This window comes from Megalodesulfovibrio gigas DSM 1382 = ATCC 19364 (assembly GCF_000468495.1).
Classification (GTDB): Bacteria; Desulfobacterota; Desulfovibrionia; order Desulfovibrionales; family Desulfovibrionaceae; genus Megalodesulfovibrio; species Megalodesulfovibrio gigas.
In genome coordinates this window covers 1,400,495-1,457,704 of record NC_022444.1, presented here as the reverse complement: position 1 = coordinate 1,457,704, position 57,210 = coordinate 1,400,495, and the positions used below count along the sequence as shown (strand labels likewise).

The following is a 57,210-nucleotide window of genomic DNA, read 5'->3' as shown; positions in this document are numbered from 1 at the left end:
GGTGGTGGCCAGCGAGCTTTCCGCCTCAGCCCGGCCGTTCCTCAAGGACGTGAGCGACATCGCCGCCGACGACATGGTGCTGGACGTGGGACCGCAGACCGCCAAGGCCTACGCCGCCGCCTGTCAGGAAGCAGCCACCATCGTTTGGAACGGGCCTGTGGGTGTCTTTGAATACGAGCAGTTTGCCGGCGGCTCCAAGGTGCTGGCCTATTCCATCGCCGACTCCAACGCCTTCTCCCTGGTGGGCGGCGGCGATTCCGTGGCCATGGTGGAAAAGTTCGGCCTGGCCGAGGCCATGGGCTACATCTCCACCGGCGGCGGGTCCTTCCTGGAATTCCTGGAAGGCAAGACCCTGCCTGCCGTGGCCATGCTTGAGGAACGCGCCAAAGGGTAAAGATTCACTCGAACGAGGTCTCTGCGAGAGGGGAAGCCTTTTGCAAAAGGTTCTCCCNTTCGGGGGAAGAACCTTTTTTCAGAAAGGTTTTCCCCCGAGAACTCTTTTCAAAGATAACTTGCTCTAACCGGCCCTATCGCCTGAGCTGATACTGCCGCACGGCGCGGTTGTGCTCGTCCAAGGTTTTGGAGAAGACGTGCCCGCCGTCGCCCGTGGCCACGAAGTACAGGTAGTCGTGCTCTTCGGGGTCTGAGGCGGCCTTGAGGGCGTCCAGCCCCGGCGAGCAGATGGGGCCCGGCGGCAGGCCGGCCCGCTGGTAGGTATTGTACAGGTTGGCGGCGTCATTGATGTGGCTGCGGCGGATGTTGCCGTCAAAGGCGGTGCCCAGGCCATAGATGATGGTGGGATCGCACTGCAGCAGCATGTTCCGGGCCAGGCGCTTGGTGTACACCCCGGCCACGCGCGCCCGTTCCGCGGGCACGCCGGTTTCCCGTTCCACCAGGGAGGCCAGGGTCACCAGCCGCGCCAGCGCCGCGGCGTCTGGCTCGCCGTGCTCGGCCCAGATTCGGGCCGTCTTGTCCCAGAATGTCTTGAGCAGCAATTCCACAATGAATCTTGCATCCTGGCGACCGGGCCGCTTGAGAAGGTAGGTTTCCGGAAAAAGGAAGCCCTCGGCGTTCTCAAAGGGAATGCGATACTTTTTCAGCAGCTCGGGGTCGTGCACCAGGGTTTTGATTTCGCTGGCATTGGCAAAGCCCTGATCCTCGATCACCTGGGCGGTTTCCCACCAGGTCAGCCCCTCGCGGATGGAGAGGCGGTACAGGATGGGCTTGCCCGTGGCCAGGGTCTCCAGCACCTGGGCTGGGGGCCAGCCGGTGGAGAGCTGGAAGTCCCCGGCCTGGACGGAGCCCAGCCGTTTTTCCCATTTGCCTAGGAATATGAAGTATCTGGCGCTGGTAATGACGCCTTCGGCTTCCAGGGCGCGGGCCACTTGGTCGAAGGTCTGGCCTTGTTCCACGGTGAAGACCACGTCCCTCCCCGGCGTTTCCGGCGAGGCGCGCAGGAAGTGCTGCGCTTTGAGGTAGATGGCAGCCGTCAACCCGAGGATGACGATCAGAAAAATGCCCGCAAGGGAGAGGAGGATTCTGCGCATGGTCAGTCTGTGTCGGCGGTTGCCGGCGGTGCAGGCCCCCTGGGGGGGGCGTTCATGTCCAGATGCCGCTGCAGCAGGTGGGCTGCGGCGTGCCGGTCCAGCACGAGGCGGCGGTCCTTGCCGTTGAGGTGAGGCAGATCGGCCAGATCGTCGCGTGCGGCGCACGAGGTCAGGGTTTCGTCCACCGTGGTCACGGGCACGGCAAGGCGGCGGGTCAGGCGTTTGACGAAGTTGCGGGCCTGGCGCAGGCTCAGGGGCTCCTGGCCGTCGGCATCGGGCGGATGCAGGGGCAGGCCAACCACCACCTGCTCCACGCCATGCTCCACCACCAGCGCTGCAATCTCGTCCGCGACGCGTTGCTGTGAGCGATTGTATAGCGTTTTGAACGGAAACACCAGCCGAGCGTCAGGGTCGGAAATGGCCAGCCCTACCCGCTCGGTGCCGTAATCGATGCCCAGATGCTTCATGCGGCCGCGCCTCCGTGCAACAGCCTCAGCGCCGGACGAACGGCGCCAGCACCTCGGCCAGCGCCTCCAGGAACGCCGACAGCATGGCCTCGGTGATGTCGCCCATGTGCCCGATGCGGAACACCGGCGGCGCGCCGGCGGCTTCCAGGGCCGTGTTCATCTTCATGTAGCCCGTGTCGAACAAAAAGCCCCTGGCTCGCATGGCTTCCTTGAGGGCCTTCAGATCCGCCGCAGTCATGCTGGACGGGCACTGCACGGCCGTGGCCGAGGGAGAGCGGCAGCCCTCCGGCGCGAACAATTCGAAGCCGGCCAGGCCGGCCGCAAAGGCGTGGGCCTGATCCCGCAGGCGCAGGTGCCGGGCAAAGCGGGCCTGCATGCCTTCCACGCGCAGAATGTAGTCCAATTGCACGGCCATCTGGTTGGCCAGGCTGGTGCTGGGGGTGGACAGCGTCTGGTGCTTGGCGGCGCGCTCCAGGTGGCGCACGATGTCCGTCACATAGCCTTTGTTCTTGACCTGCCTGGACTTTTCCACCGCCTCCTGGGAGACGAAGCAGATGCCCACCCCCGCGGGCAGGGCTAGGCTTTTCTGCGTGGCCGTGGCGTAACCGGCGCAGCCCATGGCCGGCAGATCCACCGCCACGCCGCCGAAGATGGACACGCCATCCACCAGGGGCAGCGCCCCGTACCGACGCACCAGGGCGCAGAACGCGGCGATGTTTTCATGAAACACGCCGGTGGAAGTCTCGTTGTGGGTCATGGTGACCACGGCCGGACGCTCGGTCTGGAGGAGGGCTTCCACCACCTCCAGATCCATGGCCTGGCCGGGCGTCACCTTGTGCTGCACGTGCTTTTTGCCATTGAACACAGCGATATTGTGGAACAAATCCCCAAACGCACCCACGGAGATGTTCAGCACGGTCTCGTCATCGGCCACCAGGGATCGGATCAGCGTCTCCAGGGCGTTGGAGCCGGAACCGGGCACCAGGGCCAGGTGGTAGCCGTCGGCGGCAGGATCATCGCCCAGGCCAGCCAGGGCGCGCAGGCCGTGGAAGATCGGATCGAAGCGCGTGGCGGCTTCGGTGTCGCGATGGCCGAATTCGGGCAGGGCCGCCGCCAGGCGCACCTCGGGACGGATGTACGTGGGGCCGGTGATGAACAGGGCAAGATCGTTAAACTCCATGACGCGCTCCAGACGCTGAGGGTGCGTAGATTACTTTTCCGCCGCGGCTGCCACCCGGCGCACACCGCCGGCCCGGGGCATGGCCTTGGCCACGGTTTTGCGGAACAGCTTGCTCCAGCGCGGGCCATGGAGCTGCTCGGCCAGGTATTCCAGGGAATGCAGCACCGGGTGCACGTCGTGCATGCCCAGCAGCGAGCGGGAGATGCCCACCTTGCACGAAGGACACCCGACGATGATGGGATTGGCCGCGGGATAGCCGGTCAGATCCTTGCCAAGCTGCTCCTGCTTTTTTGCCCGGATACGGTTGTAGATGTCCGGGGAGGTCATCGCGCCCAGGCCGGATTCGCCACAACATCCGGGAGAAACAGCCACCTGCGCCCCCGTGAGCCGGGCCAGCCCCTGGCGGTAGGCCTCCGTGGCCTTGGGGCCCTTGATGCCCGTCCACTCGGCATGGCAGGCGCCATGATACAGGAGCTGCCGGCCGCCGGTCTTGGGCAACCTGTCCGGCGGGATGCGTTCCAGCAGGAATTGCGTCACGTCCTGATGCGCCAGCTTGCGGGGCAGCATGGCATCCAGCTGATAGCGGGAAAGCCCGTCGCGGCAGGAACCGCAGGAGGTCAGCAGGTGCGTCACGTGCAGGCCCTCGGTGGCGGCTTCTTCCAGCAACTTCTTGATGGCGTAGATATTGCGGGCCTGATTGGTGGCAAAGGCCTCTTCGCAGCCGCTCACCAGCAGCGGATACCCGCAGCAGAGGTGCTCCCGCGGCAGGACCACGGCGTAGCCGGCTTCCAACAACAGCAGGACACCGGCCAGGCCGATGCTCCGATAGAACAGGGAGGCGCCGCAGCCGGGGAAGTACAGCACCGTGGGCAGGCCTTCTTCGGGCTTTTCCAGGGGCGTCTTGGGGAGGGCTGCGCCGGCGGGGATGAAGAACGGGCCGCGGTCCATGTGCAGGGCCTGCAGCAGGTTGCCTATTCCCATCTGCGGCGTGGGGCCGGAGAAGAGGGGGTTGTCGATCTTGCGACGCCAGGAGGGCGGCACCAGCCGCACCAGCTGGCTCTGGGCCGCGCCGCCAATGGCCGCCAGCCGGGCCGCCTTGGGCACGCGCCGGGCCGGAGCGCTGGAGAGCCAGCCCAGCACGGCATGCTTTATGGGATGCCCGCCGGCGTGCTTGTCGTCCAGGAACGCCCGCAAGGACAGCACCACGTTGGGCGTGTCGATCTTCACCGGGCAGGTGGCGGTGCACTTGCCGCAGGCCGTGCAGTGCTCCATGAGCCGGCGCAGCTCGTCCAGCAGGGCGCGGTCCGGCTCGCCCTTGTTCACCTGCGTGTAGTAGATGGCTTCCACCAGCGCGCCCAGGGTGATGAATTTGTTGCGCGGATGGTAGATCAGCGAGCGTTGCGGCTGGAACATGGCGCACACCTGCTTGCACTTGCCGCAGCGGGTGCAGACCTGGATGCTTTGCAGCAGCCGGATGAGCCGTTCCTTCTCGGGCAGGCCGCTCTGGCGGATGTCCTGAATGAGGCGGTTGAAGGAGAAGGTGTAGGGCGTCACCGGCAGGGCGCGCTGGGTGAGCTTGCCGGTGTTCAGGATGTTGTTGGGGTCCACTTCCTTCTTGTATTTCTTGAGGGCGGCGATCTTCTCGTCGGAAATGAAGCCGATTTTGGTGATGCCGATGCCGTGCTCGCCGGAGACCTGGCCTTTGAACTCCAGCACCTGGGCCATCACCGTGGCGGCGGCTTCCTCGGCCTGGTGCAGCATCTCCGGATCATTGGAGTTCACGGGGATGTTCACATGGCAGTTGCCGTCGCCGGCGTGCATGTGGTTGGCCACCACCACGCGGGTCTTGAGCATGTTCTGATGGATCTCGGCAATTTTTTCGGCAGCCTCCGGATAGCGGGAGGCAAGATCGCGGAAGAAGAAGGAAATCTGCACCTCCAGCTCCTGATCGTTGAGCTCGACAGCGGTGGTTTCCTTTTTCAGGATGCGCTGACAAAAGCCGCGCTCCATGGCGATGAACTCGTCATCCATGGGCACGGCTTCCAGACGGCCCACTTCGCCCAAGGCCTTGCGGTAGGCCTTGGCCAAGTAGATGAGGTTCAATCCTTCCAGAAAATCGGCAAAGGTCGGGATCATCTCAATGGGGATGACCACGTCTTCGTTGATCTTGAACCCGGAGGTGCGTTTGGAGATGGCCGAGAGCTTGTGCCGGTCCTCCCAGAAGTGCTCGGCTTCCTTTTCGTCCCGGGCGATAAACACATCCATGTTGTCCCGACGGTCCACCACGCCGGCAATCTCAGCCACGGCCTTATCCAGGGCCTCGGGGTGGTCGCTGTTGAGCTCCAGGATGAGCACAGAGATGGGATCCCCCTCGTAGCGGGTGGACTTCTTCACGTACTCGATGGCCTGGACATATTTGATGCCGAACTCTTCCAGGGCGCTCATCTTCACCAGATCGCCTTCGTCGCGGATGCGGCCGCGCAGGGCCACCAGCTCCGTAACCACCTCCATGGCGTGGTGCATGCTGCGGCCGAAGAATTCCAGCACGATGACCCGGGCATGCGCAAGCATGGGGTAGCAGATGAAGCAGGCATCGGTGATGACGCCATCCACCCCTTCCTTCTGCACACCGGGCAGGCCGCCAAGGTACTTGTTGGTGACGTCCTTGCCCAGGTTCGCACCGCGGATCTGGTCGCCGGGCAGGGAGATGGTTTCCTTCAGCCGGCCGTCCTCGGTGCGCACCTCGAACACCGCGGTTTCGTCGGACATGATCTTGTGCCGGGGATGTTCCACGCGGCGCACCTCAATGACCTCACCCACTGGCGTCACCATCCTATACGAAAGGATGTTGTCCAGGGTGGTGCCGTACTCAAAGGCGAACGGGCCGCCGGAGTTCTCGGAAATGTTGCCGCCGATGGACGAGGCCGCCTTGGAGGCCGGATCCACGGTGAAGAGCAGGCCCTTCTTGGCCGCAGCCTGGATGGCCTGCAGGGTGATGACACCGGCCTGCGTGCACAGGGTGCGCTGCTCGGCGTCAATCTCAATGATTTCCTTGCACTTGGCCAGGGAAAGAATGACAGACCGCTGATGCGCCGGGATGGCCCCGCCGGTGAGGCCCGAGCCGCCTCCCCGGGGCACGATGACAAAATCCATCTCATTGGCCAGCTTGACGATGGCCTGGATCTGCTCCGTGCTCTTGGGCGTGACCACCAGCAGCGGCAAATTCATGCGCAAGTCCGTGGAATCGGTGCTGCTCTCCACCAGGGTGGAGGGTCGGGCATCCACGCTGTCGGCGTCCAGCATGGTCAGCAGGCGGCGGGACAACTCTTTCTTGAAGCGCTGGTCGTCCTCGAATTCCTTCCAGAACCGCTTGATGGCCTTGGAAATAACCGCGCCGTACTCCCGGGAGAGGGAGGGCTTTTCGCGGCGGAACTTGGCCTTGACGCTCTCCACCACCTGCCGCGGGTCGATGAACGGATTGTAACGGACAAGAAACATCTCCTGCGCCAGGGCCAGGGCCAGATCGCGCACGGCCTCGGGCCAGGCGGCGAACTCGCCGGGGGTGAGCCCCAGCACACGGGAGACAATGTGTTCGGGCGGCAGGGAGATGTGGGGGCCTTTTTGCATCATGGAGGGCCTCGCAATGCGAAGACGCCGCGGCGGCAGCACCGCCAGACCGGCAAGGAAGGAAGGAAAAAAGATATATCTATTAATGGGGCGAGGGCGAATTGGCAAGCCCCCCGCCAGGGGCATTTTCCGGCACGGGCAGACAGCCCGGCCAGGGTCACGACAGACGCACAGCAGGGGCCCGGTTGCGTTTCGTCTGGATCTGCCTTACTTCGCGGGTGGTTTGGGACCGTCCGGCACTGGGCCGGGCGATGGCATGGGCAACCCCTGGATAATCTGCTCAAACCCCTGCAGCAACTGGCCCAGGCCCTGCTGCAAGGCCCGGCCGGCCCGCCAGGCAAGGTAGTCCTCCTGGCTGGCGAACCCGGCAAACACAAGGTCCTGCCCGCCGGGAGCGCCCGGCCCGGCGCCTTCCACCGGCGCGCAGGCCAGTACGGGCAGGGGCGCCGTGGCGTCCACATAAAACACCGTGACCGCGGCCAGGCCGGGAAGCGCATCCTGACGCAGGCACACCGTCACGTCGCTGCGGGTGCCATTGCCGGCCGGCACAATCTCCGCCACCGCGCCGATGGCGCGGCCCTGCAATGCCACCGGCGAGCCCAGGGGCAGCCGGGTATCGTCCATCACCACGGCAAACCGGACCACGGCCTTGCGGTGACTCACGGGATTACACACGCCGCCCGGCAGCGTCGCCGTGTCCGAACAGCCTGCCAGCACTGGCAAAAGCAGCAGACACAGCCATGAGACGAGGCGGAAAGGGTGATTCATGGATCAGTCTCTAGCACATTCCGGCCCGGCACGCCAGCCCGATGCCGGCCACGCCACGCATGGCGGCCGCGTGTTCCAGACCGCCCGGGCCCTGGGAATCTCTCCGGATGCCCTGCTGGACGCCAGCAACAACGCCAATTCCCTGGCCGCGGACCTCACGGCCGAGGTGCTGGCCGGCATCCGGCCCGAGCATCGGTTCTATCCCGATCCCACCTGCGCCGCCTTGCGCGCAGCCTATGCCGAGGCCGAGGCCCTTCCCGAAGAGCACCTGCTGCCCGTGCACGGGTCGGCCGAAGGCATCCTGCTGACGCTGCTGGCCCTCAGGCCGCGCTCGGTATGCATTCTGGGACCGATTTTTTGCGAATACCCCCGCCTGTGCGACGTGCTGGGCATCCCCTGGACCCTGCACGCCCTTTCGCCCGAAACCGGCTTCACCCTCACGGCCCGAGATCGTGCCGCCCTGCTCGCCTCGCCGGCCGAGGCGGTCATCCTCTGCTCGCCCGGCAATCCCACGGGCCAGGCCATGGAGGATCTGCCCGATCTCGTGGCCGAACTGGCGGCGTCGAAACAGGTGATTGTGGATCTGGCCTACAGGGACTTCCTGCACGGCAGCGCGGCAGCTGCCGACCATGCCCCGGCAGCGCTCCTCGCGGCTGTATCCCGGCATGCCGCCCGGGTCGTGCTCCTGACCAGTCTGACCAAGTTTTTCTTTTGTCCTGGTATTCGAATTGGTTGCGTCATGGCTGCGCCGAAAACCATTGCCCGGCTGGCCGCCCTGCAGCCCCCCTGGAGCGTGACCCAGCCGGCCCAGGACGCCGGGACGGTCTTTCTGCAGCGCAGGGAGGACTACCGCGCCCGGCTGCCGGCCCTGCGTCGGCTGGCTGCGGCGCATGCCGCCCGGCTGCGGCAGATTCCCGGCGTGACCGGGGTGCTGCCCACGGCGACAAATTTTCTGTTGCTGCGCCTGACGCCGGAGCACTGCGCCCCGGCCGTGACCGAGGCCATGGCCGCCCGGCACATCCTGGTCCGGGAGTGCGACTCCATCCCGGGCATGCCGGCCGGCCATCTGCGGCTGCAGGTGCGCACCACCGGGGAGAATGCCCGCGTGGCCGAGGCCCTGGCCTCAGTCCTGCAGCCGCGGTAGGCCGTCCCGCACCGTCACTTGTTCGCCGACGGCCGCAGATGCGCCAGCACGCGCTTTTCGGCGTCCTTGGCGGCGTCGGTCTCGATGCAGTCCAGCTCGCAGCGGTCCAGAAAATGAATGGCCCCGGTGGGACACATGGCGGCGCAGGCCGGCCCCAGACCGATGGCCCGGCGCTCGGAGCACATGTCGCACTTGCGCACGGCCACGCCTTTGTTGGTGAGCACCATGGCCGCGTACGGGCAGCTCTGGGTGCATTCGCGGGTCTCGCAACCGCGGCAGAGCATGGGCTGCAGCACCACGGCCCCGTCGCGATCCCGGGCCAGGGCGCCGCGGTGGCAGGCGCGGATGCAATGGGCCTTTTCGCAATGGCGGCAATACAGGGGCACCAGCACCCCGTCGCGGGTGCGGGTCATGTGGATACGGGGGGCATCGTGCAAAAAGCTGCAGACCGTCTCGCATGTCTCGCAGCCAATGCAGGTGGAATAGTCCACATACAGGACTTTTCCGGCGGGAAATTCGCTCATGGGGCCATCCTGCGAAGGTTAATGGGGGGAGGTGCGGGGCGATGGCCGGGGCACACGTTCTTCGTCCTGGAATTCCGCCTGCCGGGACTGGGCCTTGAGATCCAGCCAGTTGGCCAGGGAGCGCGCGGCCTTGAGCCCGCTTTCAATGGCCTTGCCGATCTTGCTGGGGCCGGTGAGCACGTCCCCGGCCACAAAGACATTCTCGATGGCCGTCATGTTCAGCCATTTCACGTCGCCCTTGCGCACGTTCTCCAGCCCCAATTCCTTGGCAAAGGGAGGGGTGGGAATCTCGCCGATGGCCGTGGCCGCGGCCTGGGCCGGGATGGTCACGGGCTCGTCCTGTCCCGGCACCCGGCAGACCACGCCCGTCACGCTGTCTTCCCCCTCAAAGCGCAAGGGGGTGTGCTGTTCCAGAAAACGCACCCCCGCGGCCTCCATCTGTTCAACCTCGAAAAGCCCGCAGGGTGCATCCCGCCGGGTCTTGCGATAGCAGACGGTGACGCTCCTTGCCCCCAGCCGCAAGGCGCTGTGGGCCACGTCCGCCGCGGAATGCCCCGCGCCGACCACCACCACATCCTGCCCCTGCACGGCCGGGGCGGTGACGCCGGGCTTGCCATAGCCGGCAGCGCGGATGGGAAAGAGGAACTGCAGGCTGGTGCTCACCCCGGGCAACTGCTCGCCGGGGATGTTCAGACTGCGGGACTTCCAGGAGCCGGTGCAGATGATCACGGCGTCGTGATCCTCCACCAGCTCACCCAGCCCGCGGATATCGCAAGAAAAATGATCGCCCTCCTCCTCGTGCAGGGGGGCGGAGCAGCAGATTTTTGTCTGCAGATGAAAATTGACGCCGTACTTGCGCTCCAGCTCCAGCACCCCGGTCTGAATGCGGCCGGGCGGGATGCGCTGGGAGGGGATGCCGAAGGTCATGAGCCCACCGGCCTTGGGCAGCTTGTCATAAATATCTACCTGATAGCCCAGGCTGGCCAGGTAGCCGGCAGCAGCCAGGCCCGAGGGACCCGCGCCCACGATGGCCACGGCCCGGCCATTGGGCGGCAATGGTTCCGGCCGCAAAAAGGCAAAATGCATGGAACTCGGCGCAGAGGGTGCAGACATGGGGCGACTCCCGCAATGAAGGATGCGTTTTGGCCAAGAATACGCCTTCCGCCGCGCAAGTCCAGACGGTGCGTGGCCCATCCTGCCATGAAGGCCCGACGCCCGGCATTGATCAAAATCAAGCCGGCCCCTGGCAGGCGCGACAATCTGCAGGGCTGTTTACCCGCCCGGAACTCTGCTACAGGGACGCCATGCAGGAATCATCATGTCCGTAGGCCGCGCGGCCATTGTCACCGGTCTGGCGTCGGCGGTCGTCGCCGTCCTGGGATTGGGACGGGAGATGCTCGTCTCGCGCCTGTTCGGAGCCTCCCCGGCCATGGACGCCTTTGTGCTGGCCGTCACGGTGGTGACCATGGGCGCGAGCATCCTGGGGATCTCCCTGCGCACGTCCCTGGTGCCGGTGCTGGTGGGCGGGCTGGGGCGCACCGAGCGGGATCGCGTCTTCGTCGCCTCCCTCCTGGGCGCGGCGGCGGCAGGGGCCTTGCTGTGGGTCGCAAGTATGGCGGCCCTGCCCTGGGTGCTGCGGGCCATGCTGCCCGAGATCTCGCCGGCCCTGGCGAACGCCCTGGGCCAGTGGCTCAGCCCGCTGTGGTGCACCGGCCTGCTGGCCGGCGCATTGCAAGGGGCGCTGCAGGCGGACAGGCAATTTCTGGGGGCAGGACTGATCCCCGGCGCCGTGCCCGCGGCCTGCATGCTGGCCCTGGGGGTTCCCCTGGCGCAGGGCGAACAGGCCGACACCATCGCCCTGCTGGCCGGCGGCACCCTGGCCGGTGCAACACTGGAAGTGCTGGCTGCCGGATGGCTGCTGCGCCGGCGGGGCTGGCGGCTGCGGCCCGCCGCCCGACACAGCGACGTCTGCACCACCGCCCTGCGGCGGGTGGCGCAACAAAGCTGGGCCATGCTGCCGGGCATGTCCGCGGCGGCGTCCTCACAGATCATCGACCGCGCCATGGCCTCCGCCCTCGGGCCCGGGGCAGTCTCGGTGCTCAACTACGGCGGCAAGCTGCCGTCCCTGGCCCTCACCCTGGGCGGCATGGCCGTGGCCACAGCAATTTTCCCCTATTATGCCGAGCACCTAGGCAAGAACGATACGGCCGCCGCCCAGGCCCTGCTGCGATGCTGGGCACGCCGGCTGCTGTGGGGCGGTGCCGCTGCGGCCGCGGTGGGCATGGCTGTTTCCCTGCCGGTGGCGCGGCTGGTGTTCCAGGGCGGGGCCCTGACGGCCGAAGACGCCGTGGTGGTGGCCCAGGTGCAGGCCTGCGCCCTGCTGCAACTGCCCTTCTGCTGGGCCAGCTGGGCCTTTTCCCGCTACCTGGCGGCCAGCGGGCGCAACGGCGAACTCTCCCTCATCACCCTGGGCAATGTGGTAGTGAACGTGGCAGGCAACTACGTGTGCATGCGCTGGCTGGGCGTCTCGGGCATCGCCCTGGCCACGGCCTTCATGTTCCTGTATGCCCTGCTGGCCTGCCGCCATGCCGTGCTGCGGCGGCGATGACGGCGCTGCTACATCTCCGAGGGCAGGCAATCAAAATCCGACGACACCAGCGGCTCTTCCTCGTCGCTCCACACGGTCCACTGCCGATCCTGCCGGTTGATTTCCTGCATCAACTGATTCCATTCTTCCAGGGAGAACACGTTATCCTCACACTCCTGCGCCACGGGACTGCTCCTTTGCTTTTGGTTCGAAACCCGGTATGCACCACGGCGGCGACCATGGCAGAGAATTTCGACAACCCCGTGGACATTGCATGGCATCTGCATGAAATGGACACACCCCGCCCGGATCATCACCCGCGGCCCGGCAACAACGCCTGCTGCAACAGGAGCGTCACATCATGGATTGGAAACTTGCCGCCACGGCCTTTGCCACCCTGTTCATCGCCGAACTGGGAGACAAGACGCAGTTGGCCTGCGTGCTGCTAACCGCCAAAAGCCAGAAACCCTGGGCCGTGTTCCTGGGCGCATCCCTGGCGCTGGTGCTGGTGAGTCTCCTGGGCGTGTTGTTTGCCAGCGTGCTGTGTAAATATGTCGATCCGCAGATCATCCGGAAGGTGGCGTCCGTGGGGTTTGTGGTGATCGGCGTGCTGATGTACTTCGACAAGATGTAGCGCAACAGCTCGTTTTACCAGAAAAAATGTTCCCGCCGCACCTGGCGTGGGTGGATGCCGTGGGCCTGCTGCAGGCTGCGCAGCACACCGGCCAGCCAGGGCTCGGGACCGCAGGCGTAGCAGCCTTCCTCTCCGGTCAGCCAGCGGGTCACGGCGGCGGTGTCCAGTCGGCCGGACTGCCAGTGCATGCCCTGCTGGGCCGGACTCTGGGCCACGAAGTCTTCCGTCTCCCGGGACAGGCAGTGCACCACCGTCAGCGGCAGCCGGCGGCACAGCGCCACCAGTTCGCCCACGGCAAAGACGTCCGTCCTGCTTTTGTTGGACCAGAGCAGCACCGTGGGCAGGTGCTGGCCGGCGGCGTCCATGCTGCGCAACAGGCTCAGAAAGGGTGTCACGCCCACGCCGCCGGCCAGCAGCGCCAGGGCCCGATGCGACCAGACATCATGCAGGAATTTGCCGTACGGACCCTCCACCAGCAGGGAGGTCCCCGGGGCCAGACGCAGGAAACTGCGGGTGAAGTCCCCGGCTTCCTTGATCGTGCATTGGATCGGCAAGGCCCTCGCCGCGGCGGCATGCGCCGCGCCCGGGGCCGCACCCGAGAGGGTGAAGGGGTGCGGCTCGTTCATCCCGGCCAGATCCGGCACCCGCAGCACGGCGAATTGCCCGGGCCAGCGACGGATCAATGCGCTTTTCCGGGCCGCAGACGTGGCCGGGGTGAGCACGGCGGTGACGGTGTGGTCGGCCTCGCGGTACATGGCGTCCAGCCGCCAGCGCAGAATGGGCCGCTGCCGGCGCACGTACTGCAGCCGCAGGGCGCAATCCACCGCAAACAGCACCATGAGCGTCCACCACAAATCCACCAGGGGATGCTTGCCCATGTCGTTCCCCCAGAGCATGGCGTGGAGCATGCCGGCAGGGAAGAGCACGTAATACAGCAGATGCGGCCGTTTCCAGTGTCTGAAGGCCAGCTTCTGCATGGCCTGGCCCACATAGGCCAGCACCGCGCAGCCGAGCATGGCGAAATACACCACCCGACCCAGGGTGAGCGGCCATTCCGAAAGCCGCAGACGGTACAGCAGGCTCAGGTCGTACACCATACCCATCTGCATGGAGATGGACCAGGACCGGAACACGGCATGCCCGGCGAAAAACACCACCGTCACCATGGCCAGCCGGCGGTGGAACAGCAGCATCTCGTCCAGCCCAAAGCTGCGCTCCAGCCAGGGATTGCGCGACCCCAGCCAGCACAGCGCCAGAAAAAACACAATGCCATTGAACGCGAACCAGTTGCCCAGATCCCCGGTGACGGTGATGAGCGTCGGCGCGACAAAGTGTTCCGGCCGGGTGAGCACCCAGCCCAGATTGGCCCACACGAGCAGCAGGATCCCGGTGGCGGCCCACACCCGCCGGGCCCGGGGCCTGCGGCGGGCCTCCTCCAGCATGGCGGCGGCAAGGGATGGCGCAGCAGTCTGTTTCATGCTGATTGATGTGGCAGGCTTTGCCGTCCAGGGCAAGTCCGGCCGCGCCTCTATTTCGCTGCAGTTCCCCGCTTGCAGAATTGGTGAATCACGGTACAATGCCGCCAATGCTCACCGTCCTATGTCGTGCACGCAGGACTGAACTCTGGAGGAATGCAGCATGTCCATGTTCATCATCCCCGTCAGATCGCCCGGTCTGGCCCATATTTCCTATATCTTCGGCCACGGCGGCAAGGCCGGAGTGGTGGATCCCCGCCGCGACTGCCAGATCTATCAGGATATCGCCCGCGCTCACGGCGCCGTCATCACCCATATCTTCGAAACCCACCGCAACGAGGACATCTGCAGCGGCGGCGCAGCCCTGGCCCGCCGCACCGGCGCAGTGTGCTGCCACGGCCGGCAACTGCCCTTCGCCTTCGGCCAGGCTGTGCAGGAGGGCGACCGCTTCCGCTTTGGCAGCCTGGAAGCCAAAGTCCTGGAAACACCCGGGCATACGTTTGAATCCATCTCCGTGGCGCTGTACGATCATAGCGCCGGCGCCGCCGGGGCAAGCACGGCCGTGGCCGTGTTCACCGGAGACTGCCTGTTCATCGGCGACGTGGGCCGCACGGACTTTTTCCCCGGCCAGGAGCGCGAAACCGCCACCAACATCTACGAAAGCATCCACAACAAGCTGCTGCCCCTGGGGGATCAGACCATCGTCTACCCTGCCCACGGGGCCGGCTCGGTGTGCGGGGCCTCGCTCTCCGAACGCGAATTCTCCACCATCGGCCACGAGCGGCGCTGCAACACCGTACTGCAACTGCCGGACAAAGAAGCCTTCATCCAGTTCAAGATGGCGGAAATCCATCATAAGCCGCAGTATTTCAGCAAGATGGAGGAATACAACCTCCTGGGCAGCGCGCCGGATCTGCCCACCCTGCCCCAGCCCGCGCCGGTATCGGCCAAAACCTTCATGGACAAGAAATCCGCCGGCATGCAGGTGGTGGACATCCGCAGCCCCGAGGCCTTCGGCGGCGCGCACGTGCCGGGCTCCTACTGCTTCCCCCTGGACATGCTGAGCGCCTACTGCGGCTATTTCCTGACCTTTGACAAGGAAATCGGGCTGGTGATCGACGAACTGGCCCAGGCCGATGAAGCCGTGGCCCAGCTCTATCGCATGGGATACGACAACGTCACCTGCTTCCTCAGCGGCGGCTTGCCGGCCTGGGAAACGGCGGGCTTCACGTACGAATCCCTGCCTTCGGTGCATGTGGACGAGCTGGTGCGGCGCATCGACGCCAACGAAGACTTCACCCTGCTGGATGTGCGCGCCGAGGGCGAATGGGCCAATGGGCTCCTGCCCGGAGCCACGCCCATTTATCTGGGGGATTTGGAACGCAAGCTGACCACCCTGCCCACGGACAGGCCCGTGACCTGCTTCTGCGGCAGCGGCCGGCGGGCGGTCATCGCGGCGTCCCTGCTGCTGCGGGCGCACATCGGGCCGGTGGAAAACTGCCTGGGCTCCATGGCCGCCTGCATGGCCCTGGGCTGCCGGCTGGAGAATGCATAGCTGCGCTGATTCTGGGGGAACCCCTTTCTGCAGAAAGGGGTTCCCCCAGACCCCCTCCCCAAAGATTTTTATAGTAACCACTCGTTACTATAAAATTTTTGGAAGGGGAGAGCGCGAGNGCGAGAGAGGAGAACCTTTTGCAAAAAGGTTTCCCCTCTCGCAAAGATCTTCCCCAAGCATAAAATGCTCTAATGCCCGCCGCAGCCGCAGTCCGGGCCGTGCTCGTGGTGGTGATGGTGATCGCTTTCACCGTCCATGAGCATGTCGCACAGCTCGCGCTTGACCTGGCGCTGGTTCACATTGAACAAAAAGCGCAGGAACGTCAGGAACTCGGCCATGCCCTCCGCGGTGTCCAGGCTGTATCCGGGCACGATGGCGAAGCGATTCAGCTCCTCCAGCAGGTGATCGCGCACCGTGGCGTCGCCCTGGATCAGCTCTTCCAACCGGGCGTAGCGGCCGTGCGTGTCGATGGCCTGGGCGAAATAGGCCTTCATGCGCAGCATGTTGATCGGGTGCAGCTTTTCCTGAAACTTCAGGTAGCTGATGGGGCCGTCCATGGCCATGGTCTGGTCGAAGTCATAAATGACGATCATGCTTGTTCCTCATGAAAAATGATGTCTCGGAATGCGCGAGGAAGGATTTTCGCACTCCGGCGCGGCCGGGTCAAGCCGTGGGACGGCCCGAACAGTGGCGGATTGGGACCGCCATGCAATCGCGCTGCAGACGCGTGAAGGGGAACCCGTCTCGTGCAGAGAGGGGTCCCCCTTGGGCATGTCATACTGCGTCAATTCGTTACATGGCCATGCGCATGCCGCCGAAGGGCGCCAGGTCCGGGCCATCAGCCTTGACCGTGCCGTCCAAGGCCAAAACCTGCACCGCCACGGGGCCGGTGTATCCCGACAGGCGCACGGCGTCGTCCACCAAACCTGCCAGGCCCGCGCAACAGGGCACTTCCATGCGCAACACCGTCACCGAGGCGGGCCGGGCCGTCTTGAGGATGGCGGCCAGCTTCTGCTGGTAGTGCGCTGCGGGGCCGAACTTGGGGCAGCCCAGGGTCAGCACGCGGCCGTGCAGGTGGGTGCTGTGAAAATCTCCCGCCGCGCCGGGGGCGCAATCCGCCGCCACCAGCAGGTGCGCACCCTGGAGAAAGGGCGCTTCCGGCCGCACCAGCTCCAGCTTGATGGGCCAATGGGTGAGCGCGGACGCTTGCGGAGCAGGCTGCGAGACGGCCTGCGAGACAGTCTGGGGAGCGGCCTGGGGCGCCGGCGTTGCCCTGGGCGCGAAGCTGCGCTCCATGGATCCGGGGCAGCCGCACGGCATGCTGGCCGGACGGGGTGCCGGGGCCGCCTGGGGCTCCTTCAGGGTCTCGATGCGCTCGTGCACGGCCTCTTCGTTGAATTCCTCGGCCTCGCGCTCCACAACCTGCAGCGCGCCCGTGGGGCAGTGTCCCAGGCAGGCGCCCAGGCCATCGCAATACAGTTCCGCCACCAGCTTGGCCTTGCCGTCTATGATCTGCAACGCCGCTTCGGCGCAGCCGGGCACGCAGGCGCCGCAGCCATTGCAGAGGTCTTCGTTGATTTCGATGATCTTGCGCGTCACTTTCATGGGGGGCCTCCTTCGGCTCTGAAAACACAATAGACCATGACCGGACCTGCGACGTTGACGCACGTCAAGAATAGGCATTTTTTTGCGATTTGCCTGTGGTGCAAAAAATGACTAGGGACACATGCATCACGCCACGCTGAGGAGATTCCATGTCCAAACCGTCATCGCCCGATCAAACCGAGCAGTTTTTGCAGGACCTGCCGGAGATTGCCCCTGGCCAGGCCTTCCGTTTCGCCTGTCATCCCGAGGTGCCCTGCTTCAATGCCTGCTGCAGCGACCTCACCCTCATGCTCACCCCGTACGACGTGCTCATGCTGCGCCGGCAACTGAACCTGGGCAGCCAGGAATTTTTAAGCCGGCACGCCAGCTCCGGCACGCACCCGCAGACCGGCTTTCCCCTGGTGTTCATGACCATGCTGGACGACGAGCGCAAGCGCTGCCCCTTTGTGCGTCCAGAAGGCTGCAGCGTGTACAACGCCCGGCCCGGCGCCTGCCGCGCCTATCCCCTGGGCCGCGCCTCCCGTTTGGAGGATGGCCAGGTGAAGGAGCGATATTTTCTGGTCCAGGAAGAGCACTGCCAGGGATTTGTTCAGGACAAGCACTGGACGCCTTCCGCCTGGTATGCCGACCAGCAACTACTTATCTATAATGAAGAAAACGACCGCTATATGGCCCTCATGGCCATGCAGCGCCAGACCGGCCGCCTGCTGGACCGCAAACGCAGCGCCATGGCCCTCATGGGCCTCTACCAGCCCGACAATTTTCAGGAATTCATCCGTAACTCCCGGCTGTTTGAGAGGCTGGACCTCCCCGAGGAGCGCCAGGCCTTCATCCTGGCCGATGAATACGCCACCATTGACTTTGCCTACCATTGGTTGGAGTTCTTGCTCTACGGCCGCAGCAAAGTGCTGCGCCCCCGAACCGAGTGACAGGAGGCCGCCGCCATGGAACGACCCCATCCCAAGATCTATTCCCCTGACCAGCTGGCTGAAATTCTGGAGACGCGCCGCAGCTGCGGCAAAATCGTCTTCACCAACGGCTGCTTTGATCTGCTGCACCCCGGCCACGTCACCCTGCTGACCCAGGCCCGCACCCTGGGCGACGTGCTGGTGGTGGCCGTGAACTCCGACGCCTCGGTCCGCGTGCTGGTCAAGGGCCCCAGCCGGCCGGTGAACACCCTGGCCGACCGCATGTTCATGCTGGCGCACCTGGAGATGGTGGACTACGTGACGTGGTTCGAAGCCGCCACCCCGTACGACATCATCAGCCAGTTGCAGCCGGATATCCTCGTCAAGGGCGGCGACTGGCCCGTGGAAGCCATCGTGGGCCGGGACGTGGTGGAAGCCCGCGGGGGCAAGGCCGTCTCCCTGCCGCTGGTGGAGGGCGTCTCCACCACGGGCATCATCGACCGCATCCGGAACGCCCGGTAGCGGGCTCCCGGATCGTCACCGCAGACAGGCCATGGCCGCGCCCTCCTGCCCTGCCGGGCAGCGCTGGATTCTGCACCTGGACATGGATGCCTTTTTTGCGTCCGTAGAAGTGCTGGACAATCCGGCCCTGGCCGGCAAGCCGGTCATCGTGGGCGGGGGGGAGCGCGGCGTGGTCAGCGCGGCGTCCTACCCTGCCCGCGCCTTTGGCGTGCGCTCGGGCATGCCCTCGGCCCAGGCGCGCAAGCTCTGCCCCCATGGCATCTTCCTGCACGGCAGCCACAGCCGCTACGGCGAGGTTTCCCGGCTGGCCATGGCCGCGCTGGCGCAGTTCTCCCCGATCATGGAGCAGGCCTCCGTGGACGAAGCCTATCTGGACATGACCGGCATGGAACCCTTTCTCGGTCCGCCAGAGGCCATGGGCCGCGCCGTCAAGGACGCCGTCCGCCGGGCCACGGGCGGGCTGGCCTGTTCCGTGGGCCTGGCGCCGGTGAAGTTCCTGGCCAAGATCGCCTCGGACTGGAACAAGCCGGACGGGCTCTTCGTCCTGCATCCCACGATGGTCGATGATTTCCTCATCGCCCTGCCTGTGGGCAAAATCCCCGGCGTGGGCGGCAAGAGCGAGGCCCGGCTCCGGCAACTGGGCATCCGCACCGTGGGAGACCTCCGGCGGCTCTCCCCTGCGTTTTTTGTGCGAGAGTTCGGCAAATGGGGGCAGGCCCTGTGGGATCGCGCCCACGGCATCGATCCCCGCGGGCTGACCTCCCACTGGGACGCCAAAAGCGAAGGCGCGGAAGTGACCCTGGACCACGACACCGCCGACCGCGAGCTGCTGGCCCGGCATCTGTATCAGCAGTGCCACCGCGTGGGCCGCAGGCTGCGCAAGGACGGCCGCACCGCCCGCACCATCACCCTCAAACTCAAAGACCGCGACTTCAAAAGCATCACCCGCAGCCGGACCGTGGAGCTGCCCGTGGCCAGCACCGACGGCTTGTTCGAGGTGGCCAAGTCCTTGTTGGACAAGGAAAAGCTCTCCCGGCCCCTGCGGCTCATCGGCGTGTCTGCCAGCGGCTTTTTCGCCCTGCCGCGGCAGTTGCCGCTCTTTGACGATGCCGAGGCCCGACGCGAGGAACGCCGCCAGACGCTGGACAAGACGCTTGATGACATCGAGGCCCGTTTTGGTCGGGGAGCCGTGCAGCGAGGCCGCGCGGTGGGTACGCATGATCGCGAATCCATACAAAAGAGCCGCCGGGAGAACCCCGGCGGCTTGGAGAAGGACTGCTCTGAGGAATAGTCTTGTTCTATCTTCGAAGTCGGTTAAGGTTGAGGATCAGGATAAGAGATCTTTCTTGCCGGGTATCCGGCGGGACGAGGTGGCTTTGTTGTCCTCATCCTCTCTAGTTGGTCGCGCTCTACAGGACAATATCCCGGGCGACCCCGTGGGCAACTCCGCTTGCCGTGTGTACGATGGCTTTCATTATTTCTTCGTACCCTCCGTTGCAGGTGCCGTTTCCTTGCCTCTGACTACATGATAACCACAACCGCAGCGTTGTAAAGGGTTATTTTTTATTTTTTTATCCCGCCTGCGACGGAGTGAAATCCGCGGGCCGGTCCAGATATTTCGCCCATCGCGTCGCGACCTTGCCCCGCTCCTTGTCCGTGAGCGAGCGCTTGCGCAACAGCACAGCCATGGCGTCCACGGCCCGGGGTCTGCGGCGTATCATCTCGGCATCTTTGCCTTTATCCAGCAATCGCTGCCCCAGTTGGCTATACCGGTATTCCAGCGACACCAGCTCGAAACGCGCCTCGGTCCAGCCCAGATACCAGTGCCAGTCCGTCACATACAACCAGCTGTTTTCGTTGAATGCACGGACATGGGTGGGATCCTGCCAGGCGCCGTGGGCCAGGTCGTATGGCACCACCACATCCAGCAGCCCGCCTTCGGCCAGCAGGCGCAGGCAGGTCTCATAAAACGTCGTCACCTGTGGCAGGTGTTCCAGCAGGTCATGGGCGATGATGCGCGCCGCACAGCCCGGCGCAAGCCGCACCGCCCCGAAGCGCGAGCTGGAATAGACCGTCTCCGGCGTGGGCGGGAACGGCCGGGCCAGATCGGCCACGATGTCCGGCTGCCAAAAGGGGTTGATGTCCACATTCAGGCAGTCGGGCTTGAAGGATTTGCCGCTGCCGCAGTTCAGCGTCCAGCCATCCGATGTTGTGGAAGATCGCGTATCCATGCCTGCGGTGCTATCAGGCCCGGCGATGCGGCACAACCGCCTTCGTGCATTGCAGGGGTTGCAACAGCCGCGACAATGGTGCACCATCCGTGTATGAGCGAATATATTGACGGCTTTGCCGACGCCAACACCGTGGGCATTGTGGAGAAGCAGTCCTTCACCTTTGCCAATTCCGGCGAGCCCCTGCTGCTGGAGAGCGGCCAGCTCCTCGCCCCCGTGACCCTGGCCTTCGAGACCTACGGCCGCCTGACGCCGGCACGCGATAACGCCATCCTCATTTGCCATGCCCTCACCGGCGATGCCCATGTGGCCGGTTATCACGACCCCGCCAAGGGCGGCAGCGGCAAGCCCGGCTGGTGGGAGCTGATGGTCGGCCCTGGCAAACCCATCGACACGGATCGATACTTTGTCATCTGTTCCAATGCGTTGGGCAGCTGCATGGGCTCCACCGGTCCGGCCAGCGAAAAGCCGGACGGCAGCGGCCTGTACGGGCTGGATTTTCCCGTGGTCACCATCGGGGACATGGTCAAGGCCCAGCGCGAGCTGATCGGCCATCTGGGGATCCCGCGCCTGCTGGCCGTGGTGGGCGGCTCCATGGGCGGCATGCAGGTGCTGGATTGGAGCTGCCGCTACCCGGAGATGGTCTACGCCGCCATCCCCCTGGCCACCACGGCCCGGCACTCGGCCCTGAACATCGCCTTCCACGAGGTGGCCCGGCAGGCCATCATGGCCGATCCCAACTGGAACCGCGGCCGCTACACCGACTCCAGCAAACCCGGCACAGGCCTGGCCGTGGCCCGGATGGTCGGCCACATCACCTATCTTTCAGACGAAGCCATGCGCCGCAAGTTCGGCCGCCGCCTGCAGGATCGCGACGCCTTCAGCTTCGATTTCGACCTGGACCTGCCCGACTTCCAGGTGGAAAGCTACCTGCGCTACCAGGGTCGCAAGTTTGTGGAACGGTTCGATGCCAATTCCTTCCTCTACATCACCAAGGCCGCGGACTACTTCGACCTTGCCGCCCAGCATGGCCAGGGCTCCCTGGCCGGAGCCATGAGCCAGGCCCAGGCGCGGTTTTTGGTGATCAGCTTCTCCTCGGACTGGCTCTACCCCACCTACCGCTCCCGGGAGCTGGTCCAGGCCATGAAAAAGGCCGGCCGGGACGTCAGCTTCATGGAGATAGACGCCGACTTCGGGCACGACGCCTTCCTGCTCCAGAACGAACGGCTCTCGGCCCTCATCGCCAACTTCCTGGATCACTCCCAGGCAAAACTGCGCATGGAGGCCGGCCATGCGGTTTGATCTGCAACAGATCGCCAGCTGGATTCCCCAGGGCGCCAGCGTGCTGGACCTGGGCTGCGGCTCCGGCGAGCTCCTGGCCCATCTGCAGGCCCACAAAGGCGTGCGCGGCCAGGGCATTGAACACGGCGAAGACAAGGTGGCCCAGTGCATCGGGCGCGGCCTGTCCGTCATCCAGGGCGACATCAATACGGAAATCCTGGACTACCCCGACGGCCGCTTTGATGTGGTGGTCCTCTCCCAGACGCTGCAACAGGTCTACAAGCCGGCCATCCTGCTCAAGGAGATGCTGCGCGTGGGCCGGCGCGGGGTGGTGAGCTTCCCCAACTTCAGCCATTGGCGCATCCGCATGCAACTGCTGCTCTCGGGCCAGGCCCCGCGCACCAGCGAACTGCCCTACGAATGGTGGAACACGCCCAACATCCGCGTCATCACCCTCAAGGACTTCCGCGCATTCTGCAAAGCCCACGCGCTGCCCATCCTGGAGGAAGCGGCCCTGGATACGGACTACCGCCGCCAGGACGGGCACGTGCTCAGCCTGTGGAAATCCTGGCGGGCCCGGTATGGCATCTTCCTGCTGGGGGCGAGATGAGGCGCGCCACGGCATCGAATCGCCGCGCCCTGGCCACCTGCCCGCCGCGTGCTCCATTTTTTGGAGCATCACTTTTTGGAGAGTTTCCTCCATTTTTTGATGCTACAGACCTATTGGCAAGCTACAAAATTTGTAGCCCAAAATAAAAATCTTTTTATTTCAGATGATAGAAGAGCAGCTTCGCAAGGGTTTTCGTTGGCACGCCGGTTGCTTTTAGGCAAGCATCCGTGCGCAACTCCCTGGGCACTTTTTCTCATCCCGTACAATAGGAGAAAGACAATGCGGAACCAGCAAGGCTTCACCCTCATCGAAATCATCGCCGTCCTCGTCATCCTCGGCATCCTCGCCGCCGTGGCCGTCCCCAAGTACAACGACATGCAGCTGACTGCCGCTAAAAAGGGCGCTGCCGGCATCATCGCAGGCGCCATGTCCCAGTGCTCCCTGGCTTATGCCAAAGCGCTGCTGGATGGAGGTAGCTCCAACGTTGACGCCGCAACCGGGAAGGTCGTGCCTGGTGTCATTGAAACTGCTTGCAAAGCTACTGGGGTGACTGGCGACTACGTCCTGGCTTGCGCTGCGAGCGGTAGTGATATCGTCATCACCGTTACCCATCCCGATTTCACCATCGGCACTGACGGGGTAGCAACGTGGAAAAGCCCCGACAACAACTAGCGGGACGCGACTGACCCAAACACCACCCGATGCAAGGGGCAGCCCATGGCTGCCCCTTGTTGCGTTGAGCCGTCAGACTGCCCTCGGACAAGCCTGCCGACACTGGCCCTGAAAGGCGGTGCGGCTTTTTTTCGTTCCGTTTCGCGCTATTCCGGTGTATATGGGTGGCACGTATCGTTCCCACCCTGCAGCCACTGCGAGTGCCGCGCATGTTCAGCAGATCGTGCTTCCTGTTGCTTCTGGCCGCATTGATGGTTGTTGCCGGCTGCGCTGGCCGGCAAGCCCCTTCGCGCACTGCGTCGCCGCAATCCGGCGGCCTGCTGGAAACGCGCAGCGCACCGACGCCACAGCCCGTCACCGTGCTGTTGGTCCTGCCCCTGGGCAATGCCTATGGGGCCTTCGCCAGCAAGGTGGCGGCCGGGGCGCAGATTGCCGTGGCCCGTCTGGCCCGGGACGGCGTGCGGGTGCAACTGCAGATTGTGGACACCGCCGCCGCCGACTGGCTGGATCAGGTGATGCGCACCTCGCCCTCCGTGCTCATCGGCGGTCCCATGCTGGCGCAGGATCTGATGCCCCTGTTGAGTCTGGCCCCCAGGCGGCAGGTGTTCGCCCTGATGCCCGAGTTCCCCACGGGCCTGCCCCAGGAAGGCCGGGATGCCTGGCGCTTCTTCACCAGCCCGCGGGACCACATCGAGACCATGCTCACCACGGCCCGGGATCACTTCGGCGTCAAGGACGTGGGCGTGCTGTATCCGGACGAGTCCTTCGGCCAACGCCGGGCGCAGTTGTTTCAGGATGTTGCGCGCGAGATGGGAATGCTCACCAAGGCTGCCGCAGCGTATGATCCGGCCGAGCCCCTGCGCTGGAACCGGCAGGTGGCGGCGTTTCTGGAGCAAGGCTATGCCGCGGGCGTTCCTGGCGGCCGGCATCCGGGCATGGAAGCCGTGTTTTTGCCGGATGCATGGTCCCAGGCGCAAATGCTGGTGCCGCTGTTTTCGTACTATCAGGAAGACCACATGCTCGTGCTGGGCTCGGCGCTGTGGGATCAGACCCTGGCCATGCGCCCCGAGGATCAGCAGCCCTTCCGGCTGGCCATGTTCCCCGGCGCCTGGTGGGAGGGCAACGCCGCGCCCGAGGCCCGCGCCCTTGTGTCCGCCCTTGGCGCCAAGCCGGACTACTGGCATGCCCTGGGGTATGATTTCATCCGCTTTGCCGCCACCATGGGGCCCCTGCCGGCCAATGCCGACGCGCAGTGGATCAACACCCGCCTGCAGGCCGTGCAGCACATGGCCTGGAGCATGGCCCCCCTGCGCTGGAACGCCCGGGGCATGGCGTCGCAGCGCCTGTTTGTGTTCGCGCCTACGCCATCCGGCCCCGTGCCGGCCAATCTGGAGGCCATCCGCAGCCGCTTTGCCGAGGCGGCCAGAAATTACCGCATCCGCATGAACGGCATGCCCTGACGCAGTACGGCGGGGATGCGTTTAGAGCAATGTACTTTTGAAAAGAACTGTCGGGGGAAAACCTTTCTNAACCTTTTGCAAAAAGGTTCTCCCCTCTCGCAACGTCCTTTTCAAAATTAACCTGCTCTAAAACATGGACTTGAGCAGCTCTTCGCTGGTGGTGGCGCTTGGCGGTTTGGTGCGGGTGGCCGGGCGGGGCGCTGGCGACTCGCTCACGCTGACGCCGTAGCTGGGTTCGCCGCCCTGCCCCTGCACCAGCGCCGCCTTTTCCGCGTGGGGAAAGGGCATGAAATCGTTGTGGATCAGATCATCCGTCACCGTGACGGCAGCCACACGCAGCGTCGGCGTCTGATCCAGAAGCTGCGGCGCGGCGAAGTCCTGCACGGGGTACATGCCTTCCACCTTCAGCCGATAGGCGGCCCAGATGGGCAGGGCCGTGCGTCCGCCGGTCTCGCCCTTGCCCATGGGCGTCAGCTCGTCGAAGCCCACATAGACGCCGGTGAGCAGATACGGCGAAAAGCCCATGAACCACGTGTCTATTTCGTTGTTGGTGGTGCCGGTCTTGCCGGCCACGGGCCGGCCAAGCACCTTGGCCCGGGTGCCGGTGCCGGCCTGAACCACGCCCTGCAGCATGGTGGCCATGGCGTAGGCGTTTTCCGGGCTGATGGCCCGCACGGCCTCCGGCTTGATACGCAGCACCTCTTCCCCCCAGGCCTTGCGTACGCTGTGGATGAACCGCGGCTTGACGTAGGACCCGTCCCGCGCAAACGCGGTGTACGCCTGCGCCAGATTCAGCGGCGTGAACACCTGCGCCCCCAGCGAGATGGGCAGGTACGGCGGAAACTCCCCTTCCAGCCCCAGCTTGCGGGCATGGGCGATAACCTTGCGGATGCCCATCTGTGCCGCCATGCGTACGGTGACCAGATTGCGCGATTTGGCCAGCGCCACCCGCATGGGCATGGGGCCCAGGTAGCCGCCGCCATAGTTTTTCGGACTCCAGGAGCCGACGGTGATGGGGCTGTCCAGCACGGTGGAGCTGGGCGTGTAGCCGTGCTCCAGCGCTGCGGAAAAGACAATGGGCTTGAAGGCCGATCCAGGCTGCCGGCGAGCCTGGGTGGCGCGATTGAACCAGCTGTCGTTGAAATCGTAGCCGCCCACCACGGCCACCACGTCGCCGGTGGGAGGTTCCAGGGAAATGACAGCCCCTTGCGCCTGGGGCTTTTCGCGCAGGGCACACAGCAGGATCTGGTCCCTGACCAGGGCTTGGCGCAGATCCTCCAGTTTGCGGGCGGCGGCGGCCTGCTCGGCGGGGGCCTTGTCCAGGTCCACCATATACACATCCGGCCCTTCCACGCTCACCCACACCACATCCCCAGGACGCAGCCCGCCTTTTTTCCAGCGCGCCCAGGCCATGGAGGATGCCGGAATGAAGCCCCGGCGGCTGCCCATGCGCAGCTCGGCGCCGCCGTTCTTCAGGCCCACCACCAGCGCCTGCAGCCACTTGCCGGGCTCCAGATCGGCGGCGGTCGGTTCGCGCTCCAGAAATTCCTTCCATTGGTCCGGCTTCAATTGTTCCACCGGACCGCTCCAGCCGTGGCGGCGGGTGTACTCTTCCAGCCCGAAGCGCAGGGCCATCTCCGCCGCGGCCTGGTGCTGCAAATCCACGGCGGTGTGCACGTGCAGCCCTTTTTCGTACACGGCATCCTCGCCGTATCGGTCCAGGGGCAGGCCATTTTTGAGCACGTTTTCGCGGGACAGCATCTCGATGAGCTGGCGGCGCACCTCTTCCAGATAGTACGCGCCCAGACCCCAGGAAGGTTCCGGCATGGGCCTGAACTCCAGCCGCTGGCGTAAGGCATCTTCGTACTGCGTGGTGGTGATCCAGCCCAGTTCCCGCAGCCGCATCAGGGCCACCTGCTTCCTGCTCTGGGCCTTTTCCGGATTGGTGTAGGGGTTGTACAGGCTGGGGGCCTTGGGCATGCCGGCCAGCAGCGCGCCTTCGGCCAGGGTCAGCTCGCCCACATGCTTGCCGAAGAAGGTTTGCGCCGCGGCCTCCACGCCGTAGGATCCTGCCCCGAAAAAGACCTGATTAAGGTAAATGGTCAGGATCTCGTCCTTGGTCAGCCGGCTGTCCAGACGAAACGCCAGCACGGCTTCCTTGAGCTTGCGTTCGTATTTTTTCTGCGACGTCAGCAGCAGTTGCTTGATGATCTGCTGGTTGATGGTGGACGCGCCCTGTACGATGGTCCCGGCCTCGTAGTTGGCCAGGGCGGCACGCAGAATGGCCGGAAAGTCCACGCCCTTGTGCTCGTAAAAGGTGTGGTCTTCCATGGCCAGGAAGGCTCGCACCACATGCGCGGGCACGTCCTCCAGCGTTACCAGGAACCGTTTTTCGCGGTACAGATAGCCCAGCACCTGGCCATCGCGGGCGTAAACAGTGGTGACAAGGCTGGGTTCGTAATCGGTGAGCTTTTGGAAATCCGGCAAATCCCGCGTGACCCACATGTACAGGCCAAAGCAGGCAATGGACGCAGCAGCGACCAGCAGAAACACGACAAGCAGGCCGAAGCAGGCCAGATAGTAGCGTATTTTCATAGAGACGAATGCTCCCCGCCCTCGACCACTGCCTCCAAAAATGCATATAACTCATCGGCACAAAGTCTTCCCGACTTTACGCAGTTGGGACGTGCATTGCAAGAGCATGCAAAAAAAAGACGGAAGCCGGACGGGGAGGCACCGTCCGGCTTCCGCCGGCAAGAGGATTGATGCAGGACGTGGAGAGAAAATCTATTCGAAGACCAGCAGCTTCACTTCGTCGCAGGAGACTTCGCCGCGCTTCATCTGGCCCTGGATCTTGTCGTAAAATTCAAAGCTGACCTTGCCGTTGAGGTCGCCGGTCATGGCCTGGATGGCAGCACCGGGAAACACGTCCATCACCCTGCCGCGCGAGGGCCGATGCCCGCGGATGGTGATGACCAGATTGTCCATGCCGCGGTTCTCGATGCTTTTGATGTCGTGCGGTTTCACCACGCGGTAAATGCCGTCGTGAATGAAATGGTATTCCGTAAAGCCAACATTGAGGAATTTGGAGACCTGCTGCCGCTCGCCATTCAGGGTATAGATGTATCCTTTCAAATACATTTCCTGCCCTTGGGCGCGTGCCATCGCAGGCATGGACAACAGGATGACGAGCATGAACAGTAGCATTCGGCGCATGACGAACCTCCAGAAACCTTCAGGCATGGGCGACAATGACTTGAAACACCTCTGTTGTGTGCAGAGGCGCTTACATGCCATGCAACATCGACTTGACACGGGCAGCCAATGGCAGTCTTCCCTGTTCGGCACTTACCATTGCAGATTGCTTTTGGCAAGCGGTTCGGGCTTCATTGCAGAAAATGATCGTATTGCACCAAATGCCCGCTGCTATCAGAGTCGTAGCGGTGTTGTCGCTGTGGTGGCGAGATGTAACGCCCCGCAAACAGGACGACGGCGGCGGATTTCCGCTCTCCTTGCAACACGACAACGCCGACGGCGGCACCTGGCGGCTCCCCCATCGGCGTTGGCATCATGTCAATGCAGTCGTTACAATATGCGCGACAGTCCCTGAAACACCGCCACAGCCAGCACATACGCCGTCACCGTGCTGTATGCGGTGGAAAACAGCGCCCACTTCCAGTTGCTTTCGCGCCAGATGGTCACCACGGTCACAAAACACGGGGCATAGATGAGCACGAAGAGCATGAGGGCGATGGCCGCAGCCATGGTGAAGTTCGGATTCGCAGCCAGGCGTTCGGAAAGGCTGCTGGCGTCTTCCGCATCCACTTCGCCCAGGGAATAGGCCGTGCCCAGGGTGGAGACGATGACTTCCTTGGCTGCAAAGCCGCCCACCAGGGCAATGTTGGTCCGCCAGTCGAACCCGGCCAGGCTGGAGAGAGGCTCCAGCGCCTTGCCGATGCGGCCGGCCACGGAATATTCCAGGCTTGCTTCGGCAATGGCGGCTTCGTCCGGCAGGGCTGCCGCCTGTTCCTCCGGCAGGGAGGGATACGTCATGGCCGCCCAGATGAGGATGGAGATGGCCAGAATCACCGTCCCGGCCTTTTTGATATACTGCCAGGTGCGTTCCCAGGTGTGGATCAACAGCCCGCGCATGGTGGGGAAACGGTACGGCGGCAATTCCATGACAAAGGGCGTGGCCGGCCCGCGAATCACCGTCCAGCGCAGGACGCGCGCGCCCACCAGCGCCATGGCCCAGCCAGCCAGGGTGAGGGCGAACATGCCCCAGGCCTGATGATCCGGCAGCACCACGCCGGTAACGAGGATGAACACCGGCAGTTTGGCCCCACAGGTCATGAACGGGGCCGTGAGGATGGTGGCCAGCCGTTCCTTGGGGCTGCGCAGGGTGCGCGCAGCCATGACGCCCGGCACGGCGCAGCCGCCGCCCACGCCGCCGGAAATGATGAGGGGCATCACCGAACTGCCGTGCAGGCCAAAGATGCGGAACACGCGGTCCAGCATGTAGGCCACGCGGGCCATGTATCCCGTATCTTCCAGGAATGCCAGGAGGAAGAACATGATCATGATCAGCGGCACAAAGGAGAACACCCCGCCCACGCCCTCGATGATCCCGGACACGATCAGGGATCGCAACGCCCCCTCGGGCAGGACGCCGGAGGCCGTTTCCGACAGCCAGCCGAAGACCATCTCCATCCACCCCATGGGCGTTTCCCCCAGGGTGAAGACGGCGTGGTACAAGCCCAGGAGGATGCCGAACATCAGCACCGGCCCCAGCATCCGCTGGGTGAGCACGCGATCCACCTTTTCGGAAAAGGCCCGGCGTTCTTCGGCCACCTCGCGCGAGAGCACGCCCTTGCGCATGAGGGAGGCAATGAAGCCGTACCGGTAATCCGCAATGATGGCTTCGGGCTCCACTTCCAGGGTGTTGCGGCAATGGGTGGCGGTTTTGGCGGCAATCTCCTCCAACTGTGCGGAGACAGCCCCGGCCTGCCGGCCCTGGGCCAGGACCTCGGCATCTTCTTCCAGATATTTGAGGGCGATCCAGCGCGCCGGGTAGCGGTCGGTCAGAAAATGATGCTGCTCGATGAGCCGCTGCATGCCGGTCAGGGCCACATCCAGATCCGGCCCATAGGAAACATGCAGGGGTGTCGCCTGGACCGGAGCATCCAACCGGGCCGTCACCAGCGCCATGAGCTCGCGCACGCCCTTGCCCCGCTTGGCCACCAGCGGCAGCACAGGCACGCCCAGCAGCTCGGCCAGTCGCGGCATGTTGATGCGCATGCCCTGGGCTTCGGCTTCGTCCATCATGTTCAGGGCCAGCATCAGGGGCGCGCCCAGCTCCATGAGCTGCACGGCCAGGTACAGATTGCGCTCCAGGCACGCGGCATTGAGCACGCCCACCACCACCTGCGGCCGCTCGCTCACCAGCACGTTGCGCGCCACCAGCTCTTCGGGCGAATAGGCAGACAGCGAGTACGTGCCCGGCAGATCCAGAATCCGGACCTCCCGTCCGTCCACCACAGCCACGCCTTCCTTGCGCTCCACGGTGATGCCCGGATAGTTCCCCACATGCTGCCGCGCGCCAGTCAGCGCATTGAACAGCGTGGTCTTGCCGGCATTGGGGTTGCCGGCCAGGGCCACGCTGGCGGTATGTTTCGCCGCCATGGGGCTACTCCTCGATCTGGACCAGGATATGGTCCGCTTCATTGTTTCTCAGACTGATGGTGGCCCCCAGCACACGCAGGGCCACGGGATCATACAACGGCGCACGGCCAGACACGCTCACCTGCACGCCGGGAGCAAGACCCATGTCCCGGATGCGGCGGCCCATCTCGCCCTTGGCCGTCACGCTGGCGATGGTGGCCAGTTGATCCACTTGCAACACGCGAAGCGATACGATTTGTGACATGGGTTGCATCTCCTGCCAATTTGGAACGAATTTTTGCATGATGGCTGCCCGGACGGGCCATCAAATAGAAAGAATAGCAACGCGGCAAGGCTCTAGGGCAAGGCATCTTTGAAAGGAGTTCTCGGGGGAGAACCTTTCGCAAAAGGCTTCCCCACTCGCAACGTCCTTCTTCAAAAGTACAAGGCTCTAGCCGCCGCGACGCGTGCAACACGGCCGCGACGGGCAGGCCAGATCCGATGCAGCCGCCCCGCGGTCCAGCACGCGGACCATGATCTTTTCCGCCATGCCGTGCCCGATAGCCAGCTGCCCCCCGCGCACACACAGGCAGCACTGCCCGCAGCCGCAGGAATCCACCTTGACGGTGGAGCCCGGCGTAAGCCCCAACGCCAGCAGCCGGCTGCGCATGGCCGGGCAGTCCCCCACCTGGACAATGCGGATGGTGGCCCCGGCCGGGACCTTGCTGAGAGGCAGCACCTGAGGGGCTGTGTCTGGACGATGAAGCATGTGCATGCATGATGGAATAGCCTCGATGAGATTGATTGTCAAGTTCTATGTCATTGATTTGTCTGTGCAACCGTGTTGCATTACTCCGCGCCCGCCTCTTCGTTCGCACGTTTATGCAAATTGTGACGCAACATGCATACGCACCGTTGACTCCGCCACCACCGGCGCGTACAGCACAGCAAAGAAGACGCAAGGAGGGGCAGGATGCACATATCCGAAGGCGTGCTGGCCGGGCCGGTACTGGTGGCCGGCTGGGCTGTGGCGGCCGCCGGCATCGGCATCGGGCTCAAGAAGCTGGACGAAAAACAGCTTGTTACGGCCAGTTTTCTGGCGGCGGCATTTTTCGTGGCCTCCCTCATTCATGTGCCCCTGGGACCGGGCAACGTGCACCTGGTGCTTAACGGGCTGCTGGCCGCCATCCTGGGTTGGGCGGCATTTCCGGCCATCTTCGTGTCACTGCTATTGCAGGCCGTGCTCTTCCAGTACGGCGGGCTGACCATTCTGGGCGTGAACACCGCCACCATGGCCAGTGCCGGTCTGGTGTGCTGGCTGGCGGCAAGGCCCTGGCTGGCCAAAGGCGGCCGGGCGCGCGCCGTGGCGGCATTCTGCATGGGCTTCGGCGCCGTGGGGGTGGCCGCGGTGCTCACCTCCGCCTGCCTGGCCCTCACCGGCGAGGCCCTCGTTCCCACGGCCATGCTGCTGCTGGCAGCGCATTTGCCGGTGATGCTCATCGAAGGCGCCGTCACCGTGGCGGTGGTGCAGTTTCTGGCCCGGGTACAACCGGAGCTGCTGCACCTGCCGCTTTCGCCGACTGCGGCGGGGAGGGCATGATGCGATCTTGCGGTCTGCTTGCGATTGTCCTGTGCGGTGTTGCGCTATACAGCCTTGCGATGTCCGGCCCGGTCTTGGCCCATCGCGTGAACGTATTCGCCTGGGTCGAAGGCGGCGAGGTGATGGTGGAAGGCAGCTTTTCCCGGGGCAATCCGGCCCGGGGCGCTGCGGTGGAAGCCTTTGTGCCGGGGCAGGACGCGCCGGTGTTCCGCGGCGAGACCAACGCCGCCGGGCTGGTCCGCTTCCCCCTGCCCGTGGCGGCCCATGGCCAGGAGCTGCGCATCATCGTGAACGCCGGCGAAGGACATCGCAACGAATGGCTGCTTTCTGCGCAGGAAACTGGCGCAATCGCACCAACGACAGCGACCGCCGACACCGCGCCCGCAGTGGAGCCCCCTGCCCTTGCCGGCCCTGCTGGGGTTGCCGGTCTGGCCCTGCCCGAGGACCGCGACCGCCTCAAGGCCCTGGTGGCCGAGGCCGTGCGCGCCGAACTGGCCCCCCTGCAGCATCAGGTGACCGAGCTACAGCGCCAGCTGGCCCAGCCCGGCCCCAGCGTGCAGGACATCACCGCCGGCATAGGCTTTCTGTTCGGTCTGGCCGGGGTGGCCATGCTGGTGAAACGCAAGCGCTAAATTTTTTTTGTGGATTCGTGCCACTATTTTAGAAAAAATACCTGGAAAATCGTCCAAACAAATCATTCATCACCAGGAGATGTCATGAAATCTTTGCCCCGCCTGTTTTCCGCCGCACTGGTTCTGGCTGCGACCCTGTGCGCTGCGGCGCCAGCCATGGCGCATTTCGGCATGGTTATCCCCTCCACCAACGCTGTGGACCCCAAGACCAGGACCGTGGAGCTGACGCTGTCCTTCTCGCATCCTATGGAGATGGAAGGCATGGATCTGGCCAAGCCGGCAGCGTTCTTTGTCGTGTCCGAAGGCAACCGCACGGATCTGCTGCCCGCGCTCAAGGAAGCCAAGGTCATGGACCATGCCGCCTGGAAGGCTGCGTATGCCGTGGTCCGGCCCGGAGTATACACCGTTGTCATGGAGCCGCAGCCGTACTGGGAGCCGGCCGAGGATGTGTCCATCATCCATTACACCAAGACTGTGGTGGCCGCGTTTGGCGAGGAAGAAGGCTGGAATGAGCCGGTCGGCCTGAAAACCGAAATCGTGCCCCTGACGCGACCCTTCGGCAACTACGCCGGGTTCAGCTTCAGCGGCCAGGTGCTGGTGGACGGCAAGCCCGTGCCCAACGCCACGGTGGAAGTGGAATACTACAACGAACAGAAAGCCATCACCCCGCCCACGCCCTACCATGTGACCCATGTGGTCCAGGCGGATGCCAACGGCGTGTTCACCTTCGCCTGCCCCCGGGCCGGCTGGTGGGGCTTCGCCGCGCTGACCGAGGCTGAAACCACCCTGCCCGACCCCAGCGGCGCGCAAAAGCCCGTGGAACAGGGGGCCGTGCTGTGGATCAAGCTGGATGCCTGGCCCGCCAAGTAGCGCAAGGCCTCTTTGAAAGGAGTTCTCGGGGGAACACCTTTCTGAAGAAAGGTTCTNAACCTTTTGCAAAAAGGTTTCCCCTCTCGCAACGTCCTTTTTCAAAACTAAAATTCCCTAAAAGCGGCAGGACGAGGGGGAAGCGGGCAAGCGTTGCGCCGCGGGGGATTCTTTTGTAGACAGCATGCACCATTCCCTGCATCCTGCAAATGGCCACGCCGCGCCACGTACTGGGGAGCCGTGCATGCCCAATTACGACTATGAACACCTGGACGCAGCCTGCGCCCTGGGGCGCATCTTCGAGCGCTTCCAATCCATCCATGACGACCCGTTCACCACGTGCCCGATCTGTGGCGCGCCCGTGCGGCGGCTCATCTCCAAGCCCATGATCAGCGTGCCGCGTTCCGACGCCGAAATCCGCGACGCCGGCTTCACCAAACTGGTGCGCCGCGATACCGGCGTGTACGAAAACGTGACCGCCCGCGAGGGCGAATCCCGCTACGTGCACCATGACAAGCCCGAAACCATGCCAGACCTCTCCCGCGTGCTGAGCGATTGACCCTGCAACGGACCCAGCCCGGCCATGCACTGGGCATGACCGGGCTGCTTGTCCGAATCGAGGCACGGTGGTGTTGGGGTGTGTGCGCGCCTGATGGCTAGTATTACGTTTTTAGATTTCGTATGTCAACAATTGCATCAAATCAAACTAAGTATTCAAGGATCAATCCCCAAAATTCTCCCGCCGGCCCGGCGAACCGCCAGCCCAGATGCGTCCCGCAGCGCGTGCACACCGCCACTTGCCAGAAATGTTCGGGGAACCAAGTGAACTCGCTTGACGGCGGTCCTATCGCCGCGCATCCTTCGGCAGACGAAAAACATCCGATCTCGAACACCAATCCCGCAGGATTGCAGAACACGTGCGCATGGCGGCCGGCAATCCGAATGCGCGCCGCCGCCGTGGTGACGGGAGCGCGGCACAGGGCGCAGCGCAGGGGCGTGGCCGGAGTCTGGTCGTGCTGCGGCGCCTCCCCCTGATCAGGCTCGATGCCAGGCGCACTCCTGGAACGGCATGAGATGGAAGGGTGAGCCCTGCAGGCCGGTACGAGGCAGGAAGACATGCGCATCCCGGGGTTGTGTGCAAATGGTGACAACATTGTCACACGCACGAGGTAACAAGGCAATGCCTGTACGGGTTGAAAGCAGGAACACCAGCACGCGTCGTACAGCCCATTCCCGGGGACGTAACGAGTCATGACCTTTCCCACCGCCACGCCGGAGGCGCCGCGAACGCCCTCCCTGCGAACGATACCCGCCGTCACGCGGACCTTGTCGTTCAAGCTGCTGTGGGTCTCCGCCGTGCTGCTCAGCCTGTTTCTGACCCTGGCCTTCGGCTACGGGCACTTCCGCCTTGAGCGCGAGTTTGAGCAGGAGCTGAACAATTACGCCGATGCCGCCGTGGATCGTCTGGCCCTGAGCCTGGGCACGCCGGTGTGGAATCTGGAACAAAGCACCGCCCTGGCCATCATGCGCGCAGAGATGCACGATCCGAGTGTCGTGTCCATCGTGGTCCGCGATTCCCTCACCCAGCGCGTGTTCGCCGCCCTGGGCCGCACGCCGGCCTGGGAACCCATGATGCTGGACGACGCTCCGCCCCCCGACCCCTCCCAAGCCCAAGGCACCCTGGCCCGCACCCGGCACCTGGAAACGCTGGGCCGCGTGCTGGGCACGGTGGAGCTGCGGTGCACGCCGGCCTTCGTGCAGCAAAAAGTCCGCAAGCAACTGCTGGAACATGCCGGCGGGATTGTGCTTTCCGTCATCGCCCTCATGGCCGCCTACGTGCTGCTGCTCAAGCGCATCGTCCTGGATCCCGTGGGCCGGCTCACCGCCCTGACCAGCGACATCCGCTCGGACAGGGACTATTCCCGCCGTGCGCCGGTGCGCCGTCTGGATGAAATCGGCTCCCTGGCCATAAGCATCAATGCCATGCTCTCGGAAATCGAAGCCCGGGATCTCAAGCTGCAGGGCCACGCCCGGCAACTGGAAGAACTTGTGGCCCAGCGCACCGCAGACCTGACCCGGGCCAATGCCCAACTGCAGGAAACCGTGGCGGCCCTGGAGCAGGCAGACAGCGCCAAACGGGAATTCCTGGCCAACATGAGCCATGAAATCCGCACCCCCATGAACGCCATCATCGGCATGAGCGACCTGCTCACCGGCACGGAACTCAATGGCCGCCAGCGGGACTATGTGCAGTCCTTGCGGGCCTCGGCCCAATCCCTGCTGTCCCTGCTGAACGAGGTGCTCGATTTCTCCAAGATCGAGGCGGGCATGGTCACCATCGAGCAGGTTCCCTTCCTGCTGCGCAGCCTGCTGGACGAACTGGCGGACATCTTCCGGGACCGTGTGGCCAGCAGCGACGTGGAATTCGTCATTGATGTCCCTCTGGCCACCCCGACCATCCTGGCCGGCGATTCCCTGCGGCTCAAGCAGGTGCTGACCAACCTGCTCTCCAACGCCTTCAAGTTCACCCGGCAGGGAGAAGTCCGGCTCACCGTGCGCTCCCAGCCCCTGCTGGGCGGCAAGGTCCAGCTGACGTTCATGGTGTCCGATACGGGCATCGGCATTCCCGCGGACAAGGTGCAGACCCTGTTCGACGCCTTCACCCAGGCAGACGGCTCCACCCAGCGCAAATACGGCGGCACCGGCCTGGGGCTGGCCATCTGCCGCAAGCTGGTGCAGCTCCTGGGCGGGGAGGACATCCGCGTCCAGACCGCGCCGGGCCAGGGATCCACCTTCGCCTTCGACCTCGCCATGCCCCTCGCCGAGCAGGAACCCCCCAGCGCTGCGTGGCTCCTGCCCCAGGCCATGCGCGGCATGCAGGTGCTGCTGGTGGAGGACAATCCCCACAGCGCCCTCATGGTGGAGCGCATGCTCGCCCACCTGGGCATGCACCCGGTCACCGCCGCCTGTGCCGAGGAAGCCCTGGAACGCATCGCCAGCGGCGAGCGCTTCGGCGCCGTCATCATGGACTGGAAGCTGCCGGGCATGGACGGCATCGAGGCCAGCCGTCGCCTGCGGGCCTTGCCGCAGATGCAGGACGTGCCCCTCGTCATGGTCAGCGCGTTTGGCCGGGATCGGGAAGTGCGCGAGGCCCGCAATGCCGGGGTGGACGGCTTTCTGTTCAAGCCGGTCAAACAATCTTCCCTGTACGAAACCCTGCTGTCTTTTTTTGATGACGGCGCGGCCAGTCACGCCGCCGCCTCTGCCCGCGCAGACGGGCCGCATGGGCCGCTCCCGCCCGGCTGCCGCGTGCTGCTGGCGGAAGACAATCCCACCAACCAGCAGGTGGCCATGGAAATCCTCACTCGCGGCGGCGTGCAGGTGACCGTGGCCGACAACGGGCTGGAGGCCGTGCAGCGCATCAAGACGCATGGGGCGCAAGCCTTCGACATGGTGCTCATGGACGTCCAGATGCCCGTGATGGACGGCTACAGCGCCACCATCGCCATCCGCGAGCATCTGGGCAACACGCCCCTGCCGATCATCGCCATGACCGCCCACGCCATGCAGGGCGACAGGGAAAAATGCCTGGCCGCCGGCATGGATGATTACGTCACCAAACCCATCAACCAGGCCATGCTCTTCGCCGTGCTGCGCAACTGGCTGCCCGAGCGCGGATGCCTCGCCACGTCCGATGCCAGACAACCAGGGCACACCGGGCAGACCCGCCTGGACCTGCCCGGCATTCACGGCTCGGACGCGCTGGATCGATTGCAGGTCAGCCTGCCGGACTGGCTTCGCATGCTGCGGCATTTTTTTGAGGACAATGCCGGCCTGGAAGACGCCGTGCAGGGCATGGCCGAATACGGAGAAGCCCTGGCCCTGGCCGGCCTGGGCCACTCCCTGGGCGGCGCGGCGGCCAATCTGGGGCTGGGAGACCTGGCGCAGGCAGCCAGGGCCCTGGAGCATGCAGCCCAGGAAGACACAACCGCCGCCCTGGCCGGGCCTGTTGAAGACATGCTGCGGGAATTTGCCGTGGCCAGGGAATCCTTTGGCATCCTGCATGCCCGCCTTGCCGGTACAGAAGAACCAGAAGGGGCGGGCGAAACGGGCGAAACGGGCCGCCCAACCCGCCAGGCGCACCAGATGTCGCCCCCTCCGCAGGCCGGCTTGTCACAAACGCTCCAGGCCCTGCGCGAGGCCGCCCAGGAGTTCGACCCCGTTCGCGCCGCCGCAGCCATGGAGCAGCTGCCGCCCTGGCAGGCCCAGTCCCGCCATCGTCACACCCTGGAGCGGCTCAGACGCCACGTGGCGGCCTATGAATTTGACGACGCCCGGCAGCTCGCGGAACAGATGCTCGCTGCACTGCAGGAACCATAGCCCGGCGGACCATGCCGGCCCCGTCGCACCGCACACCGCAGAGGATCCAGGCATGAATGATCTCAACTCGTGCAGACTGCTGTTGGTGGACGATACCAAGACCAACATCGACCTGCTTGTGGCTGCCCTCATGGACGATTACATCCTCTCCGTGGCTCTTAACGGCCCCAGCGCCCTGCACATCGCCGCCAAACTCAAGCCCGACCTCATCCTGCTTGATGTGATGATGCCGGAGATGGACGGCTTCGCCGTCTGCCAGCAGCTCAAGGCCGACCCGGAAACCAGCGACATCCCTGTGATCTTCCTCACTGCCATGGATGATCCGGACATGAAGTCCAAGGGATTCCAGTTCGGCGCCGTGGATTACATCACCAAGCCGTTTCATGCCGCCGAGGTCAAGGCCCGGGTGCGCAACCATCTCTCCCTGCTTCTGGCCCGCCGCCAGCTGGCCCGCCAGAACAGCGAACTGGAACACCGCGTGCAAGAACGCACCCGGGAGCTGGAGCACAACTATCGCGACACCCTGCTGCGCCTGGGCCTGGCCGCGGAATACCGCGACAACGACACCGGCCGGCACATCCGCCGCATCCGGGAATTCACCGCCCTGCTGGCCCGCAAGAGTGGCTGCACGCCCAAGGAAGCCGAAGACATGGGCCTGGCCGCCACCATGCACGACATCGGCAAGATCGGCATCCCCGACGCCATCCTCCTCAAGCCCGGCAAGCTGGATGCGCAGGAATGGCAGATCATGCAGCGCCACGCCCAGATCGGGGCAGACATCCTGGCCTGCAGCAACTCGCCGCTGCTGAACCTCTCGCGCACCATCGCCCTCACCCACCATGAGCGCTGGGACGGCACGGGCTACCCCCAGGGTCTGGCCGGCGAGACCATCCCCCTGGCCGGGCGCATCGTGGGACTGGTGGATGTGTTCGACGCCCTGACCTCGGACCGGCCGTACAAGCCGGCCTGGAGCGTCGCCGAAGCCGCCGCAGTCATCCACAAGGAACGCGGCGCGCACTTTGATCCGGCCCTGGTGGATCTGTTCCTGGACGATTTCGACGCCTTTCTGCATATCTATGACCAGCATAAGGACGGTGCGCCGGGCAACGGCTCCACCCTGGCCCTGCTGGAGGAAATCCAGCACCGCGTGCAGGAGGAAGAACCGCAACTCTGACGCCACATCAGACACTGCGATGCTACAGCCACTCCTCTAGCGTACGTTGTTTTTGAAAAGAACTCTCGGGGGAAAACCTTTCTGAAGAAAGGNAACCTTTTGCAAAAAGGTTTCCCCTCTCGCAATGTCCTTTTTTAAGATTAAAATGCTCTAAAATAGCTGGCCGCGTCATCTTGCGATTCCCTGACCGCAACCCTCCGCCTCGGCATAGAGCCCCTGCCGCATATTTCCCGCCTCGCATCGGATCATTCAATTTGTCTTGCCCTGCCGGAACCGGTACGCAGCGGTAACATTGCGAGTACGCTGCATGACACCATCCCTCGTCGCCGGCATAGATATTGGCTCCACGGCCACCAAGTGTGTGATTTTGCACGCGCAGGACTTGTCCATCCTGGCCACGGCCATTGCCCCCACGGGCTGGAGCCCGCGCGAGGCCGGCGAGGCCGTGCTGGCCGAGGGCCTGGCCCGGGTGAACGGCCTGCGCGAGGCCCTGGGCGCAGTGGTGGTCACCGGGTACGGCCGCAAGGCCCTGCCGGGGCTGGGCAAGGCCATGACCGAGATCTCCTGCCACGCCCGGGGCGCGCATTTTCTGCAGCAGCAGGCCCGGCTGGTGTTGGACATCGGCGGGCAGGATTCCAAAATCATCCAGCTCGGCCCGGACGGGCAGGTGCTGGACTTTGTCATGAACGACAAGTGCGCCGCCGGCACCGGCCGCTTCGTGGCCAATATGGCCGCCGCCCTGGGCATGACCCTGGAGGAGCTGGCCGCCGCAGGCCTGGCCGGCACGCCGGTGCAGCTCTCCAGCATGTGCGCGGTGTTCGCGGAAAGCGAGATCATCGGCAGCATCGCCCGTGGCGCAGCTCCGGCGGATCTGGCCGCCGGCATCTTCCAGTCCATCGCCCGCCGCCTCAAGGCCCTGCTGGGCCGCTTTGCGCCGGGGCAGCCGTGCGTCTTCACCGGCGGGCTGGCCTGCAACGCCCACATCGCCGCCCTGCTTTCCAGACATCTGGAGCAGCCCATCACCCCTGCCCCCTGGCCGCAGCACGCCGGGGCCGTGGGGGCGGCGCTGTTCGCCGCAACCTCCTGACCCCCAGCCACAAAAGGAGCCGTCATGCCATTCGCCACGGTGGAGGCCTTCAAGGCCGCAGCAGACAAGAATCCCCTGCGCATCAAGGAAGCCAAGGAGGCCGGCCGCCGCATCGCCGGCATGTACTGCCTGTATACGCCCATGGAAGTGATCATGGCCGCGGACGCCATCCCGGTCATGCTCTGCGGCACCCGGCAGGATCCCATCCCCACGGCGGAAAAGACCCTGCCGCGCAACATCTGCCCGCTCATCAAAAGCAGTTTCGGCTTTGGTCTGGAAGAAACCTGCCCCTACTTCAACGCCGCAGACATCGTGGTGGCGGACACCACCTGCGACGGCAAGAAGAAGATGTTTGAGCAGATGGCGGCCTTCAAGCCCTTGCATCTGCTGCACCTGCCCCACAACCCCACCCTGCCCGAGGCCCTGCGCTTCTGGACGTCCGAGGTCGCCCGGCTCAAGGAGCGGCTGGAAATGTTCTACGGCGTCGAGATCACCGAGGCCGACCTTGCCCGGGCCATCGCCCTGGCCAACCGGGAACGCGATGCCCTGGACGGCATGCAGCGGCTCATGGCCCTCAAGCCTGCGCCCCTCTCGGGCATGCTCATGCTGGAGCTGCTGTTCAAATCCGGCTTCTTCCCGGACAAGGAAGAATCCTGCGCCCTGATGGAAGCCATGGTCCAGGAAGTGTCGGCAGCCGGGCCGGGCCAGAGTCCCGAAGGACCGCGGGTGCTGCTCTCCGGGGTGCCCATGGGCATGGGCTCGCACAAGGTGGTCAAATTGCTGGAAGACGCCGGCGCGCGGGTGGTGGGCTTCGAAAACTGCACCGGCTACAAACGCGTGCAGCGCGTGGCCACGGACCGGCCGCCCCTGGAAGCCATCGCCGCGCGGTATCTGGCCACTCCCTGTTCGGTGATGACGCCCAACACCGCCCGGCTGGACCTGCTGGCCGAGATGATCGACCTCTTCCAGGCCGACGCCGTGGTGGATCTGGCATGGCATGGCTGCCACACCTACGCCATCGAACAGCATGCCGTGCGCACCTTCATCCAGGAGGAACGCGGCCTGCCGTACCTGGCCGTGGAGACCGACTATTCCGAGGCCGACACCGAACAGCTGCGCGTGCGGCTGGAAGCCTTCCTGGAAATGCAGGCCGTGGCGGGATAACCATCTGTGCGAGAGGGGAAAACTTGTGCAAAAGGTTGTCCCCTCTCGCGCTCTCCCCTTCCAAAACTTTGATAGTAGCCTGAATTCACAATAAAAAGTCTTTTGGCAGGGGGGGGGTCTGGGGGGAACCCCTTTCTGTAGAAAGGGGTTCCCCCAGCGCTCATTGCAGCAATGCGGGCCGCTACGGCTGCGCCTTGCCTTTGATGTCCACCCATTCCCAGTTGGAGCCCAGGCGCTTGTCCTTGGGCGCGCGGTACCAGGCAATGAAGTCCCGGGCCATGGCCTTGATCTGGTCCCGAATTTCCCGGGTCTGGGCCAGCTTTTCTTCCTGCGTGCCCTCCAGGGCGGCCGGATCCGGAAACGGCAGGTGCAGCCGGTGCGTCAGGCCGGGGAACACGGGGCAGGCGCCGGCGGCCGCCTCGTCGCACACGGTGATCACGGCCTGGAACACCGCGCCGGACTTGAAGACATCGAACACGCTTTGCGGCTGCTTCTGGGAAAGGTCCACCCCGTCCTCGCGCATGACCTCCACCACCAGCGGGTTGATGGGCCGCGGTTCGAACCCGGCGCTGGCGGCGGTAATCTCGCCATCGGACAACAGCTCCACATAGGCTTCGGCCATCTGGCTGCGGGCGCTGTTGTGCTCGCAGATGAACAACACATTGGCGTTTCGCATGTCGGTTCTCCTGGCGTCGTGAAAAATCACCCCATCAAACCCGGCACCCGGCGCACAACAGGTGCGCCGCCGGGCCTGCAGCAGGGAAAGGCGAGCCTTGTCTTCCCGGGCCTGCGGCTCGGTCTGCCCCAAGACCTCCAGCAATGCGGTGAGTTGCCGCCCGGCTGGCGTCTCGTCCAGGGCCAGGCGATAGTACATCCACTTGCCTTCCCGCCGGCCTTCCACCACGCCGGCCTGCCTGAGCACCGCCAGATGCCGCGAGGTGGAGGACTGCGGGAGCCCCAGCACGGTCTGCAGGTCGCACACACACAATTCGCCCCCGCACAGCAGCAGGGCCAGACGCAGGCGGGCGGCCTCGCCCAGCGCGGCAAAGACAGCAGGTGCTGTATCCATATTTCTCCTCTGTCGTCATGCCGAACAGGTGACGATCACGGCTTGCGCGCCACCACCCGCACGCTGGCCACCTTGCCGACCATGCCAGCCACATCCTCCCGGGCCAACAGGCCGCGCAGTTGCGGCTCGTCATACACCAACCGATCCGCCACCCGCACATCCACCAGCCCCACGGCCTCCAGCCCCTGCAGATAGGCTGCTTCCGGGATGGCTCCGCCCACGCAGGCGCAGTAGGCGGCAGTGTCGCCGTGCAGGCAGTCCGGCAGGGACTCGGCCACAATGTCCGAGATGCTCACCTGCCCCCCCGGCGCGAGCACCCGGGCAATCTCCTGAAACACCGCCGCCTTGTCTGGTGACAAATTGACCACGCAATTGGAGATGACCCAATCCACGTTGGCATCCGCCACGGGCAGGGCCTCGATGCAGCCCTGGCGCACCTCAATGTTGGATTTGCCGGCGGCCTCGATGTTGCGACGGGCCATGGCCAGCATGGCTTCGGTCATGTCCACGCCGATGACGCGCCCCTCGGGCCCGACGAGATCCGAAGCCAGCAGCAGATCCAGCCCTGCGCCGCTGCCCAGATCCAGCACGGTCTGCCCCGGCTGCACCCCGGCCAGGGCCAGGGGATTGCCGCAGCCAAAGGAGAGGGACTGCACGCCTTGGTAGTCCGAGGCTTCCTGCCCGTATCCGGCAAACACCGTGACAGAACCGCCGCAGCACCCGCCGCGCTGGCCCTGGGTAGCCAGCTCCAGCGCCTCGGCATAGGCTTTGGAAACCTGCGTGTGGATGGGAGCAAGGGACATGTCGCCTCCTGTGTGGATGTGATGCAGTCATCATATTCTAAAATCCGAATATGTCAATACCACATACGACCACTACCCTGCCCACATGGCGCAAGGCGAACACAAGGAGGGATGCACTCAGGCCACGGGAAGGTCTTCCTCGGCGAGGGGCGCGTCGGCAAACCGCGTATCGCTGCGATGCTGCACGGCCTGGCCGGACTTGCCGGCAAACCAACCGATGCGGTCGGCATCCCAGCGGTCGAAGTCCGGCACATAGGGTTTGATGTCCAGCACGGGCGTGTTGTCCAACACATCCACGTTTTCCACATGCACGCAGCAGCCGGAGACGCCGGCCAGCCGCAACACGGACAGGCCGATGGGATTGGGCCGGCTCGGCGAACGGGTGGCGAAAATCCCATGCGCTTGCGTATCCAGAAATGGCGTCACCATCAATGAATGCCCGCGGACTTGGTGCAGATGATACAACACGATGACATGGGAAAAGCCGTCCAGATCCTGCAGCCCCTGGGCAAACCCAGGCAGCAGGACGATGGATCCCGACACCCCGAGGGCGCCGATGGGCTGGATGGGCATGCCGGCAATCGCCTTGTGCGGCGTGCGAAAATGGCCAATGGGCCGATAGGCGAAAGATTCAGGCGCAACAGCGTGCACTCGATGCCTCCAATACTGTAGTTGCAACGACCACCGCCGTGCCAGGCTTGTGTTGCGTTTTCATGGACACGTCTTTCGGTGACGTCACACGAGACCCAGCTCCGCAGCCCAGACATCGCACTCGGGACGCTGTGCCGCCAGGGCGAGGTTGAGTGCCACCAGCACCAGAATTATCATGGCGTACATGGCGAATGCTCCTGGAACGCGACGAGGAGCCGGCGGGCCCGACACCCCCTCCCGCATGATCCTGTCGCCACAGTGCTCCCCTAGTGCACGTTGGGGCAAGTCTATCACGAAAACACTGCCTTTCGTGAAAAAACCACCGCTCCGCAAGATCACGATTTGTTAATTATTCGTGATTCTGCGCACATTTTTAGTGGGGCATATGGACGAAGCAGACACAACATGCCATACTTCCTTTGCCGCTCAAGACGACCAATCATCATGCGCCACAGCACCAGAGTCGGCGTCATTGCATGCAATGCACGTGCATTGTATGGTACAATACAAACGCATGCCTTACCAAGGAGAAAAGAACATGAAAGTCAGCGCCCGCAATCTGCTTCCCGGCACCATCAAAGCCATCACCGTTGGCGCGGTGAATTCCGAAGTGATTATTGAAGTCGCTCCCGGCATTGAAGTGGTGTCCATCATCACCAAGCACTCTGTGGAGGCCATGGGCCTGAAGGTCGGCTCCGCCGTCAAGGCCATGGTCAAGGCCTCCAACGTGATGGTTGTGACCGACTAGCCGCACGTCCACTGCACGCGATCAACGGACGCAAAAAAGCCGCCCTGCGCCTTCCTGGATGCAGTTCCCTTGAAATCATTTGATTTTCAGGACTGCCCAGGACGGTGCAGGACGGCTTTAGTGGTTGCGCTGGTGGAGGCGGGGGGAATCGAATAATATTATTTTAATAATAAATTACAGCTGATTACAGAAAATTTACAATTTGATTGTGCCAGATCATGTGCCAGTGCGGATATCTCTGTGAAAGACATTGAACTTGAAGAGCTGAATCCGGATGCGGTGAAACCCGTTCCCAACTGGCCTGCGCCACGTTTACGCCTCGGCCCAGGCCTTATGTGGTAAGGTTGACTTGTACACGCTGCAAAAACTCACTCACAAGAGCGCTGCCATGACCCAACGCTACGAGCACCTGCAGGACGAGGCGTGACGCAATGCGTCTGACCTGGCGGGGGAGTTGTTGATGGTGGAGGGGGAAGGCGAGTAGCGCATGAGTGCCTTTATGTTTATCATACACTTAGAGCTAAATTAATAGCTGGTATTTATATAATGAATTAATTGGAAGTTATAAGCAGTAGTTAATAATTTTATCGCAGGTGAAAAAATAAAAGCTAACAAAATTACAATAAACCACGACAGCTCGCTATAGAATCACCTTTCCCAATTTAATACAAAGCTAAATGCCTCTAGCACTTCGCTCGATGAATGGCATCTACGAAAGACATCAGCTCCGACACGTGACTTTTTTACAAGGTACTCTTTATGAGAACTTTATCTTAATGCTTCTTCGATTTTCCAATCCCAACCGCGCCAATTTCGGGCCAAATAGGAATTGCCATCCGTACCCCAATCTGGAACATTTATTGAAAGGATAGCATTATACATTTCTACAGCCGTCTTATATCTCAAACCTCTCTCTGGATGAGTTGCCTTGTTGATGATCCGTTTAATATTTCCATACAGATAAGGTCTCGGCTCAACCAGTGACAATAGCTTATTGGACCTTGCTCTCCTGCAAATTGCATCATTTACTATTGAGCATTGATCAGGCCTCTCAACTTCTGAAAAACATGAACAATTAAATTTTTTAATTAACGTTTTAGATTGCCTGTCAAGATAAGATTCCTCACAATAAGGCATCGGTCCGTTGATCATTTCATAGAGGACTATCCCCACCTGATAAATATCTGACTGGAAATCATATTCAGACGGTTCACTCCATGCTTCAGGGGGAACATAGAGAGCGCTATGCCGCGAGGCAACTGCAGATAGCTGGCCCGGAGAAAGCTTGACCATAGAGCCAAAATCACCAATTTTTGGATGAAATCTACCGTTCACCTTAGTTAGAATCACATTCGCAGGTTTAATATCTCGATGCAAAAATCTAGATGCATGCAAGTGGGATACACCTTGAAGGATGCCTTTCGTTATCGAAATAGCATCCATAAGATTAAAAGGTCCTTGTTTCAGTGAATTTAATAAACTACCCCCATCAACAAGCTCCATCGCAACAAGAACAAAATCATCGTTTATCATCTCTGCGTCGAGGACCTCTATCAAGTGTGGGTTACCACCAGCGCTTGAGGTGGCCTCGACCAAGAAACGTGGTTCCAAAAAAATATCGCCTTCATCTGGGACTGCATCATAGACCTTCAAGAAAACATCGCGGTTCAAGTGAAGATGCTTAGCAACAAACGAGTATGCATTCATGCCCTCTTTATTCTCATGCCGCAGCTCATATTTTCCTGCCGCATGAAGATGATCTATAATTGCCTTTACTTGATATCCACTCATTGTATAAGACCTATCCAGGCAACAAGAACCGTATCCTTCCAGGGTTTCGGTTTAAACTCATTGCCATCATTGAATATCTTTTCAGGGTTGCCGCCTGCAATTTGTGAGAATTTCTTTTCCTGTGCCCTTAAAGTCTGTGGAGGGACCAATTGGACTGGGATATTCCTCTGTTTACCAGCCATCTGAAATACCGACTCAACTTTAATCCGCAACGCAGAAGACGATCCATATTGGCTTGAGCCTGCTTGCAGTACACATAATTTATTTACACCTGCGCTATGAATAAATGTCTGGATAAACTGGAAGAGCTCATAAAGCATTGAACTCTCATCTTGAGCAGTAGCAAACCTTTGCTTTTTCATTTCACAAGGAACCAATTTGGGTTGCTCTGCCGTGCCTTCCAATATAGCCCACATCACATCTTTTGCAGATGGTGTTACTCCCAACACTTTCATGAAGCCTCCAACATGGTTGCATTACACATAACACCTCTCTACCGACCAAGGTGCCAATCAAATATATTCATGGTGTAAGTCTGTAATACACTAACACGCTCGAAATATATATACTGTATGTTATTTTTGGTCAAGAAAACCGCAACCAGAAAAATGAGGCGTAACAATTGTTATGCGCAGTGTAACTTCAATAATATCTACTCCGCCCCCCATTCACCTCCCGGTGAATCTCTTCCGTGAGCCGCCCGAAGATCACGGAATGGAACTCCGGGTCATCCATGTAGCGGGAGACGATGCGGTCGTTTTGGGCCATGCATTGGATCATTATGGATTCGATGATCTTTTTGATGCCCAGCTGGAACTTGTCCAGGGTGTTGGCGGCGGCTGTGCGGATGACGGCTTCGTCCTCCACGGCCACGGCCTTGATCTGCTCGAAAAAGAGCCGGTCGCCCTCGCTGAAGTCCGTCTGAAAGCGCTCGTTGAGGACGTCGATGATGCCGGAAAGGGGTGATTCCTCGTCCTTGGCCTTGCCGGTGCCCACATCCGTAGGGCTTTTGACGCCCTCGGCCTCGTCGGGGCGCAGGTCGATGGCTCCGGAATAGATGCGCTGGAGGCGGTAGTACTGCAGGTCCACCTTGTCTTCGGGCGAGATGAGGACGAATCCCTTGCCGGCCGGAAGCTCAGGAAGAAGCATGCGGCCGTAACTGTAGAGCTTTTCCAGCTCGGGATCCACGTAGGGCATGATCTGGCTCAGAAAGGTGTAGAGCCGGGTGTAGCTTGAGAGCGTGTCCCGAAACAGCGCCTGCGCCTCCTCGCCGCCTTCCTGCAGGCCCAGGGCCTTGAAGCGATCCACCGCCGGGGCAAGGTGCAGGCGCATGTGGCCATGGTCCGTCGGGCTCTGGCGCTCGCGGGGCTTGTAGAAGATTCGGGCGAAGGCTTCCACCTCGGACCAGTGGTACACCTGGGCCTGATCCAGGGTGTGCTTGAGGGATTCCAGCTGCTGCGGGTCGGCCTCCTCCTGCAGGCTCGTGCTGTCGAAATACGGTTTGAAGGCGCGGTAAATCTCGTCGGGCTCGTTAACGAAATCCAGCACAAAGGGCGCATCCTTGCCGGGGGTCATGCGGTTCAGGCGGGAGAGGGTCTGCACCGCCTGCACGTCGGAGAGCCGCTTGTCCACGTACATGGTGTGCAACAGGGGCTGGTCGAAGCCGGTCTGGTACTTGTTGGCCACCAGCAGCACCTGATAGTCGGCGCTGTCGAATGTTTCGGGCAACTGGGACTCGCGGATGGGCCGGCCGGTGGTGACGTCGGTGTTCATGCCGGGCTCGGTGAACTCCTGGCCGGTGTCGGGATCCTTGACCGTGCCGCTAAAGGCCACCAGGGGGCGAATGTCGGTGTAGCCGTTGGCGGCGATATATTCTTGAAACGCCAGCATGTACTTCACGGCGTGCAGCCGGGAGGACGAGACCACCATGGCCTTGGCCTGGCCGCCGATGCGTTGGCGCACGTGCCTGCGGAAGTGCTCCACCATGACTTCGGTCTTCTGGTCGATGTTGTGCGGGTGCAGGCTCATGAACTTGCCCAGGGCCCGCGTGGCCTTTTTCTTGGGATATTTGGGATCGTCCTCCACAGCCTTCACCAGTTTGAAGTACGTCTTGTAGGTGGTGTAGTGCTTGAGGACATCCAGGATGAAGCCTTCCTCAATGGCCTGGCGCATGGAGTAGGTGTGGAACGGCACGGGCTTGCCCGAGGCTCCCGGCCGGCCGAAGAGCTGGATGGTCTTGCCCTTGGGCGTGGCGGTGAAGGCGAAAAAACTCAGGTTCTTCTGGCGACCACGGGACTCCATGACGGCATTGAGGGCGTCTTCGAAGTCGTCGCCGGGGGCTTCTGGATTCGCGGGCAGGGCGTCCTGCAGGCCGGCCCCGAGGATGGCCTTGAGCTCGCGGGCCGTGTCGCCGGTCTGGGAGCTGTGGGCTTCGTCAATGATGATGGCGTAGCGGCGGGTGGCGATGGCCGCTTCCCAGGCCTTGGCCTGGGCCCTGGCCTCGGCGTCGGGGCTGTCCAGATTCTCCGCCCCGGCCTGACGCAGCAGGCCTTTCAACACAAAGGGGAATTTTTGCAGGGTGGTGATGACGATGGGCGTGCCATCCACCAGGGCCGCGGCTAGCTGCTTGGAGTCCTGGTCAATGGGTTTGACCACACCCTGCCGGTGTTCGATCTGATAGATGGCGTCCTGCAACTGGCGGTCGAGGATCTGGCGGTCGGTGATGACCAGGACGCAATCAAAGACTTTCCCGTCCTGTTCATCGTGCAGGCTGGCCAGGCGGTGGGAGAGCCAGGAAATGGAGTTGGTCTTGCCGCTGCCGGCGGAATGCTGGATCAGATACTGCCGGCCCACGCCTTCGCGCCTCGCCCCCTGCACCAGGGCGCGCACGGCGTCGAGCTGGTGGAAGCGCGGGAAGATCATCTTTTCCACGATGATGATCTTCTTGCCGCCCTCGCCATCCTGTATGCGCTTTTCCTCACGTTGCAGGAACATGTAACTGCCCAGGATGTCGAGAAAGCTGTCCCTGGCCAGGACGTCCTGCCACAGGTAGGCGGTGCGCGCGCCGTCGGGATGCGGCGGGTTGCCCGCGCCGCAGGCGATGGCGCCGGGGGCGCTGCCGCGGTTGAAGGGCAAAAAGTAGGTCTTGTCCCCGCTCAGGCGGGTGGTCATGTAGACCTCTTCCGTGTCCGCGGCAAAGTGCACCAGGGCGCGCTTTTTGAAGGCGAACAGCGGGGCGCGGGGATCGCGGTCCTGCTTGTACTGGGCAATGGCGTGCCGCCAGGTCTGGCCCGTGGGGGGATTTTTCAGCTCGCAGGTGGCCACGGGCAAGCCGTTGCAGCTGAAGACGAGGTCGATGGTGTCCCGTGCGCCAGGCTGGCAGGGAATCTGCCGCGAGACGGCCAGGGTGTTGTGGGCATAGAGGGCCACGGCCTCGGGGTTGAGGCCGTGGGCCGGCCTGAAAAAGGCCATGCGGAAGACCTTGCCATGAAACTTGAAGCCATGCCGCAGCACGGCCAGCATGCCCTTGAGGTCGAGTTCCCGGACCAGGGCGGCCAGGAGCTTTTCCTCCAGGGCCTCGCCATGCAGGGCCTGCATCTGGCTCCAAATGTCCCCCTGGGTGACCTGGAGAAAGCGCAACACCTCCGCCGGGAACAGGGCCCGCTCTTGATCGTAGCCCGAAGCGGCAAGACGGGTCCAGCCGTTCTGGAGAAGGGTGTACTCGATGCCGTCCTCGAAATCGGCTTCCTTGGTCTTGGGGGGCATGGGGCGCTTCCTTCTTGTCGAGTCAATTAAACCAGCCGTGGAGGTCCACTGATTTGTTCAGCTCCTCCAGTTGGTTCGCACGTGCGGCGCAATTAAGCTTTCCCGAATGGTCAGTCCCAGTCAATTAGCCGTCAATTAAACGATCACGTCCAGAAGGGGACATATTTTGCAAATTTCTTGGACTGGTCCTTGTCAAAGGGCTTGATTACGCCTCTGTCCAAGGCAGCCTTAATGACTCGCGTAACCATGGCCTTGTTTCTGTCTTCGATGCCGAAGCGTACTCGCAAGCTCTGATTCGTCAGCTGCGTGTTGCTCTCATGGCACAGACAAGCATGTTGATAACAGGCGCGAATCCGGTCATCTGCGTCCATGGCCGAAAACTTTCGGTGGGCAAAAAGCACCACCACGGTGTTGTCACCTACTTCACGGAAATCGGGCGGCGGCAACTGGTGCAGCTCCACGGCGGTGATGACCTTGTCGATGCCGCTGCCCCGCTCTTCGCAAATATTGATGCAACGCATGAAGGCCGCCAAATCCTCGTTCCGGGAGCGAGGGGTGTGATCAATGAATCGAAGCGTATCAATGAGCGGTTTCCCAGGATTGCTGAATTCCATCCGATCCGAGAAAATTTCCACCATGGGACCGGCGCCGAAAATGTTGAAATCCTGGTGGATCAGGACATTGGCCACGAGTTCCCGAATGGCGATGTCCGGGTACATGCGTTCTTCCCTGCGCAAGGCCTGGCCAATCACCTCGTTAGCGGGCAGCCGATCATTGATGTAGGCCACCGCGCCTTCGTAGCCGACGGCATAGCCCTTGACGCCGGTCTGCTCCCGGATGGTTTCGACGCGACTGTTGCCCTTGTAGAAAATCACGCGCAACGCCTTGCGGCCAAGGCGGTCAAACTGGCTGAGATCCTTGGCGAAGAGGATTGCCCCGAGGTTCGTGACGTCATACAGCCCGCCCGGCCTTTTTGTGATGAACCGCTCCTGCTCCAACCGCGACAGAATGCCGTCCCGGTTGTCCGGCAAGGGGCGGCCCAACAGCTCAAAGACGGCAGGATAGTCAAGCGCGCCAAGCACGATGTCGGAGGAGACATTGGCCATGGCCACGCCCTTCTCGAAGGGCACCCGCGAGGACAGCAACCAGAGCTGGCGTTCCTTTTCTGGGTGTTCGCGCAAGGGTTTCTTGTAGCTGCCGACTCGAATGAACGCTTCCTGCTTGAAGCGCACAGGGTGGAAGGTCGCCGGTTGGATTTCGAGGAGCACCACAGGGACATCTTGATACGTGAAGGCATGGAATCGAAAATCAATGCGCGGCTCAAGCAACCTCGCGAGCCAGTTTTCCAACGCTTCATTGCCTACTTTGGCTGTGGACGGCGTAAAGGAGGTGCCAACGGGGGCATGGGTCCCGTCCTCAATGCCCCAGACCATGAAGCCATTTGGCTTTTCATGCAAGGCCGCTGCATTGGCGAGGGCCGAGATGTATTTGCCAATCTCCTCCGGCTTTTCGTTGTTCACTTTGAACTCCACCCACTCCGTCTCCTTGGGGAGGGCGCGCAGTTCGTCGAGCATGGGCGATAGCTGCGATTCGGTCAGCATGCTCCCTCCTCCCGCACATCAATCTTCCCCGTCACCGCCGCGGTGATGAGGGCCGTGCGGTATTCCTGCAGGGTGGTGATGGCGGTGTTGATTTTGGTGATGAGGGCGTCGATGCGGGTGATATGCTTTTCGAGTTCAGAAACGATCTTGAGTTGCTCGTCCTTGTCAGGAAACGCAACATAAAAATCATGCCACACTTCGGTCCGAAGGCACCTCGTACCGTGCGCGGCCTCCTCAACAAGGGCGAGCAGGGCCTTGTCAATGCCTTGCAGCATGAAGGCAAAATATTGCGGAATGAAATAGCGAAGGACATTAAGCGCTTTGACGTCTTGGTTTACAGTTGTTTCGACTGAGTTAATGCAGACAGGGAATGTATGCGCCAAGATCATTCCCCGAACAACAATAAAAACATGGCCAGCATCGTACAGCTTGATCCCCGTTGCAGTGAGGGCGACATGAGTAATTTTGTCTTCCGTATCATCAATGACTGGACGTTTCATGTCCTTTGGAGTGAGCCAAGGGATGTCTCCCTCCCAAAAAGTTTCATTTGACTTGTCAGGTGTCATTCCTCCCGACATTTCGGCTAAATAGGCAAGCCGCTTCACCTCCCAATGCGCCGGCACCTCGCCCAGCCAGTCCACGCCGGAGTCTTTTATGGGGGCGGCGGGGTCGAGGCCCCTGGTCACGGCGTGGCTGATGACCGCGGCGCGCTTTTCCTGCAACAGCTCGATGAGCCGGCGCTTCCGGGCCACCAGGGCATCCAGCCGCGCCGTCTCGCGGTCCAGAAAGGCGGCGATGGCGGCTTGTTCGGGGAGGGGGGGAAGGGGGACGGGAAAATTTTGGACGAAGTCAGTGGGCACACGCTTTTGCCCACCTGCGCCGTACATTTCGGATTCACCAATTTTCCGAAAATTGTCACAGATGGTCAGGTAAAAGAGAAAGCGCTTTTCAAGGGTGTCATCAGGCCGGATGACATGCAACTCTGTGGTGCCGAAAGCAACGCCATTGACAAGCCCTTCCGCCAAGGTTCCCTTCCCATTCTCAAAGCATGGAGTAATCTTGGCAAAAACAACATCCCCATCCCGAAAATAGGTGTACCCACTTCCAATTTCATCCATCGGCTTTGTCTGTTCAAGCCTCAATCCGCCATATTCGCATACGCACTCCATGGGGACGAATGATACTTCATCCTCAGGGCTGAAATCCTGAAGCTCAGAGGCAAGTGGATTGATGCGGGAAATAAACCGTAGCCGCTTCACCTCCCACCCCTCGGGCACGTCCCCCAGCCATTCCACGCCCGAGTCCTTGTAGCGGGGATAGGGTGTGTACGTGCCGCTAGGCATGGTCGCCTCCTTGCGCGTCAGGGTGCGCGTGCTGGGTGGCGTGGATGATGGCCAGGCGTACTTCCTCGCGGGCCGCCTGCAGGATGATGTCCTGGAGGATGTCTCGCAACAGTTCCTTCTTGATTGCGTTCTCGGCCACCCAGACCGTGATGTTTTCCATGTCCCGCAGAAACGGCGTCACGCAGTGGTCGTAGCCGTTGAGGAGCAGGAAAAAGGCGCCCAGGGCCAGGGAGGCGCGCTTGTTACCGTCGTGGAAGGCATGGAGCTTGTTGACCGCAAAGCAAAGGTGGGTGAGCTTGTCCAGAAATTCCGGGTAGTAGTCGTCATTCTGGATGTGGGTCAACACGCTCTCCAGCAGGCCGCGATCCTTGACGCCATGGACGCCGCCGGACTGTTCGATGACGAGACGGTGGGTCTCGATGGCCCAGGACAGGGTGAAGTAGAAGGTCTTCATGGCCTACCTGTCCTTCAGGCGCTTGAAGACATCCAGGTTTTCGGCAATGCGCTCCTGCAGATCCTTGCTCTTCTCCCCCAGAAAGCGTTCGAAGTCCGCCTCGGGAACGCTCTGGATGTAGGCTTCCAGCTTGTGGTGCAGGGCGTCGCGGAAGCACAGGTCCCGGCTGGCCATCTTGGTGCGCGCCTGGTTTATTAGCGGGGCGTACTGGGGGTGCTCGGTGTACGTTTGGAACAGCCGGTCCGCCTCGCCAATACTGAGCGGCCTCCCGAGCTCCTTGGCTCTCTGCTCCAGCTCATACGCCAAGCCGGCTTCAAAACTGGCCACAAGGTCCAACACTTCGGCATAGAGCGTATCCCGGACCTTATCATTGGCCGCCAACTTGAGAATGTTCCGGTACTCTTGGGCATTCTCTCGGAAGATGCCTTCATAGACGAGATTGGTGTATTTGCCGTACTTCCAATTCGGGGCCGCAATGTGTTTGCCCACGGCGTCGGTGAACTGCTTGCGGTAGTTTTCTTCCTGGAAAGCGGCCGGCAGATAGTCTGCGTCGCGTTGGTTAATGTACTTAGTCGCCCCGCCGGCTTTGGCGGCGATGGTCTCGATGACGATATCCAGGATTTTACTGCGAATGGCGCGGGCGCGCTCGCTATCCGTCAACAGCATGGCCAGGTTGAGCACCGTGCGAAATCTAAATATGCCAACTGCTTGCGTCTTCTGAGGGACATTCATGTCATTCAGTTCAGTTAACAGCTTGAAATCACGAAGGTTTTTTCCGCGAAGCACGAGGTAGCCATTGCGGGTCAATTCGTCTTCATGGCTCGCAAGGTACCTGTTGATGGTTCGCGCATCCACATCCAGCAAGGCGGCCACCTGCTGCTTGAGAAAGACGGGCTCCCCCTGCCAGGTGATGCCTTGGAGCCCCAGGTGCTCCTGCAATTTCTGCACGGCAAAGGGGTTGTTCAAAACGTTCTGACGCTCAATGTGTGAAGCCGTCAGGGTGTTGGACTCGCTGGTCATGGCCGCTCTCCTTCTGCCGTCGCCGTGTTGCCCATGCTCATGCCGCCCCCTCTCCAAGCATGGCCATGATCTCGCGCTCCAGGGTTTTGATCTCGGCCTCGATCTCGGCCAGGGGACGCGGGGGCGTGTACTTGTAGAAATGGCGGGTGAGGGGAATCTCGTAGCCGATCCTGGTCTTGCTCTCGTCGATCCAGGCGTCGGGCACGTGGGGCAGGACCTCGCGGCGGAAGTAGTCCTGGATGGACTCTTTCAGGGGCACGCTCTCGGTGTCGCGCAGGGAGCTGTCGGGCTCGGGGGCGCCCTTGGCATCCATGCAGATGGCGGCGGCCTCGTCGCGTTCGCCCAGGGCGGCGAGGATGGGCTTCAACTCGGCCTGGGCCAGCTGCGGCGACATGCCTGCGCAGGCGGCCTTGAGGTCTTTCTTGAACTGCTTGCGGTCCAGGTACAGCTTCGCCGGGTCCAGCCGGCCCAGGGCGTCCCGGATGGCCTGCTGCCGGGCCTGGCCGGCCTGGATCTCCAGGGCGCGGGCGGCGGGGTCCTTCTTGGCGCTGCCGGCCAGGGCCTGGAAGCCGCGCTCCTGCTCCAGCCGGGCCAGCCGCTCGGGAGATGCCTGGAAGTTCAGCCGCAGAGGCCGTTCCACGGTGATCTTGGCGTAGCCGAAATCTTCGTTGGCAAAGATCCTGGAGCACTCGCCATCCCGGAAGGCCCCGTAGAGGCGGACGATCTCGGCAATCTGGTCGGGCCTTCCGTTTTCCCCGTCGGCAATCTCGTTGCGCTTGTTGCCCAGGCTCTTGCGCATCTTGACGAAAAAGGAACGCGCGTCCAGGAGCTGAATTTTTCCCTTGCGGTGCGGCATTTTGCGGTTGGTGAGCACCCAGATGTAGGTGAAGATGCCGGTGTTGTAGAAGAGCTGGTCCGGCAGGGCCACCACGGCTTCCAGCCAGTCGTTTTCGATGATCCAGCGCCGGATTTCGGATTCCCCGCTGCCGGCATCGCCGGTGAACAAGGGCGAGCCGTTGAAGACGATGCCAATGCGTGAGCCGCCCTGCTCGGGCCGGCGCATCTTGGACAGCATGTGCTGCAGAAAAAGCAAGGCGCCGTCGTTGATGCGCGGCAGTCCGGCCCCGAAGCGGCCCTCGTAGCCGCGCGACTCGTGTTCCTTGCCGATAGCTTTTTCCTGCTGCTTCCAGGAGACGCCAAAGGGCGGGTTGGCCAGCATGTAGTCAAAGGTGTCGTGGGGAAAGCGGTCCTCGGTGAAGATGTCGCCCATGCGGATGTTGTCGGCGTTCTCGCCCTTGATGAGCATGTCCGCCTTGCACACGGCGTAGGATTCGTCATTCCAGTCCTGGCCAAAGAGGTGCGGGCTGGCCTCCTGGTTCAGGGCTCGGATGTGGCTTTCCGCCGTGGAGAGCATGCCGCCGGTGCCGCAGGCCGGGTCGTAAATAGTCTTGACGATGTGGCTGGTGGTGAGATCCCCTTCGTCCGTGAGCAGGAGGTTGACCATGAGCTTGATGACCTCGCGCGGGGTGAAGTGCTCCCCGGCCTCCTCGTTGGCCTGCTCCGCGCCGATGCGGATGAGCTCCTCGAAGACGTAGCCCATCTGCATGTTGTCCACGCGCTGCAGGCTCAGGTCGATGGTGTTGAAGGACTTGATCACCTCATACAGCAGGTTCTTGGCCTGCATCTGCGCCACCTGCTCGCCAAACTTGAAGCGCTCCATGATCTCCCGCACGTTGGGGGAAAAGGCGCTGATGTAGCTGTTCAGGTTCAGGGCAATGTTGTTGGGATCATCCAGCAGCCGGGCAAAGTCGAGCTTGGAGATATTGTAGAACTCCACGCCAGTCACGTTGCAAAGGGTGGCCTTGACGATGTTCTCGGACTTGTCCTTGACCGTCTCGAAGGCAGCGAGCGCCTTGGCCTTGGTGGGGGCCAGGACGCTGTCAAAACGCTTGAGCACCGTCAGGGGCAGGATGACCTTGCGGTATTCATTGCGTTTGTACGGCCCGCGCAACAGGTTGCAGATGGACCAGATGAAACTGGCAAGCTGGGCATGGGTTTCCGGGGACATGAAGCACTCGCAGGGGCTAAGGTGCACGGTCTGATGCGCAGGCGCGAGCGGCGAAAGGCGAGCCGGGAACCGCGCGCCGCAGCAGCCGGCACCTTCATCCAAACGCCTCACCAGCACAAGACCATATCGCACGGTATCAGGCGGCCGTATCCCTTGGCAAGGATTGCACCTCGTCATTTCAGGGGATTGGGTGATGGCTCGGGTTTCTTGGCAGACTTCGGTGGGTCTGGTCTATATTCCTGACGGGGACAGCGGCCAAGCCCCCGCGCGCCACGGCATGGCGCGACACGCGGGGTACCGGTTCTGGTGGATGGGAAACGGGTTAGTATAATCCTTCAGGAAACTCGCCCAGCTTCACCCTGATGGCGTGCAGATGGGTCTGAATCCCTGCCGCGATGCCGGGGGCAAGGCAGCCGTGGCGGCCGAGCAGCTCGAAGGCTTCGGACAGTTGAAAGAGGAAGGTGGTGTCTCCGGGGTAGCGTTCGGCAAGGGATACACGCAGGCCAAAGGCTTCACCTGCCCAGGGCCAGCCGCT

The 57,210-nt window shown here is 62.8% G+C and carries 50 protein-coding genes (1 of these 50 running past the window's edge); 21 read left to right on the top strand and 29 right to left on the bottom strand.

Translation table 11 applies throughout. The features are described 5' to 3' along the window. Positions 1-394, top strand: partial view of a phosphoglycerate kinase gene (locus DGI_RS06370; RefSeq protein ID WP_021759993.1) — the end only. Its footprint begins 782 nt before the window's first position; the window shows 394 of its 1,176 coding nt (coding positions 783-1,176); its start codon lies off the left edge, out of view; it ends in the stop codon at positions 392-394. A gap of 133 nt (positions 395-527) precedes the next feature. Here the strand turns inward: DGI_RS06370 and mltG are convergent, their stop codons facing one another. From mltG to DGI_RS06345, 5 genes are all read right to left on the bottom strand, one after another. Further along, the gene (gene mltG, locus DGI_RS06365) at positions 528-1,547 is read right to left on the bottom strand and encodes an endolytic transglycosylase MltG (protein ID WP_021759992.1); all 1,020 of its coding nucleotides are present in this window, start codon (positions 1,545-1,547) and stop codon (positions 528-530) included. A gap of 2 nt (positions 1,548-1,549) precedes the next feature. After that, positions 1,550-2,014 carry a Holliday junction resolvase RuvX gene (ruvX, locus tag DGI_RS06360; protein WP_021759991.1) on the bottom strand — a complete coding sequence of 155 codons (465 nt, stop codon included), beginning with the start codon at positions 2,012-2,014 and terminating at the stop codon, positions 1,550-1,552. Between the two features lie 25 nt (positions 2,015-2,039). Next, positions 2,040-3,194, bottom strand: coding sequence for a pyridoxal-phosphate-dependent aminotransferase family protein (locus DGI_RS06355; protein WP_021759990.1), 1,155 nt, complete (start codon positions 3,192-3,194; stop codon positions 2,040-2,042). Positions 3,195-3,224: 30 nt separating this feature from the next. Beyond that, positions 3,225-6,824 (bottom strand): FAD-binding and (Fe-S)-binding domain-containing protein, encoded by a 3,600-nt coding sequence (locus DGI_RS06350; protein WP_021759989.1) that lies wholly within the window; start codon positions 6,822-6,824, stop codon positions 3,225-3,227. A gap of 204 nt (positions 6,825-7,028) precedes the next feature. Continuing rightward, positions 7,029-7,589 (bottom strand): hypothetical protein, encoded by a 561-nt coding sequence (locus DGI_RS06345; RefSeq protein WP_021759988.1) that lies wholly within the window; start codon positions 7,587-7,589, stop codon positions 7,029-7,031. Here DGI_RS06345 and DGI_RS06340 point away from each other — a divergent pair. After that, positions 7,588-8,733: an aminotransferase class I/II-fold pyridoxal phosphate-dependent enzyme gene (locus DGI_RS06340; RefSeq protein ID WP_021759987.1), complete on the top strand. Its 1,146-nt coding sequence runs from the start codon at positions 7,588-7,590 to the stop codon at positions 8,731-8,733. The genes DGI_RS06345 and DGI_RS06340 overlap by 2 nt on opposite strands. A 14-nt stretch (positions 8,734-8,747) precedes the next feature. On the opposite strand, the gene DGI_RS06335 is transcribed toward DGI_RS06340, so the two are convergent. Together DGI_RS06335 and DGI_RS06330 are read right to left on the bottom strand one after the other, a co-directional pair. After that, complete coding sequence (locus DGI_RS06335) at positions 8,748-9,257, bottom strand: 4Fe-4S dicluster domain-containing protein (RefSeq protein WP_021759986.1); 510 nt, start codon at positions 9,255-9,257, stop codon at positions 8,748-8,750. Between the two features lie 18 nt (positions 9,258-9,275). Continuing rightward, on the bottom strand, positions 9,276-10,370 hold the full coding sequence (locus tag DGI_RS06330; protein WP_021759985.1) for an FAD-dependent oxidoreductase: 1,095 nt from the start codon (positions 10,368-10,370) through the stop codon (positions 9,276-9,278). A gap of 205 nt (positions 10,371-10,575) precedes the next feature. On the opposite strand from DGI_RS06330, the gene murJ reads away from it, so the two are divergent. Beyond that, on the top strand, positions 10,576-11,865 hold the full coding sequence (murJ, locus tag DGI_RS06325; RefSeq protein WP_021759984.1) for a murein biosynthesis integral membrane protein MurJ: 1,290 nt from the start codon (positions 10,576-10,578) through the stop codon (positions 11,863-11,865). Between the two features lie 8 nt (positions 11,866-11,873). On the opposite strand, the gene DGI_RS18720 is transcribed toward murJ, so the two are convergent. Continuing rightward, positions 11,874-12,029: a hypothetical protein gene (locus tag DGI_RS18720; protein ID WP_021759983.1), complete on the bottom strand. Its 156-nt coding sequence runs from the start codon at positions 12,027-12,029 to the stop codon at positions 11,874-11,876. A 176-nt stretch (positions 12,030-12,205) separates the two neighbouring features. Here DGI_RS18720 and DGI_RS06320 point away from each other — a divergent pair, with 176 nt between their 5' ends. Continuing rightward, positions 12,206-12,478 carry a TMEM165/GDT1 family protein gene (locus tag DGI_RS06320; protein ID WP_021759982.1) on the top strand — a complete coding sequence of 91 codons (273 nt, stop codon included), beginning with the start codon at positions 12,206-12,208 and terminating at the stop codon, positions 12,476-12,478. 14 nt (positions 12,479-12,492) lie between these two features. Here DGI_RS06320 and DGI_RS17050 read toward each other — a convergent pair whose 3' ends face one another. After that, the gene (locus tag DGI_RS17050) at positions 12,493-13,956 is read right to left on the bottom strand and encodes a ferredoxin reductase family protein (RefSeq protein WP_021759981.1); all 1,464 of its coding nucleotides are present in this window, start codon (positions 13,954-13,956) and stop codon (positions 12,493-12,495) included. Positions 13,957-14,116: 160 nt separating this feature from the next. Here DGI_RS17050 and DGI_RS06310 point away from each other — a divergent pair, with 160 nt between their 5' ends. Further along, on the top strand, positions 14,117-15,508 hold the full coding sequence (locus tag DGI_RS06310) for an MBL fold metallo-hydrolase (protein WP_021759980.1): 1,392 nt from the start codon (positions 14,117-14,119) through the stop codon (positions 15,506-15,508). A 188-nt stretch (positions 15,509-15,696) separates the two neighbouring features. Here the strand turns inward: DGI_RS06310 and DGI_RS06305 are convergent, their stop codons facing one another. Further along, positions 15,697-16,101, bottom strand: a complete 405-nt coding sequence (locus tag DGI_RS06305) for a hypothetical protein (protein ID WP_021759979.1) — start codon at positions 16,099-16,101, stop codon at positions 15,697-15,699. Between the two features lie 199 nt (positions 16,102-16,300). Next, positions 16,301-17,113, bottom strand: coding sequence for an ATP-binding protein (locus DGI_RS06300; RefSeq protein ID WP_021759978.1), 813 nt, complete (start codon positions 17,111-17,113; stop codon positions 16,301-16,303). Between the two features lie 149 nt (positions 17,114-17,262). Here DGI_RS06300 and DGI_RS06295 point away from each other — a divergent pair, with 149 nt between their 5' ends. The 3 genes from DGI_RS06295 to dinB are packed head-to-tail and all read left to right on the top strand — an operon-like array spanning position 17,263 to position 19,834. After that, a complete protein-coding gene (locus tag DGI_RS06295) occupies positions 17,263-18,042 on the top strand; it encodes a YkgJ family cysteine cluster protein (protein ID WP_021759977.1) in 780 nt (259 codons plus the stop codon). 15 nt (positions 18,043-18,057) lie between these two features. Then, the gene (gene rfaE2, locus DGI_RS06290) at positions 18,058-18,543 is read left to right on the top strand and encodes a D-glycero-beta-D-manno-heptose 1-phosphate adenylyltransferase (RefSeq protein WP_021759976.1); all 486 of its coding nucleotides are present in this window, start codon (positions 18,058-18,060) and stop codon (positions 18,541-18,543) included. Between the two features lie 31 nt (positions 18,544-18,574). Beyond that, on the top strand, positions 18,575-19,834 hold the full coding sequence (gene dinB, locus DGI_RS06285; RefSeq protein ID WP_021759975.1) for a DNA polymerase IV: 1,260 nt from the start codon (positions 18,575-18,577) through the stop codon (positions 19,832-19,834). Between the two features lie 280 nt (positions 19,835-20,114). On the opposite strand, the gene DGI_RS06280 is transcribed toward dinB, so the two are convergent. Continuing rightward, positions 20,115-20,774 carry a methyltransferase domain-containing protein gene (locus tag DGI_RS06280; RefSeq protein ID WP_021759974.1) on the bottom strand — a complete coding sequence of 220 codons (660 nt, stop codon included), beginning with the start codon at positions 20,772-20,774 and terminating at the stop codon, positions 20,115-20,117. 93 nt (positions 20,775-20,867) lie between these two features. Between DGI_RS06280 and metX the strand changes: the two genes are divergently transcribed. The 4 genes from metX (at position 20,868) to DGI_RS06260 (ending at position 24,797) form a co-directional block, all read left to right on the top strand. Next, positions 20,868-22,076, top strand: a complete 1,209-nt coding sequence (metX, locus tag DGI_RS06275; protein WP_021759973.1) for a homoserine O-acetyltransferase MetX — start codon at positions 20,868-20,870, stop codon at positions 22,074-22,076. Continuing rightward, entirely contained in the window at positions 22,066-22,665 is a 600-nt protein-coding gene (gene metW, locus DGI_RS06270) for a methionine biosynthesis protein MetW (RefSeq protein WP_021759972.1), read from the top strand. The genes metX and metW overlap by 11 nt, the downstream gene beginning before the upstream one ends. A gap of 279 nt (positions 22,666-22,944) precedes the next feature. Beyond that, positions 22,945-23,337 carry a type IV pilin protein gene (locus DGI_RS19510; RefSeq protein ID WP_021759971.1) on the top strand — a complete coding sequence of 131 codons (393 nt, stop codon included), beginning with the start codon at positions 22,945-22,947 and terminating at the stop codon, positions 23,335-23,337. Between the two features lie 209 nt (positions 23,338-23,546). Next, positions 23,547-24,797, top strand: coding sequence for an ABC transporter substrate-binding protein (locus DGI_RS06260; protein WP_027193314.1), 1,251 nt, complete (start codon positions 23,547-23,549; stop codon positions 24,795-24,797). Between the two features lie 126 nt (positions 24,798-24,923). On the opposite strand, the gene DGI_RS06255 is transcribed toward DGI_RS06260, so the two are convergent. The 5 genes from DGI_RS06255 to DGI_RS06235 form a co-directional block, all read right to left on the bottom strand. Next, entirely contained in the window at positions 24,924-27,392 is a 2,469-nt protein-coding gene (locus tag DGI_RS06255) for a penicillin-binding protein 1A (protein ID WP_021759969.1), read from the bottom strand. Positions 27,393-27,584: 192 nt separating this feature from the next. Then, complete coding sequence (locus tag DGI_RS06250) at positions 27,585-28,013, bottom strand: hypothetical protein (protein ID WP_021759968.1); 429 nt, start codon at positions 28,011-28,013, stop codon at positions 27,585-27,587. 369 nt (positions 28,014-28,382) lie between these two features. Continuing rightward, on the bottom strand, positions 28,383-30,479 hold the full coding sequence (gene feoB / locus DGI_RS06245; RefSeq protein WP_021759966.1) for a ferrous iron transport protein B: 2,097 nt from the start codon (positions 30,477-30,479) through the stop codon (positions 28,383-28,385). 4 nt (positions 30,480-30,483) lie between these two features. Next, entirely contained in the window at positions 30,484-30,723 is a 240-nt protein-coding gene (locus DGI_RS06240; RefSeq protein ID WP_021759964.1) for a FeoA family protein, read from the bottom strand. A gap of 186 nt (positions 30,724-30,909) precedes the next feature. Next, positions 30,910-31,227, bottom strand: a complete 318-nt coding sequence (locus DGI_RS06235) for a FeoA family protein (protein WP_081696948.1) — start codon at positions 31,225-31,227, stop codon at positions 30,910-30,912. A 204-nt stretch (positions 31,228-31,431) separates the two neighbouring features. Here DGI_RS06235 and cbiM point away from each other — a divergent pair, with 204 nt between their 5' ends. From cbiM to DGI_RS06195, 8 genes are all read left to right on the top strand, one after another. Beyond that, positions 31,432-32,058, top strand: a complete 627-nt coding sequence (gene cbiM, locus DGI_RS06230; RefSeq protein WP_021759961.1) for a cobalt transporter CbiM — start codon at positions 31,432-31,434, stop codon at positions 32,056-32,058. An 86-nt stretch (positions 32,059-32,144) separates the two neighbouring features. After that, the gene (locus DGI_RS06225) at positions 32,145-32,690 is read left to right on the top strand and encodes a hypothetical protein (RefSeq protein WP_144284132.1); all 546 of its coding nucleotides are present in this window, start codon (positions 32,145-32,147) and stop codon (positions 32,688-32,690) included. A gap of 84 nt (positions 32,691-32,774) precedes the next feature. After that, on the top strand, positions 32,775-33,560 hold the full coding sequence (locus DGI_RS06220) for a DUF4198 domain-containing protein (RefSeq protein WP_034608061.1): 786 nt from the start codon (positions 32,775-32,777) through the stop codon (positions 33,558-33,560). Between the two features lie 241 nt (positions 33,561-33,801). Further along, the gene (locus tag DGI_RS06215; RefSeq protein ID WP_021759958.1) at positions 33,802-34,116 is read left to right on the top strand and encodes an FmdB family zinc ribbon protein; all 315 of its coding nucleotides are present in this window, start codon (positions 33,802-33,804) and stop codon (positions 34,114-34,116) included. Between the two features lie 692 nt (positions 34,117-34,808). Next, positions 34,809-37,937, top strand: coding sequence for a hybrid sensor histidine kinase/response regulator (locus DGI_RS17040; RefSeq protein WP_051286659.1), 3,129 nt, complete (start codon positions 34,809-34,811; stop codon positions 37,935-37,937). Positions 37,938-37,989: 52 nt separating this feature from the next. Beyond that, a complete protein-coding gene (locus DGI_RS06205; RefSeq protein WP_021759955.1) occupies positions 37,990-39,111 on the top strand; it encodes an HD domain-containing phosphohydrolase in 1,122 nt (373 codons plus the stop codon). 307 nt (positions 39,112-39,418) lie between these two features. After that, positions 39,419-40,198 (top strand): acyl-CoA dehydratase activase, encoded by a 780-nt coding sequence (locus DGI_RS06200; protein WP_021759954.1) that lies wholly within the window; start codon positions 39,419-39,421, stop codon positions 40,196-40,198. Positions 40,199-40,222: 24 nt separating this feature from the next. Beyond that, entirely contained in the window at positions 40,223-41,362 is a 1,140-nt protein-coding gene (locus tag DGI_RS06195) for a double-cubane-cluster-containing anaerobic reductase (protein WP_021759953.1), read from the top strand. A 181-nt stretch (positions 41,363-41,543) separates the two neighbouring features. Here DGI_RS06195 and DGI_RS19505 read toward each other — a convergent pair whose 3' ends face one another. The 3 genes from DGI_RS19505 to tsaA form a co-directional block, all read right to left on the bottom strand. Then, positions 41,544-42,431: a metalloregulator ArsR/SmtB family transcription factor gene (locus DGI_RS19505; protein ID WP_081696949.1), complete on the bottom strand. Its 888-nt coding sequence runs from the start codon at positions 42,429-42,431 to the stop codon at positions 41,544-41,546. 35 nt (positions 42,432-42,466) lie between these two features. Then, a complete protein-coding gene (locus tag DGI_RS06185; RefSeq protein ID WP_021759951.1) occupies positions 42,467-43,234 on the bottom strand; it encodes a methyltransferase domain-containing protein in 768 nt (255 codons plus the stop codon). A 117-nt stretch (positions 43,235-43,351) separates the two neighbouring features. Next, positions 43,352-43,885, bottom strand: a complete 534-nt coding sequence (tsaA, locus tag DGI_RS06180; RefSeq protein WP_034608062.1) for a tRNA (N6-threonylcarbamoyladenosine(37)-N6)-methyltransferase TrmO — start codon at positions 43,883-43,885, stop codon at positions 43,352-43,354. Positions 43,886-44,423: 538 nt separating this feature from the next. Here tsaA and DGI_RS06175 point away from each other — a divergent pair. Next, the gene (locus DGI_RS06175) at positions 44,424-44,633 is read left to right on the top strand and encodes a TOBE domain-containing protein (RefSeq protein ID WP_021759948.1); all 210 of its coding nucleotides are present in this window, start codon (positions 44,424-44,426) and stop codon (positions 44,631-44,633) included. 768 nt (positions 44,634-45,401) lie between these two features. Here the strand turns inward: DGI_RS06175 and DGI_RS17845 are convergent. The 9 genes from DGI_RS17845 to DGI_RS18715 all read right to left on the bottom strand — a co-directional run. Continuing rightward, positions 45,402-46,424 (bottom strand): serine/threonine protein kinase, encoded by a 1,023-nt coding sequence (locus DGI_RS17845; RefSeq protein ID WP_081696988.1) that lies wholly within the window; start codon positions 46,422-46,424, stop codon positions 45,402-45,404. Then, positions 46,421-46,879 carry a DUF3010 family protein gene (locus DGI_RS18320; protein WP_021759946.1) on the bottom strand — a complete coding sequence of 153 codons (459 nt, stop codon included), beginning with the start codon at positions 46,877-46,879 and terminating at the stop codon, positions 46,421-46,423. The genes DGI_RS17845 and DGI_RS18320 overlap by 4 nt, the downstream gene beginning before the upstream one ends. A gap of 187 nt (positions 46,880-47,066) precedes the next feature. Beyond that, the gene (locus DGI_RS06170) at positions 47,067-50,189 is read right to left on the bottom strand and encodes a type I restriction endonuclease subunit R (protein ID WP_021759945.1); all 3,123 of its coding nucleotides are present in this window, start codon (positions 50,187-50,189) and stop codon (positions 47,067-47,069) included. 143 nt (positions 50,190-50,332) lie between these two features. Beyond that, positions 50,333-51,790 carry an ATP-binding protein gene (locus DGI_RS06165; RefSeq protein WP_021759944.1) on the bottom strand — a complete coding sequence of 486 codons (1,458 nt, stop codon included), beginning with the start codon at positions 51,788-51,790 and terminating at the stop codon, positions 50,333-50,335. Continuing rightward, positions 51,784-53,133 carry a restriction endonuclease subunit S gene (locus DGI_RS06160; RefSeq protein WP_021759943.1) on the bottom strand — a complete coding sequence of 450 codons (1,350 nt, stop codon included), beginning with the start codon at positions 53,131-53,133 and terminating at the stop codon, positions 51,784-51,786. Before DGI_RS06160 ends, DGI_RS06165 begins: the two co-directional genes overlap by 7 nt. Then, entirely contained in the window at positions 53,126-53,587 is a 462-nt protein-coding gene (locus tag DGI_RS06155; protein ID WP_021759942.1) for a type II toxin-antitoxin system death-on-curing family toxin, read from the bottom strand. Before DGI_RS06155 ends, DGI_RS06160 begins: the two co-directional genes overlap by 8 nt. 3 nt (positions 53,588-53,590) lie before the next feature. Next, on the bottom strand, positions 53,591-54,607 hold the full coding sequence (locus tag DGI_RS06150) for a hypothetical protein (protein WP_021759941.1): 1,017 nt from the start codon (positions 54,605-54,607) through the stop codon (positions 53,591-53,593). A gap of 37 nt (positions 54,608-54,644) precedes the next feature. Then, a complete protein-coding gene (locus tag DGI_RS06145; protein ID WP_021759940.1) occupies positions 54,645-56,675 on the bottom strand; it encodes an N-6 DNA methylase in 2,031 nt (676 codons plus the stop codon). Between the two features lie 322 nt (positions 56,676-56,997). Further along, on the bottom strand, positions 56,998-57,210 hold a 213-nt coding region (locus DGI_RS18715; protein ID WP_041725546.1), incomplete at its 5' end, for a hypothetical protein.

Bases quoted from the DNA above. Each gene is read 5' to 3' on its own strand.
- DGI_RS06280 (WP_021759974.1), bottom strand. From the start codon at position 20,774: ATGGATACGCGATCTTCCACAACATCGGATGGCTGGACGCTGAACTGC.
- DGI_RS06200 (WP_021759954.1), top strand. From the start codon at position 39,419: ATGACACCATCCCTCGTCGCCGGCATAGATATTGGCTCCACGGCCACC.
- DGI_RS06320 (WP_021759982.1), top strand. From the start codon at position 12,206: ATGGATTGGAAACTTGCCGCCACGGCCTTTGCCACCCTGTTCATCGCC.
- DGI_RS06205 (WP_021759955.1), top strand. From the start codon at position 37,990: ATGAATGATCTCAACTCGTGCAGACTGCTGTTGGTGGACGATACCAAG.
- DGI_RS06350 (WP_021759989.1), bottom strand. From the start codon at position 6,824: ATGATGCAAAAAGGCCCCCACATCTCCCTGCCGCCCGAACACATTGTC.
- DGI_RS06295 (WP_021759977.1), top strand. From the start codon at position 17,263: ATGTCCAAACCGTCATCGCCCGATCAAACCGAGCAGTTTTTGCAGGAC.
- DGI_RS06330 (WP_021759985.1), bottom strand. From the start codon at position 10,370: ATGTCTGCACCCTCTGCGCCGAGTTCCATGCATTTTGCCTTTTTGCGG.
- DGI_RS18320 (WP_021759946.1), bottom strand. From the start codon at position 46,879: ATGAAAGTGTTGGGAGTAACACCATCTGCAAAAGATGTGATGTGGGCT.
- DGI_RS06215 (WP_021759958.1), top strand. From the start codon at position 33,802: ATGCCCAATTACGACTATGAACACCTGGACGCAGCCTGCGCCCTGGGG.
- ruvX (WP_021759991.1), bottom strand. From the start codon at position 2,014: ATGAAGCATCTGGGCATCGATTACGGCACCGAGCGGGTAGGGCTGGCC.
- DGI_RS06150 (WP_021759941.1), bottom strand. From the start codon at position 54,607: ATGACCAGCGAGTCCAACACCCTGACGGCTTCACACATTGAGCGTCAG.
- metX (WP_021759973.1), top strand. From the start codon at position 20,868: ATGAGCGAATATATTGACGGCTTTGCCGACGCCAACACCGTGGGCATT.
- DGI_RS06235 (WP_081696948.1), bottom strand. From the start codon at position 31,227: ATGCTTCATCGTCCAGACACAGCCCCTCAGGTGCTGCCTCTCAGCAAG.
- DGI_RS06175 (WP_021759948.1), top strand. From the start codon at position 44,424: ATGAAAGTCAGCGCCCGCAATCTGCTTCCCGGCACCATCAAAGCCATC.
- metW (WP_021759972.1), top strand. From the start codon at position 22,066: ATGCGGTTTGATCTGCAACAGATCGCCAGCTGGATTCCCCAGGGCGCC.
- rfaE2 (WP_021759976.1), top strand. From the start codon at position 18,058: ATGGAACGACCCCATCCCAAGATCTATTCCCCTGACCAGCTGGCTGAA.
- DGI_RS06335 (WP_021759986.1), bottom strand. From the start codon at position 9,257: ATGAGCGAATTTCCCGCCGGAAAAGTCCTGTATGTGGACTATTCCACC.
- DGI_RS06155 (WP_021759942.1), bottom strand. From the start codon at position 53,587: ATGAAGACCTTCTACTTCACCCTGTCCTGGGCCATCGAGACCCACCGT.
- DGI_RS06160 (WP_021759943.1), bottom strand. From the start codon at position 53,133: ATGCCTAGCGGCACGTACACACCCTATCCCCGCTACAAGGACTCGGGC.
- DGI_RS19510 (WP_021759971.1), top strand. From the start codon at position 22,945: ATGCGGAACCAGCAAGGCTTCACCCTCATCGAAATCATCGCCGTCCTC.
- DGI_RS17845 (WP_081696988.1), bottom strand. From the start codon at position 46,424: ATGAGTGGATATCAAGTAAAGGCAATTATAGATCATCTTCATGCGGCA.
- DGI_RS06250 (WP_021759968.1), bottom strand. From the start codon at position 28,013: ATGCGCCGAATGCTACTGTTCATGCTCGTCATCCTGTTGTCCATGCCT.
- DGI_RS06260 (WP_027193314.1), top strand. From the start codon at position 23,547: ATGTTCAGCAGATCGTGCTTCCTGTTGCTTCTGGCCGCATTGATGGTT.
- DGI_RS06170 (WP_021759945.1), bottom strand. From the start codon at position 50,189: ATGCCCCCCAAGACCAAGGAAGCCGATTTCGAGGACGGCATCGAGTAC.
- DGI_RS17050 (WP_021759981.1), bottom strand. From the start codon at position 13,956: ATGAAACAGACTGCTGCGCCATCCCTTGCCGCCGCCATGCTGGAGGAG.
- cbiM (WP_021759961.1), top strand. From the start codon at position 31,432: ATGCACATATCCGAAGGCGTGCTGGCCGGGCCGGTACTGGTGGCCGGC.
- DGI_RS17040 (WP_051286659.1), top strand. From the start codon at position 34,809: ATGACCTTTCCCACCGCCACGCCGGAGGCGCCGCGAACGCCCTCCCTG.
- DGI_RS06340 (WP_021759987.1), top strand. From the start codon at position 7,588: ATGGATCAGTCTCTAGCACATTCCGGCCCGGCACGCCAGCCCGATGCC.
- DGI_RS06220 (WP_034608061.1), top strand. From the start codon at position 32,775: ATGAAATCTTTGCCCCGCCTGTTTTCCGCCGCACTGGTTCTGGCTGCG.
- DGI_RS06255 (WP_021759969.1), bottom strand. From the start codon at position 27,392: ATGAAAATACGCTACTATCTGGCCTGCTTCGGCCTGCTTGTCGTGTTT.
- DGI_RS06145 (WP_021759940.1), bottom strand. From the start codon at position 56,675: ATGTCCCCGGAAACCCATGCCCAGCTTGCCAGTTTCATCTGGTCCATC.
- DGI_RS06355 (WP_021759990.1), bottom strand. From the start codon at position 3,194: ATGGAGTTTAACGATCTTGCCCTGTTCATCACCGGCCCCACGTACATC.
- DGI_RS06195 (WP_021759953.1), top strand. From the start codon at position 40,223: ATGCCATTCGCCACGGTGGAGGCCTTCAAGGCCGCAGCAGACAAGAAT.
- DGI_RS06310 (WP_021759980.1), top strand. From the start codon at position 14,117: ATGTCCATGTTCATCATCCCCGTCAGATCGCCCGGTCTGGCCCATATT.
- dinB (WP_021759975.1), top strand. From the start codon at position 18,575: ATGGCCGCGCCCTCCTGCCCTGCCGGGCAGCGCTGGATTCTGCACCTG.
- DGI_RS06345 (WP_021759988.1), bottom strand. From the start codon at position 7,589: ATGAATCACCCTTTCCGCCTCGTCTCATGGCTGTGTCTGCTGCTTTTG.
- DGI_RS06165 (WP_021759944.1), bottom strand. From the start codon at position 51,790: ATGCTGACCGAATCGCAGCTATCGCCCATGCTCGACGAACTGCGCGCC.
- DGI_RS06300 (WP_021759978.1), bottom strand. From the start codon at position 17,113: ATGAAAGTGACGCGCAAGATCATCGAAATCAACGAAGACCTCTGCAAT.
- DGI_RS19505 (WP_081696949.1), bottom strand. From the start codon at position 42,431: ATGGATACAGCACCTGCTGTCTTTGCCGCGCTGGGCGAGGCCGCCCGC.
- feoB (WP_021759966.1), bottom strand. From the start codon at position 30,479: ATGGCGGCGAAACATACCGCCAGCGTGGCCCTGGCCGGCAACCCCAAT.
- murJ (WP_021759984.1), top strand. From the start codon at position 10,576: ATGTCCGTAGGCCGCGCGGCCATTGTCACCGGTCTGGCGTCGGCGGTC.
- DGI_RS06185 (WP_021759951.1), bottom strand. From the start codon at position 43,234: ATGTCCCTTGCTCCCATCCACACGCAGGTTTCCAAAGCCTATGCCGAG.
- DGI_RS06305 (WP_021759979.1), bottom strand. From the start codon at position 16,101: ATGATCGTCATTTATGACTTCGACCAGACCATGGCCATGGACGGCCCC.
- mltG (WP_021759992.1), bottom strand. From the start codon at position 1,547: ATGCGCAGAATCCTCCTCTCCCTTGCGGGCATTTTTCTGATCGTCATC.
- DGI_RS06240 (WP_021759964.1), bottom strand. From the start codon at position 30,723: ATGTCACAAATCGTATCGCTTCGCGTGTTGCAAGTGGATCAACTGGCC.